50 protein-coding genes, 7 tRNA genes, 1 other RNA gene and 1 pseudogene (2 of these 59 cut by a window edge) are annotated in these 57671 nt (G+C 40.7%); 46 read left to right on the forward strand and 13 right to left on the reverse strand.

Going from position 1 to position 57671, the window contains the following annotated elements:
* Positions 1 to 57, forward strand: partial view of an oxidative damage protection protein gene (locus VOI46_RS03160; protein ID WP_004587535.1) — the end only. It extends 216 nt beyond the left edge of the window; only the last 57 of its 273 coding nucleotides appear in the window; its start codon lies beyond the left edge, outside the window; it ends in the stop codon at positions 55 to 57.
* A 51-nt stretch (positions 58 to 108) separates the two neighbouring features.
* On the opposite strand, the gene VOI46_RS03165 is transcribed toward VOI46_RS03160, so the two are convergent.
* Complete coding sequence (locus tag VOI46_RS03165) at positions 109 to 2883, reverse strand: hybrid sensor histidine kinase/response regulator (RefSeq protein WP_004587536.1); 2775 nt, start codon at positions 2881 to 2883, stop codon at positions 109 to 111.
* A gap of 338 nt (positions 2884 to 3221) precedes the next feature.
* On the opposite strand from VOI46_RS03165, the gene VOI46_RS03170 reads away from it, so the two are divergent.
* The 9 genes from VOI46_RS03170 (at position 3222) to VOI46_RS03210 (ending at position 10940) form a co-directional block, all read left to right on the forward strand.
* Positions 3222 to 3297, forward strand: a tRNA-Phe gene (locus VOI46_RS03170).
* A gap of 71 nt (positions 3298 to 3368) precedes the next feature.
* Positions 3369 to 3444: transfer RNA gene (locus tag VOI46_RS03175), tRNA-Thr, on the forward strand.
* Positions 3445 to 3542: 98 nt separating this feature from the next.
* Positions 3543 to 3618 (forward strand) — tRNA-Phe (locus VOI46_RS03180).
* A gap of 57 nt (positions 3619 to 3675) precedes the next feature.
* A tRNA-Thr gene (locus VOI46_RS03185) sits at positions 3676 to 3751 on the forward strand.
* Between the two features lie 53 nt (positions 3752 to 3804).
* Positions 3805 to 3880: transfer RNA gene (locus VOI46_RS03190), tRNA-Phe, on the forward strand.
* A 403-nt stretch (positions 3881 to 4283) separates the two neighbouring features.
* Positions 4284 to 4916, forward strand: a complete 633-nt coding sequence (locus VOI46_RS03195; RefSeq protein ID WP_039972559.1) for an antibiotic biosynthesis monooxygenase — start codon at positions 4284 to 4286, stop codon at positions 4914 to 4916.
* A 222-nt stretch (positions 4917 to 5138) separates the two neighbouring features.
* Entirely contained in the window at positions 5139 to 6554 is a 1416-nt protein-coding gene (locus VOI46_RS03200) for a TolC family protein (protein WP_004589595.1), read from the forward strand.
* Complete coding sequence (locus VOI46_RS03205; protein ID WP_282338651.1) at positions 6544 to 7860, forward strand: efflux RND transporter periplasmic adaptor subunit; 1317 nt, start codon at positions 6544 to 6546, stop codon at positions 7858 to 7860. Before VOI46_RS03200 ends, VOI46_RS03205 begins: the two co-directional genes overlap by 11 nt.
* A complete protein-coding gene (locus VOI46_RS03210) occupies positions 7857 to 10940 on the forward strand; it encodes an efflux RND transporter permease subunit (RefSeq protein ID WP_004589597.1) in 3084 nt (1027 codons plus the stop codon). Before VOI46_RS03205 ends, VOI46_RS03210 begins: the two co-directional genes overlap by 4 nt.
* A gap of 140 nt (positions 10941 to 11080) precedes the next feature.
* On the opposite strand, the gene ssrS is transcribed toward VOI46_RS03210, so the two are convergent.
* Positions 11081 to 11264: non-coding RNA, 6S RNA (gene ssrS, locus VOI46_RS03215), on the reverse strand.
* 193 nt (positions 11265 to 11457) lie between these two features.
* On the opposite strand from ssrS, the gene VOI46_RS03220 reads away from it, so the two are divergent.
* From VOI46_RS03220 to VOI46_RS03235, 4 genes are read left to right on the forward strand one after another with little or no spacing between them, the layout of a single operon-like run.
* Complete coding sequence (locus tag VOI46_RS03220) at positions 11458 to 12012, forward strand: UPF0149 family protein (RefSeq protein WP_004589599.1); 555 nt, start codon at positions 11458 to 11460, stop codon at positions 12010 to 12012.
* A gap of 25 nt (positions 12013 to 12037) precedes the next feature.
* The gene (pepP, locus tag VOI46_RS03225) at positions 12038 to 13360 is read left to right on the forward strand and encodes a Xaa-Pro aminopeptidase (protein ID WP_004589600.1); all 1323 of its coding nucleotides are present in this window, start codon (positions 12038 to 12040) and stop codon (positions 13358 to 13360) included.
* Positions 13361 to 13375: 15 nt separating this feature from the next.
* On the forward strand, positions 13376 to 14563 hold the full coding sequence (gene ubiH, locus VOI46_RS03230) for a 2-octaprenyl-6-methoxyphenyl hydroxylase (protein WP_004589601.1): 1188 nt from the start codon (positions 13376 to 13378) through the stop codon (positions 14561 to 14563).
* The gene (locus VOI46_RS03235) at positions 14560 to 15726 is read left to right on the forward strand and encodes an FAD-dependent monooxygenase (RefSeq protein ID WP_004589602.1); all 1167 of its coding nucleotides are present in this window, start codon (positions 14560 to 14562) and stop codon (positions 15724 to 15726) included. The genes ubiH and VOI46_RS03235 overlap by 4 nt, the downstream gene beginning before the upstream one ends.
* A gap of 129 nt (positions 15727 to 15855) precedes the next feature.
* On the opposite strand, the gene VOI46_RS03240 is transcribed toward VOI46_RS03235, so the two are convergent.
* Positions 15856 to 16581, reverse strand: a complete 726-nt coding sequence (locus VOI46_RS03240; protein ID WP_004589603.1) for a hypothetical protein — start codon at positions 16579 to 16581, stop codon at positions 15856 to 15858.
* Between the two features lie 301 nt (positions 16582 to 16882).
* On the opposite strand from VOI46_RS03240, the gene VOI46_RS03245 reads away from it, so the two are divergent.
* Entirely contained in the window at positions 16883 to 17866 is a 984-nt protein-coding gene (locus VOI46_RS03245) for an IS110 family transposase (protein ID WP_096739135.1), read from the forward strand.
* Positions 17867 to 18017: 151 nt separating this feature from the next.
* On the opposite strand, the gene VOI46_RS03250 is transcribed toward VOI46_RS03245, so the two are convergent.
* On the reverse strand, positions 18018 to 19217 hold the full coding sequence (locus VOI46_RS03250) for an alpha/beta hydrolase-fold protein (RefSeq protein WP_004589604.1): 1200 nt from the start codon (positions 19215 to 19217) through the stop codon (positions 18018 to 18020).
* A 262-nt stretch (positions 19218 to 19479) separates the two neighbouring features.
* Between VOI46_RS03250 and VOI46_RS03255 the strand changes: the two genes are divergently transcribed.
* The 10 genes from VOI46_RS03255 (at position 19480) to alr (ending at position 27056) form a co-directional block, all read left to right on the forward strand.
* Positions 19480 to 20648 (forward strand): IS3 family transposase gene (locus tag VOI46_RS03255; RefSeq protein WP_095206617.1). Its coding sequence is split into 2 segments (ribosomal slippage): positions 19480 to 19750 and positions 19750 to 20648, totalling 1170 coding nucleotides; the frame shifts between segments, so codons are not numbered across the junction.
* A gap of 229 nt (positions 20649 to 20877) precedes the next feature.
* Positions 20878 to 21219, forward strand: a complete 342-nt coding sequence (gene rpsF / locus VOI46_RS03260; protein WP_004588455.1) for a 30S ribosomal protein S6 — start codon at positions 20878 to 20880, stop codon at positions 21217 to 21219.
* A gap of 43 nt (positions 21220 to 21262) precedes the next feature.
* Positions 21263 to 21580, forward strand: a complete 318-nt coding sequence (gene priB / locus VOI46_RS03265; RefSeq protein WP_004588456.1) for a primosomal replication protein N — start codon at positions 21263 to 21265, stop codon at positions 21578 to 21580.
* A 12-nt stretch (positions 21581 to 21592) separates the two neighbouring features.
* Entirely contained in the window at positions 21593 to 21820 is a 228-nt protein-coding gene (gene rpsR / locus VOI46_RS03270; protein WP_002962753.1) for a 30S ribosomal protein S18, read from the forward strand.
* Positions 21821 to 21855: 35 nt separating this feature from the next.
* A complete protein-coding gene (rplI, locus tag VOI46_RS03275) occupies positions 21856 to 22308 on the forward strand; it encodes a 50S ribosomal protein L9 (protein ID WP_004588457.1) in 453 nt (150 codons plus the stop codon).
* A gap of 210 nt (positions 22309 to 22518) precedes the next feature.
* Entirely contained in the window at positions 22519 to 23067 is a 549-nt protein-coding gene (locus VOI46_RS03280) for an RNA polymerase sigma factor (RefSeq protein ID WP_004588458.1), read from the forward strand.
* Positions 23060 to 23536, forward strand: coding sequence for a hypothetical protein (locus tag VOI46_RS03285; protein ID WP_004588459.1), 477 nt, complete (start codon positions 23060 to 23062; stop codon positions 23534 to 23536). Before VOI46_RS03280 ends, VOI46_RS03285 begins: the two co-directional genes overlap by 8 nt.
* A 9-nt stretch (positions 23537 to 23545) precedes the next feature.
* Positions 23546 to 24484 carry a DUF4097 family beta strand repeat-containing protein gene (locus VOI46_RS03290; RefSeq protein WP_004588460.1) on the forward strand — a complete coding sequence of 313 codons (939 nt, stop codon included), beginning with the start codon at positions 23546 to 23548 and terminating at the stop codon, positions 24482 to 24484.
* 113 nt (positions 24485 to 24597) lie between these two features.
* Positions 24598 to 25977, forward strand: coding sequence for a replicative DNA helicase (dnaB, locus tag VOI46_RS03295; protein ID WP_004588461.1), 1380 nt, complete (start codon positions 24598 to 24600; stop codon positions 25975 to 25977).
* A complete protein-coding gene (gene alr / locus VOI46_RS03300) occupies positions 25977 to 27056 on the forward strand; it encodes an alanine racemase (RefSeq protein WP_004588462.1) in 1080 nt (359 codons plus the stop codon). The genes dnaB and alr overlap by 1 nt, the downstream gene beginning before the upstream one ends.
* 14 nt (positions 27057 to 27070) lie before the next feature.
* Here the strand turns inward: alr and VOI46_RS03305 are convergent, their stop codons facing one another.
* A complete protein-coding gene (locus VOI46_RS03305; RefSeq protein ID WP_004588463.1) occupies positions 27071 to 27310 on the reverse strand; it encodes a DUF2960 domain-containing protein in 240 nt (79 codons plus the stop codon).
* A 98-nt stretch (positions 27311 to 27408) separates the two neighbouring features.
* Here VOI46_RS03305 and VOI46_RS03310 point away from each other — a divergent pair, with 98 nt between their 5' ends.
* Genes VOI46_RS03310 through VOI46_RS03320 form a run of 3 tightly spaced genes read left to right on the forward strand, consistent with a single transcriptional unit; the run spans position 27409 to position 29129 of the window.
* Positions 27409 to 27660: a hypothetical protein gene (locus VOI46_RS03310; RefSeq protein WP_004588464.1), complete on the forward strand. Its 252-nt coding sequence runs from the start codon at positions 27409 to 27411 to the stop codon at positions 27658 to 27660.
* Between the two features lie 41 nt (positions 27661 to 27701).
* A complete protein-coding gene (gene pnuC / locus VOI46_RS03315) occupies positions 27702 to 28319 on the forward strand; it encodes a nicotinamide riboside transporter PnuC (protein ID WP_004588465.1) in 618 nt (205 codons plus the stop codon).
* 3 nt (positions 28320 to 28322) lie between these two features.
* Positions 28323 to 29129 (forward strand): phosphotransferase, encoded by an 807-nt coding sequence (locus tag VOI46_RS03320; protein WP_004588466.1) that lies wholly within the window; start codon positions 28323 to 28325, stop codon positions 29127 to 29129.
* Here the strand turns inward: VOI46_RS03320 and VOI46_RS03325 are convergent.
* Complete coding sequence (locus VOI46_RS03325; RefSeq protein ID WP_004588467.1) at positions 29126 to 29308, reverse strand: hypothetical protein; 183 nt, start codon at positions 29306 to 29308, stop codon at positions 29126 to 29128. The genes VOI46_RS03320 and VOI46_RS03325 overlap by 4 nt on opposite strands.
* A 234-nt stretch (positions 29309 to 29542) precedes the next feature.
* On the opposite strand from VOI46_RS03325, the gene VOI46_RS03330 reads away from it, so the two are divergent.
* Together VOI46_RS03330 and VOI46_RS03335 are read left to right on the forward strand one after the other, a co-directional pair.
* Positions 29543 to 29617 (forward strand) — tRNA-Arg (locus VOI46_RS03330).
* Between the two features lie 150 nt (positions 29618 to 29767).
* Positions 29768 to 30994: an HD domain-containing phosphohydrolase gene (locus VOI46_RS03335; RefSeq protein WP_004588468.1), complete on the forward strand. Its 1227-nt coding sequence runs from the start codon at positions 29768 to 29770 to the stop codon at positions 30992 to 30994.
* Here VOI46_RS03335 and VOI46_RS03340 read toward each other — a convergent pair.
* Entirely contained in the window at positions 30954 to 31277 is a 324-nt protein-coding gene (locus VOI46_RS03340) for a hypothetical protein (protein ID WP_004588469.1), read from the reverse strand. The genes VOI46_RS03335 and VOI46_RS03340 overlap by 41 nt on opposite strands.
* Positions 31278 to 31558: 281 nt before the next feature.
* Here VOI46_RS03340 and VOI46_RS03345 point away from each other — a divergent pair, with 281 nt between their 5' ends.
* Positions 31559 to 32827, forward strand: coding sequence for an outer membrane protein transport protein (locus VOI46_RS03345; protein WP_004588470.1), 1269 nt, complete (start codon positions 31559 to 31561; stop codon positions 32825 to 32827).
* Positions 32828 to 32939: 112 nt separating this feature from the next.
* Here the strand turns inward: VOI46_RS03345 and VOI46_RS03350 are convergent, their stop codons facing one another.
* The 3 genes from VOI46_RS03350 to pepA all read right to left on the reverse strand — a co-directional run bounded on the left by VOI46_RS03350 (position 32940) and on the right by pepA (position 38077).
* Positions 32940 to 35795 (reverse strand): valine--tRNA ligase, encoded by a 2856-nt coding sequence (locus VOI46_RS03350; protein ID WP_004588471.1) that lies wholly within the window; start codon positions 35793 to 35795, stop codon positions 32940 to 32942.
* A gap of 55 nt (positions 35796 to 35850) precedes the next feature.
* On the reverse strand, positions 35851 to 36297 hold the full coding sequence (locus VOI46_RS03355) for a DNA polymerase III subunit chi (RefSeq protein ID WP_004588472.1): 447 nt from the start codon (positions 36295 to 36297) through the stop codon (positions 35851 to 35853).
* A 268-nt stretch (positions 36298 to 36565) separates the two neighbouring features.
* Entirely contained in the window at positions 36566 to 38077 is a 1512-nt protein-coding gene (gene pepA / locus VOI46_RS03360; RefSeq protein WP_004588473.1) for a leucyl aminopeptidase, read from the reverse strand.
* Between the two features lie 308 nt (positions 38078 to 38385).
* Here pepA and lptF point away from each other — a divergent pair, with 308 nt between their 5' ends.
* Together lptF and lptG are read left to right on the forward strand one after the other, a co-directional pair.
* A complete protein-coding gene (gene lptF / locus VOI46_RS03365) occupies positions 38386 to 39498 on the forward strand; it encodes an LPS export ABC transporter permease LptF (RefSeq protein ID WP_004588474.1) in 1113 nt (370 codons plus the stop codon).
* Positions 39495 to 40562, forward strand: a complete 1068-nt coding sequence (lptG, locus tag VOI46_RS03370; RefSeq protein ID WP_004588475.1) for an LPS export ABC transporter permease LptG — start codon at positions 39495 to 39497, stop codon at positions 40560 to 40562. The genes lptF and lptG overlap by 4 nt, the downstream gene beginning before the upstream one ends.
* A 296-nt stretch (positions 40563 to 40858) precedes the next feature.
* Here lptG and VOI46_RS03375 read toward each other — a convergent pair whose 3' ends face one another.
* Positions 40859 to 41359, reverse strand: a complete 501-nt coding sequence (locus tag VOI46_RS03375) for an RDD family protein (RefSeq protein ID WP_004588476.1) — start codon at positions 41357 to 41359, stop codon at positions 40859 to 40861.
* Positions 41360 to 41665: 306 nt separating this feature from the next.
* Here VOI46_RS03375 and VOI46_RS03380 point away from each other — a divergent pair.
* Positions 41666 to 41750: transfer RNA gene (locus VOI46_RS03380), tRNA-Leu, on the forward strand.
* 158 nt (positions 41751 to 41908) lie between these two features.
* Here the strand turns inward: VOI46_RS03380 and VOI46_RS03385 are convergent.
* The gene (locus tag VOI46_RS03385; protein ID WP_004588477.1) at positions 41909 to 43192 is read right to left on the reverse strand and encodes an ATP-binding protein; all 1284 of its coding nucleotides are present in this window, start codon (positions 43190 to 43192) and stop codon (positions 41909 to 41911) included.
* Entirely contained in the window at positions 43189 to 44538 is a 1350-nt protein-coding gene (locus VOI46_RS03390; RefSeq protein WP_004588478.1) for a sigma-54 dependent transcriptional regulator, read from the reverse strand. Before VOI46_RS03390 ends, VOI46_RS03385 begins: the two co-directional genes overlap by 4 nt.
* 356 nt (positions 44539 to 44894) lie before the next feature.
* On the opposite strand from VOI46_RS03390, the gene VOI46_RS03395 reads away from it, so the two are divergent.
* From VOI46_RS03395 to VOI46_RS03450, 12 genes and pseudogenes are all read left to right on the forward strand, one after another.
* Complete coding sequence (locus tag VOI46_RS03395) at positions 44895 to 46145, forward strand: HlyD family efflux transporter periplasmic adaptor subunit (protein ID WP_004588479.1); 1251 nt, start codon at positions 44895 to 44897, stop codon at positions 46143 to 46145.
* 11 nt (positions 46146 to 46156) lie between these two features.
* On the forward strand, positions 46157 to 46891 hold the full coding sequence (locus VOI46_RS03400; RefSeq protein WP_004588480.1) for an ABC transporter ATP-binding protein: 735 nt from the start codon (positions 46157 to 46159) through the stop codon (positions 46889 to 46891).
* 81 nt (positions 46892 to 46972) lie between these two features.
* Positions 46973 to 49405: an ABC transporter permease gene (locus VOI46_RS03405; RefSeq protein ID WP_004588481.1), complete on the forward strand. Its 2433-nt coding sequence runs from the start codon at positions 46973 to 46975 to the stop codon at positions 49403 to 49405.
* 212 nt (positions 49406 to 49617) lie between these two features.
* Positions 49618 to 50608 (forward strand): annotated as a pseudogene (locus tag VOI46_RS03410) (fatty acid desaturase).
* Between the two features lie 402 nt (positions 50609 to 51010).
* Positions 51011 to 52300: a M20 family metallopeptidase gene (locus tag VOI46_RS03415; protein ID WP_004588482.1), complete on the forward strand. Its 1290-nt coding sequence runs from the start codon at positions 51011 to 51013 to the stop codon at positions 52298 to 52300.
* A 103-nt stretch (positions 52301 to 52403) separates the two neighbouring features.
* A complete protein-coding gene (locus tag VOI46_RS03420) occupies positions 52404 to 53015 on the forward strand; it encodes a TetR/AcrR family transcriptional regulator (protein ID WP_039972322.1) in 612 nt (203 codons plus the stop codon).
* A gap of 30 nt (positions 53016 to 53045) precedes the next feature.
* Positions 53046 to 53459, forward strand: a complete 414-nt coding sequence (locus tag VOI46_RS03425; RefSeq protein WP_004588484.1) for a GFA family protein — start codon at positions 53046 to 53048, stop codon at positions 53457 to 53459.
* A gap of 369 nt (positions 53460 to 53828) precedes the next feature.
* Positions 53829 to 53981 carry a hypothetical protein gene (locus VOI46_RS03430; protein ID WP_024031649.1) on the forward strand — a complete coding sequence of 51 codons (153 nt, stop codon included), beginning with the start codon at positions 53829 to 53831 and terminating at the stop codon, positions 53979 to 53981.
* Positions 53982 to 54066: 85 nt separating this feature from the next.
* Positions 54067 to 54651, forward strand: a complete 585-nt coding sequence (locus tag VOI46_RS03435) for a glycosyltransferase (protein ID WP_004588485.1) — start codon at positions 54067 to 54069, stop codon at positions 54649 to 54651.
* The gene (locus tag VOI46_RS03440; protein ID WP_004588486.1) at positions 54648 to 55667 is read left to right on the forward strand and encodes a glycosyltransferase; all 1020 of its coding nucleotides are present in this window, start codon (positions 54648 to 54650) and stop codon (positions 55665 to 55667) included. The genes VOI46_RS03435 and VOI46_RS03440 overlap by 4 nt, the downstream gene beginning before the upstream one ends.
* Entirely contained in the window at positions 55664 to 56698 is a 1035-nt protein-coding gene (locus VOI46_RS03445; RefSeq protein ID WP_004588487.1) for a glycosyltransferase, read from the forward strand. The genes VOI46_RS03440 and VOI46_RS03445 overlap by 4 nt, the downstream gene beginning before the upstream one ends.
* Positions 56682 to 57671, forward strand: the 5' portion of a protein-coding gene (locus tag VOI46_RS03450) for a glycosyltransferase (protein WP_004588488.1). 81 nt of this gene lie beyond the right edge of the window; 990 of the gene's 1071 nt are visible here — the first part of the coding sequence; it begins with the start codon at positions 56682 to 56684; its stop codon lies off the right edge, out of view. Before VOI46_RS03445 ends, VOI46_RS03450 begins: the two co-directional genes overlap by 17 nt.

A 57671-nucleotide genomic window follows, 5' to 3' on the forward strand; every position in this document is an offset into this window, starting at 1 on the left:
TTTTTGTTTGAAGACAAAGATGTAGAAATTGAAGGTTATCGACCTCCTGAAAAGTAATTTTTAGGCATAAAAAAAAGGGCTATATAGCCCTTTTTTTATAGCTATATTTTATAGCGTTTCTTCATCAGTATTCGCTGAGCGCACTTGTTCTTTTAAAAACTGCGCAGCTTTAGAATATTCAATTTCAAGGGTATCTCTTTGCGCTATTAGCTCATCAGTATCAAGCTCGGCATTTCGACACTTCTCTTCAAACTCTTCTGAACATTGCGCAACGGCCTCAGCACCAATAGTTTTAGAGATTGCCTTGAGCTGATGACAAGCACTGCTTATCTCGTCTCTGTCATTAACCATAACGCCGGAATTAATACTTTTAATTAGGCTTTGGCTTTGCTCTAAAAACATTTTGAAAAAGCGTAATTGTTTGGCTTCGTCGCCGTTTACATAAGTCGATACCGCGTCCATATTAATAGGCATGGCAGGTTTTTGATGAATGACAACAGTTTGGTCTTTATTATGCTTATCATACCAACGCTTTAAGGTATCTTCTAAGGCATTAAGCTCTATAGGCTTAGTAATAAAGTCATTAATACCTACCGCCAGGCAACGCTCTTTTTCACCTTTGAGCGCATTGGCAGTAACCGCAATAATATAAGGCTGAGCGTCTATAGAATCTAACAACTCGGCGTCATCACGAATTTTTTCAACCATATCGTAACCTGACATTTTTGGCATATGTAAGTCGGTTAATATGAGCGAGTAATTGTTTTGACGCCACATATCTAAACCTTCTTCACCGTTATTTGCTACTTCAACGCCATAGCCTAGTATATGCAGCTGGTCGGTTAAAACTTGCTGGTTTAGTAGGTTATCTTCTACTAATAAAATGAGTTTATTTGCATCGCGTGCTTGTTCAACATTTAAATAATTGTTGAGTGTTTTTGTTTTTTTAATTTGTTTAGGTTGATGCAAGCCTGCTGCTACCAATATCGACATCATAAAGTTAGATTTACACAGCGGTGAGGCATTAATATAAAATACATTTTTATGGTTTATAGCGGCTTCATCAAGCTTACTTAATACCACCACTTGTTGATTATTATCTTCAAGTGAGTAAATAAGACGACGCAGTAAAGAGTTAACTTTTTCCATATCATCTATGCCATCTACAACCCATATGATGTCGTGCTGCTCTTGTTGAGCTTCTATTTCTTGCTGGTTGTGCTCGTAGGTAATTTTAGCGCCCATAAATGACAAATAGCGGTACATTGCTTTTTCGCGCTCTAAATGATTGCTCACTACCACTACATGTTTGCCATTGAGCGCATTTTTATGTGCGTACTTAATTTTTCCTGAGGTACCAAATGGAAGCTCAACGGTAAATTCGCTACCAATGCCTGCATGGCTAGTTACATTAATAGTACCGAGCATAAGCTCGGTTAAACTTTTACAAATAGAAAGCCCTAAACCAGTGCCGCCGTATTCACGGGTAATTGAGTTTTCGGCTTGCACAAACGGGTTAAATATTTCTCGCAGTTGCGCTTGGGTCATGCCCTTACCGTTATCGGTTACGCAAAAACGCAGCGTAAAATGATCCGCCGTATTATGGGCCACTTCTACCGATATTTTTACGTGCCCTTGGCGTTTATCATCAGTACTGGTGAACTTAATTGCATTACTGCAAAGGTTATACAGTACTTGGCGAACCCGTATTGTATCGCCAGTTAAATTAGTTGGAATATCTGGCGCAATAGAAAGCTCTAAATCTAATTTGCGCTTTTTAGCAACAGATGAAAGCACGCGAGCCACTTCTTCAATCGTATCAGTAACTGAAAAAGGCGTAGGGTCAATATTTAGCTTACCCGCTTCAATTTTAGAGAAGTCTAAAATATCATCCAAAATACTTAATAGTGAAAACGCTGACTCACGGATAATAGTACTTAAACGATGCTGCGCGCCATTAAGCTCTGTTTGTCTTAATAAATCTATAGTGCCGATAACGCCGTTCATAGGCGTGCGAATTTCATGGCTCATAGTGGCTAAAAAGGTCGTTTTAGTTTCGCTAGCACGTTGTGCTTTTAATGTCGCTTGCTCTAATGCAATTGTTCTTTGTTGTACTTCGCTCTCAAGGCCTGTTTGTAATTTTTGAAGCTCTTTTTGCGCAGCTTCTTTTTCAGACATTACTGAGTTAACTTTATCTAGCAGCAAGTTTATGTTTTTAGCCACGCCAGATAAGCCTAGGTCTAGTTTTTCACTTACTTTACTGTCGTAATTGCCATTTTCGGTAATCGCTTGAAGTTCTTCATTTAATAAATGGCTACTTTTACGCAAGCGAGTATTTATGTAGGTATTAAATAGTAGGGCTAATGCAAATAAGGCAAACACGCTTACAATTGCAATAATATAGGCTATTACTTGCGAGTCTTGCTGCGTTAAAGGCGGTGCTGGTAACTGCTGTTTTATTATTAGCTCACCAATAGGCTGGTCGTTCAAAAGCAATATATGGTGCAATACACCTTGCTCAGTTAAATGCTCATTTACTTTTTTAGACTCGATAGCGGGTTTAGTGCTGCTATATACAAGTTGGGTTTCTGAGGTGGCATTAAAGCGATAGAGCGTGTATTCAAACTCATCATCTAATACTGAGGTAAGCTCAAGTAGCTGGCGAACCTTGCCTTGCCCATACATAGTAAGTGCATCTACCATTGGTAAATCAAGTTGCTGTGCTAGCTGCGTAATACTTACTTTTTGTTTGGCTGCTGGTGCAGGTTGTGTGTTTTGCGAATAAAACGCAAAGGCAACAATAGCAAGCGCTGTTACTGCAATATTAATTATTAAAAAAAGCGGCAGTAAGCCTTTCACCGGCGAAGAGAATTTACTCTGCATTGATTGTTCCCATTGGTATTTGTTTGTACGATAAGCCCTTATCGTATTTTCACAGTAATCGTATCATTTACGTAAAATAATTCACTACGTTTTTAGTCTGGTTTAATTGATTAAATTAAGGTTTTTTGTGAGTTTTTGTTGGATAAATAAACATTAGTATATAAAAATACGCTTTGTTGTGTGAAAACCGTTCAAACAGTTATAAAGAGTAAAAAAAAAGTTGACTTGTAAGGGCAAAACTCGTTTAATACGCCGCACGCCCAGATGGCTCAGTCGATAGCGCTGAGTGGGAATTGCATTAAAAATCATTTATGATTTTTAATTAGCACTGTTAAAGTGCCTCGATAGCTCAGTTGGTAGAGCAGAGGATTGAAAATCCTCGTGTCCCTGGTTCGATTCCGGGTCGAGGCACCATTTATTAAAGTAGTGGTGTTTAATCAATAGTTTAAACGTTATTACGCGTGCCTTAGCACACAGTTTAGTGTGCCGACTTAGCTCAGCTGGTAGAGCAACTGACTTGTAATCAGTAGGTCAACCGTTCGACTCGGTTAGTCGGCACCATTTATTTTAGTAATTTGAAAAGTACATTGTAATCAGTAGTCTGTTCAAGTTACCCGTCGACTCGGTTAGTCGGCACCATTTAATTGCACAGTTTATGTGCCTCGATAGCTCAGTTGGTAGAGCAGAGGATTGAAAATCCTCGTGTCCCTGGTTCGATTCCGGGTCGAGGCACCATTTACTTTAAGTTCTCAATCTTTAAAATTGAACGTGCCTTAGCACACAGTTTAGTGTGCCGACTTAGCTCAGCTGGTAGAGCAACTGACTTGTAATCAGTAGGTCAACCGTTCGACTCGGTTAGTCGGCACCATTTATTTTAGTTAAAGGTTTGAATATATAGCCTTTAGCTGGCACTACTTAAGTGCCTCGATAGCTCAGTTGGTAGAGCAGAGGATTGAAAATCCTCGTGTCCCTGGTTCGATTCCGGGTCGAGGCACCATTTATATTAAAGCCCTGCATACACATGCAGGGCTTTTTTTTGCTTTAAATTTATTATGGACAAAACAGTCCATATTAATTGGGTATATCCTCTCTTTTTCTCCCTTGTTTGCATGCGCATAATTACCTCATCAAAAGGTTAGGTGCTGTTATTACTCACTCCATTTACTCACTCAATATGATTGATTTAAGTAATAAAGTGCAGGGTACCTTTAGCCTTAATAATGCCAATCCGCAGTAATACTTAATCATTTTGCGGGGCTAAACGTGTCGCTACCGGCGTTAAAATTCCTATTTAGAACTGAATAGCGATTTTTTCCTTGTTATCAACACGTTTTTTAAGCCTCAAAATAGATCACTTAATTAAGCGTATTGGTATAAGTCATTTAAAGCTGGAGCTAATTATGATCACGCAAATTGTTAAGTTTGATATTAAAGACGAGCACATCGCACAATTTAAAGCGCTACTAGAAGAAGACAAGCAAGGCGCTAAAGCCGAAACAGGTCTTATAGAGATGCGTTTATATCAGGATAAAAACGAGCCAGGCGTCTTTTTTGCTTATGAGCGTTTTGAAGATCAAAATGCAGTTGATTACCATGGCGCACAGGATTACACACAAACGTTATTAAATGCGCTGCCTGAAATCAGCCAATCGGCGCCACAGGTCATGTTATTAGAAAATACAGTGCCAGCTCCGCTGCATGAGCGTAATACAAAAGTTGTTAACCCTGAAGATGATATATGTATTGTGTTTTTTATTTTTAAGATTAAGCCAAGTTTTAAAAATAAAGTCATTGAGCGTTTCGAAACTCATGTAACGCAAACGCGCAGCCAGGAGCCTGGTAACTTAGTGTTTGATTTATATAGTATTGAAAATAACGACGATACATTAGTTGTTTATGAACATTGGCGCAGTGAATCTGCGTTGTGGGATATTCACTTTAAACAGCCGTACGCAGTAGAAACAAGCGAATTATTAGCGCAAGCAGTTGTTGGCGATATGCAGCAATATATGAGCTTCGTTAAAGAAATTTAAAGGCTTGTGTTTAACAGCATTACTTACCCCATTTAGCAAATAGTGTATTACACGCTATTTGCTTTTTTGAATAAATACCCTTCAAATTCCCTGCCTGTTTTTATAATAACTGACTATTATGTTAATTCATCGCAACGTATGTAATGTTATGTAAAGTAAGTTGAGCAAAATTTGCCAAAGTGCTTGAATTACATTCATAAATGGCAGTAATTTAGGTTAACTATGATTTGGCAAACTAAGCCAACTTTATTGGCTCTTAGCTTGGTATTGTTGAGCGGCTGTGCGGGTACGCTAAACCCTCAGCAGCGCGAGCAAGCACCCAGCGACATTGCAGCGACATGGCAACATGGTTTAGCACAAAATACACTTGCAGTAGATCAGCAATGGCTGCAAACGTTAGAAAACCCTTACATTGAAGACCTTGTTAATAAAGCACTTAATAATAATCAGGCTTTGCTGCAAAGTGCCTACGATGTACAAATACAAAAGCAGCAATTAATAATTTCAGGCTCTGCGCTTTGGCCCGATCTTGATTTATCTGCGCAAACTAGGCGCAGTAAAGACAATAGACCTGTAAGTTATGATAATGCCAGCTCTGTCACTTTAGAGCTAAGCTATGAAGTAGATGTGTGGGGTAAGTTGTCTGATGCTAAACGCCAAGCTAACCTAAACTACTTAGCGCAACAAGCTAGTTTTGAGCAAGCTAAGCAGCAATTGGTGGCCGATGTTGTCACCGGCTGGTTTGATTTAGTAACCGCCCAGCAGTTACTCGATTTATATAAACGCCGAGAAGAAAACGCACAGCAAAACTTAGATATTATTGAATCGGGCTACCGCCAAGGTATTAATGAAGCACTCGATGTATATTTAGCCCGTAATGAGCTTAATAACGAGCGTACGCGTATTGCTAATCAACAAGCCACGCTTGTAAGCGCGTCGCGTTCTTTAGAGCGCTTATTAGGCGGCTACCCCAAAGGCGATATATCAGCAGAGGTTGAACTGCCAGTTTTTCTTTCGCCAATTAATACCGGTATTCCCTCTGAGCTAATTACACGCAAGCCTCAATTGCGCGCAAGCTGGTACCAGCTATTAGCAAGCGATGCAGGCCTAGCCTATGCACATAAACAGCGTTTCCCTAGTTTAAACTTATCAGCAAGCGTGAGTGATAGCACCGATAGAGTGAGCGATTTATTCTCGCCATCAAGCTTAGCGTGGTCTTTATTAGGCAGTATTTCTGCGCCAATATTTAATGGTGGCCAGCTAAAAGCAAATGAAGAAGTAGCACGCTTAAATGCACAAAAACAAGAACAAGCATATTTAGATACCTTGTACGATGCATTCAGCGATGTTGAAAACGCAATTACTCAGCAGCAATCCTTGCAAGCCAGTTATAAAAGCACGCTAGAGGCGCAAGAAAACGCCCTTGCAGCAGAGCAACTGTCGTTTGAGCAGTACCAAAGCGGCTTAGTAACTTACACTACTGTGCTTGATGCCCAGTCGCGCTCTTTTGATGCGCAAAGCTCACTCATTGAAACAAAAAACCAGCTAATTGCTAACCGAATAAACCTATACGTTGCCCTTGGCGGCGATTTTAACGCCCCAACAAGCGAACCTAAGAGCAATAACGATGAAAACTAAATCAGCAAAACTTTTAATCCCAGCCGTAGTGGTGGTGGCCACCATTTTAATTGTTATGTTTATTAAGGGTAATCCACCTGAAGCAAAACGTTTTGGCTCACCTCCTAAAGCCACGGTGAGCGTATCGGTAAAAAAGATTAAGCCACAAGATTACTTAATTTTTATTGATAGCTATGGCACGGTAAAGCCGCGTACTCAAAGTTTGTTAGTGGCTCAAGCATCTGGGCAAATTAATAAAGTAAGTGATGATTTTAGAGAGGGCGGTTTTTTTGAAAAAGGCGATGTACTGCTACAGCTTGACGATAGAGATCATCAAGCTGAGGTCAAATCGGCGCAAGCAGCATTACTTACTGCAGAGCAAAGTTTGTTAGAAGAAAAAGCCCGCGGCCAACAAGCAATTACTGATTGGAAGCGTTTAGGCGGCTCATCGCAAGCGAGCAGCTTAGTACTTCGCGAGCCCCAACTAGCGGCTGCACAAGCACAAGTACTTTCAGCACAAGCCGCACTTGAAAAAGCACAGCTTGATTTAGAGCGTACCCAAATTACAGCGCCTTACGCTGGGCGTGTGCTTAGTCGTAATGTAGACCTTGGCCAAGTGGTAAGCGAAAACACAGAACTTGCAACTATTTATGCCATAGACAGCGTTGAAGTGCGCTTACCAATTAAAAATAAAGACCTCTCGTATATTAGTTTGCCAGAGCAATACAGAGATGGCAGTAAAAACCAAGCCGGCTCACTCGTTAAGTTTAAATCTGACTTAGTGGGCGAGCAAACATGGCAAGGGCAAATAATACGCACTGAAGGCGCTATCGATGAAGGTGCACAGCAATTGTATATTGTTGCGCAGATAAATGACCCTTACAAAGCCACGGCTAATAACCAATACCCAATTAAAATTGGGCAATACATTACTGCGCAAATTAGCGGTAATGTATTGCCTGATGCGTTAATAATCCCTAATAGTACTATTTACCAAGGCAGCTACGTGTATGTGGTTGAAGAGGGGCTGTTAAAGCGTAAAAACATTACGCTTGCATGGCAAAATGCTACACAAGCTATGGTAAAAACAGGCCTCAATGCAGGCGATAAGTTAGTAATTACACCGCTTGGGCAAGTAAGTTCAGGCACAGCAGTAAGCATTTTAGGCGAAACCGATACGCAAAATATGCGAGCAAAAGGCCCAGATGGCGCAGGTAAAGGTAAGCGTCCATCGCGTGAGCAGCTAGAAAAAAAAGCGCAAGAAATGGGAATTAGTGTTGAAGAGCTAATACAAAAACGCCGCGCTGCACAAGGAGATAAGCCATGATTGCTTGGTTTACAAAAAACCATGTAGCAGCCAATTTATTGCTTATTACGTTACTGCTATCGGGTTTATTTAGTTTATCGAGTCAAATACCGCTTGAGGTGTTTCCATCGTTTGAAACAGATCGCATAAGTGTAAGCGTTACTTTGCGCGGCTCAACCCCTGAGGATGTAGAGCAAGGGGTTACCATTCGAATAGAAGAAGCCGTTCAAGATTTAGAAGGTATAGAGCAAATATCTAGCCGCTCATCAGAGGGCTCTGCGTCGGTAACCATAGAAGTAGAAAGTGGCTACGACCCACGCGAATTATTAGCCGATATAAAAAGCCGTGTAGATGCTATAAACACTTTTCCGGCCGATGCTGAAAAGCCCATTGTGGCGCTTGCCGAGCGAAAACGCGAAGTAATAGCTGTTACCGTAGCGAGCGATTACGGTGAAAAAGAAACCTTAGAATACGCCGAGCAAGTACGCGACGATATTTTACGCCTTCCTAATGTTACGCAGGTTGAGCTAAGTGGTGTACGCGATTACGAGCTCGCCATAGAAGTAAGTCAAGATACACTTCGCCAATACAACTTAACCCTTGCGCAAATATCTACCGCTGTGGCTAAGTCGAGCTCTGATATTTCGGCTGGTAATTTAAAAACAGAAGGGGGCGATGTACTTATAAGCTCAAAAGGGCAAGCTTACCGAAAAGATGAATTTGCAAACATTGTAGTTAAAAATCAGAGCGACGGTACAGTAATACGCTTAGGTGATATAGCAAACATTAATGATGACTTTGAAGAAACCCCAGTACGCACACGCTTTAATGGTAAACAAGCCGCCTTTATAGATGTATACCGCATAGGGCCGCAAAGTGCGATAGATGTCGCAGATGATGTAAAAAACTACATAGAGTCTAAGCAAAGCTCGTTACCACAAGGTTTTGAATTAAGTTACTGGGATGACGACTCTCAAGTTGTAAAAAGCCGTATTGCTACGCTAACCAGCAGCGCCCTACAAGGGGGCATTTTAGTACTGGCTTTGCTAACTCTATTTTTACGCCCAGCCATCGCATTTTGGGTGTTTATTGGTATTCCTGTTTCGTTTATGGGCGCATTTATTGCAATGCCTATTTTTGGTGTAACCCTTAATATTATGAGCTTATTTGGCTTTATTTTAGTACTGGGTATTGTGGTGGATGACGCCATAGTAACGGGGGAGAACGTTTATACTCATTTAAAAACCGCAGAGTCGGGCGAACAAGCTGCCATTTTAGGCACGCAAGAAGTAGCAACACCAGTTACCTTTGGGGTACTAACAACCGTAGCGGCTTTTTTACCTTTAGCGTTTATTGAAGGCGCGCGGGGTGCCTTGTTTGCACAAATTCCGGTGGTGGTTATTCCGGTATTACTGTTCTCGTTAATTGAGTCTAAATTTGTGCTGCCAGCTCATTTAAAGTACATAAAACTACGTAATCAAAAAACAAAATCATCAAAGCTTGAAGTACTTCAGCAGCGTTTTGCAGACGGATTTGAAAGCGCTATTTTAAAATACTATCAGCCTATTTTAGCTAAAGCATTGCGCTATAAATTAGCGACGGTGAGTTTGTTTGTTGGCGTGTTTTTTATAATTTTAACTTTAATAACCAGTGGTTGGACTAAGTTTGTATTTTTTCCGCGTATCCCAAGCGAAACCGTACGAGTAACATTAACCTTGCCAACAGGCACGCCGTTTGAAGTTACCAATAAGTATGTAATGGATATGTCGCAAAAAGCGCAGTTATTGCAAGACAAATACCGCGATGAAGATACCGGCGAAAGCGTTATATTAAATATTTTAGCCTCAACCGGTGGGCGTGGTGGCGTGTCTAACTCAGGCAGTGTGCGCTTTGAAATAACCCCTGCAGAGAGCCGCGACTCAGACATTGGCTCACGCGAGCTGGTAAGTGAGTGGCGCGATTTAATAGGGATTATTCCTGGCGCCGAAAGCGTAACCTTTAGGGCTGAAATAGGACGCAGCTCAGACCCTATAGATGTGCAGCTAAGTGGTACATCGCTCGATACGTTACAAAAAATTGCCGAAAGCGTTAAAGCGCGCTTAAGTACTTACCCAACCGTATTTGATATTGCCGATAGTATGTCTGATGGTAAAGAAGAGTTGCAAATAGAGCTTACCGAGCAAGGCTTTGCTTTGGGCTTAAACCGAGTTGATGTAGCAAACCAAGTACGTAACTCGTTTTTTGGCTCGCAGGTGCAGCGTATTCAACGCGGGCGTGACGATGTACGCGTTATGGTACGCCTACCTATTGAAGAGCGCCGCTCTGTAGCCGACTTACAAAATATACTTATTACTACGCCCACGGGCGGCTCGGTGCCACTTTCGCATGTAGCCACATTAATTGCAGGGCAAAGCCCATCTACGATTAACCGAATAGACCGCTACCGCACACTTAACGTGACTGCCGACATAGAAAAAAGCAATACCAACATGACCGCGCTGCAAGCCGACCTAACTGAGTATTTAGATGAATTAATGCAGCAATACCCAGGTGTTGATTACAAGCTAGAAGGTGAAGCTAAAGAGCAAAGAGAGTCGTTTGGCTCGCTTGCTTGGGCATTGTTATTTGTATTTTTTATTATTTACTCACTATTAGCGATACCGCTTAAATCGTACATGCAGCCAATTATTGTAATGAGCGTAATACCGTTTGGCATGATAGGCGCTGTAATAGGGCACTGGGTTATGGGGATGGAGTTAACCATTATGAGCTTACTTGGTATGTTGGCACTTATTGGTGTGGTGGTTAACGACTCACTTGTGTTGGTTGACTTTATTAATAAAAAACGCAGTGAAGGCGGCAAAATTATTGATGCGGTTAAACTTGCAGGGGCTGCACGTTTTCGCCCAGTAATGCTCACAAGTTTAACCACCTTTATTGGTTTAATGCCGCTACTATTTGAAAAGGCGACACAAGCACAGTTTTTAATTCCAATGGCAGTAAGCCTTGGCTTTGGTATTGTGTTTGCTACGTTTATTACGCTTATATTAGTGCCAGTAAACTATATGCTGATGGAGCGTTTTCAAAGCTGGTTTAGATAAATAACGAAATGTGTTCTAGGACTAAGCTGTGGTTGATTAATATCAATTGCAGCTTTTTTTGCTAAAAATTTATAAAGGTAATAAAGGGTATTTAAAAACAGGGGAGTAGCAAAAAATGCAAAAACAGAAAAATAAGAAAAGTGTTCCCCAAGCGTGCGGTGTCCGGCGTCAGTCCTGAAACCAGAAGGTTTCAGGGCGGAAAGCTGCGGTCTACCGTAGGCTTCTCGGTACATGCCGAGCTTGCACAATAGTAGACGAACAGAAATCCTAGTATAAAATTTATCGGCTCAGGGACTTAACCAAACTCCGGCACCCCAGGGAACAAGTTCAGTATATAAGACATAATCCATTCCTTAAACCCCAAACGTAAAAAATTGAACCGTTCGAGCAGTTTTTGCCCGCTGGTAACTCGCTATTTACTTATCATGCTACTTTTTGAGCAGGATCATACAATTAATTGGAGTTGCTTTTTATCGAGTGGTAGCATTGCCTTAACTAGCAAAGCGAAGATACAAACATGAGCGACTTACCAGATTACCAAAAAGCCCAGCTGCTTTTAGAAAAAAACGAAATTTTTGTCTCACCGGCAGAAGCGCACGGCGTAATTAGTGGATTACTAGCGTGTGGTTTAAGTATTGATGACAAAGAATACTTAGGCCTATTAAGCGATGTATTTAATGATGGCCAAGCGTTTAGCAACGACCTAAAGCAGTTTTTTGGCACCATTTATAAGCAAGTGGTAGCAAGTTTTAACGATGAAGCTTTTGCGTTCGATTTATTTTTACCAAGCGATGATGAAACACTCATCGATCAAGCCAATGGCCTCGTATCATGGGTTGCAGGGTTTATGCTTGGATTTGGTTTAAAGCAAAAAGATTACGGTAAGTTATCGGCAGATGTAAAAGAAGTTATTAGCGATTTTAGCGAAATTACACGCCTAGATACCATGTTTGACGAAACCGAAGAAGACAGCCAAGCCCTGCATGAAGTGATTGAATATGTACGTGTATCGGCATTGCTTTGTTTTGCCGAGCTTGGCAAAGAAAAAGCACCTAAAAAAACACTACATTAATCTAAATAAAACGGGTTGTTAAAGCATGGTTGAAATACAAAAGTCAGAATTTAAAGCACGCCGTGAGCGTTTACTTGCGAAAATGGATGCAAATAGTGTAGCCATTATACCTGCGGCCAGTGAAGTAACTCGTAGCCGCGATACGGAATATGCATTTAGACAAGACAGCGACTTTTTTTACTTAACCGGCTTTAACGAACCCGATGCCGTTTTAGTGCTGTGTAATAATAGCGATACGCCAAGTACGTTATTTTGTCTTGATAAAGATAAACTGGCCGAAATTTGGCACGGCCGCAGAATTGGCTTCGAAAAAGCTAAAAATGAGTACTTATTCGACGAAACTTACGCATTAAGTGAGCTAACTGAACAATTATTAGATTTGGTTAACGGTCAGCAGATTTTATTTTATGCACAAGGCGCTTACCCAAGTTTTGATACCAAAGTATTTACCTTGTTAAACACACTTCGCAGCGCGCCTAAAAAAGGCTATCAGGCCCCGAGTACGATAAAAGATGTGCGTGGTCTTATTCACGAAATGCGCTTGTTTAAATCGCCAAGCGAAGTAAACATTATGCGTGAAGGCTGCGAAATAAGTGCCCGTGGGCATATGCGTGCAATGCGTTATTCGCACCCTGGTGCTACAGAATTTCAGCTAGAGGCAGAGCTGCATCATCATTATGCAATGAACGGAGCGCCGCATCCTGCGTACGGCACCATTGTTGGTAGTGGCGATAACGCTAATATTTTGCACTACACGCAAAATAGCGATGTGCTAAAAGATGGCGATCTAGTATTAATTGACTCAGGGTGTGAGTTACAAGGTTACGCTGCCGATATCACGCGTACTTTTCCGGTTAATGGCAAGTTTAGCGAACCTCAAGCTGCGCTTTATAACATTGTACTTAAAGCGCAGGAAGTGGCTTTTGAAGAAGTTAAACCCGGCGGGTTTATGTCGCATGCCAATAAACGTGCAATGGAAGTAATGACTCAAGGATTACTTGATTTAGGTATTTTAACCGGCGACTTTGATGAGCTAATGGCAAAAGGTGCCTGTAAAGAATATTACATGCACGGTCTTGGCCACTGGTTAGGCCTTGATGTTCACGATGTAGGCGATTACAAACAAAACAACGTTGAGCGCGCATTTGAGCCAGGCATGGTGTTAACCATAGAGCCTGGGCTTTATATTAGTGAAGATTCAAATGCACCGCAGCAATATAAAGGCATTGGTATTCGTATCGAAGATAATTTACTTATTACTGAGTCAGGGCATGAAAACCTCACCCTGAGCGTGCCTAAAACCATAAACGATATAGAAGCACTTATGCAAAGTGCAAAAAGCGCATAAGCTTGGAGAAATAAAGTGTCTAAGCAGTTTGATGTCGTTGTTATTGGGGGCGGGCTTGCAGGGGCAAGTTGTGCGCTAAGCATTGCTAAAACAAACCCTTCACTTACTATTGCGGTAGTAGAAGCAAACCAAGTAACGGGCGATTACCACCCAAGTTTTGACGACAGAAGCATTGCCCTTGCACAGCAATCGGTTGAGTATTTACAGCAGTTAAATTTATTTGAGCCACGTGCGCCATACACAGCAGCAATAAAAAAAGTAAGCGTGTCGGATCGTGGTCACTTTGGTAAAGCGCATATTAGTTGCGACGAGTTTGCTAAACCGTCATTAGGTTACGTGGTTGAGGTAAACCCGTTTGGCCGCGCACTGTATCAGCGTTTAACGCAAGCGAGTATTGCACTTTATTGCCCCGATAGCGTAAGCGCTATTAAGCAAAGCCTAAACAGTAATGAGGTTACTTTACAAAGCGGAGAGCAACTTAATACTAAGCTACTGGTTATTGCCGATGGTGCGCAATCTCCAACCCGTAACTTACTTGGTTTAGGCTTTAATACTCAGCCCTATGAGCAAGGCGCTATTATAGCCAATGTTGAAGTAGCAGGCGGGCATAACAACCATGCGTATGAGCGCTTTACCGAGCACGGCCCGATGGCACTTTTACCAATGAGCAATAGCCGTTATTCGTTAGTGTGGTGCATGAAGCAACAGCACGTTGAGCAGCATACAGCCTTAAACGAAAATGATTTTTTAAACGCACTGCAAAGTGCATTTGGTTACAGAGCAGGGCAATTTACAAAAGTGGGCACACGCACAAGCTACCCGCTAGTATATGGCCAAGCTGAATCATTAACGGCGCATCGTACGGTAGTCATTGGTAACGCTGCTCATGCTATTCATCCCATTGCAGGGCAGGGCTTTAATTTAGGCCTGCGTGATGTACAAGTACTTAGTAATTTAATTGCAACAAGTAAAAACGAGTTAGGCAGTTATGCGTTTACCCGTGAGTATTCACTAAAGCGTAGCAGCGATATAAATACCGTAATGAGTTTAACCGATGCACTGGTTAGGCTTTTTTCAAACTCGTCACGGGTATTAGCGCTTGGGCGCAGCATTGGGCTTTTCTCAATGGATTTATTTCCCGCATTAAAAGCACCGTTGGCCAAGCAGCTAATGGGGCAAGTTAAACAAGGTACACGTTTATGAAGCAAGCACAGGTTTGTATAGTGGGTGGTGGCTGCGTAGGCTTAACCCTCGCGTTAGGACTCGCTAAAGCCAATGTAAGTGTTGTGGTGCTAGACGCCGCGCCAAAGCAATTACCGCCAAGTGATAAATACGCCTTGCGCGTAAGTGCGCTGAGTATTGCAAGCCAAAACCTGTTTGAGCAATTAAACGTATGGCCACACATAATGGCAGAGCGAGCGTGTGCATATACGCATATGGACGTACGCGATGCCGACAGCTTTGGTAAAATAGCCTTTAATAACGAGCAACTTGAGCTTGAACACTTAGGCCATATAGTTGAAAACGATATTATTCGTTTTGCACTTATAAAAGAGCTAGAGCAACACCCCACTGCCACACTGATGTTTGATACTGAGTATCAACAAATACACCAAAGTGAGTCTGATGTATTTATAACCCTTAAAAGCGGTGAGCCTATTATTGCTAAGCTGCTGGTGGCGGCCGATGGCGCAAATTCGGCTATTCGTAAACAATTTAATATGGCGCTAAGCTTTAAAGATTACGACCATCATGCATTGGTTGCTACGGTTAAAACCAAAGAGCCACACGCAAACACCGCACGCCAAGTGTTTTTACCAACTGGGCCACTGGCTTTTTTACCACTTAGCGATGACAACACCCATTCTATTGTGTGGTCTACCAGCCCTAATCATTGCGATGAATTGCTAGCAATGGACGACACTACTTTTAATAAAGCTGTAATGGCAGCCATAGATGGCCAATGCGGGCTGTGTGAAGTGCAAAGTAAACGCGCAGCATTTCCACTTAAAATGCGCTACGCCCAGCAATGGGTAAGCGGCAAAGTGGTATTAATGGGCGATGCAGCACACACCATTCACCCACTTGCAGGGCTTGGTATGAACCTAGGCCTAAAAGACGCCGCATATTTAATTGAGCTACTGACAAGTGATAGTAAAGAGTTTGCGAGTACCCGCACACTTCGCGATTACGAGCGCACCCGCAAGCTCGACGCGCAAAAGCACATAGCCATGATGCAAGGGCTTAAAGAGTTATTTGAAGGTGCCAACCCGGTTAAAAAGCTGATACGTGGAGTCGGGCTGTCACTCGTTGATAACCTAGGCCCAATAAAACACCTATTCGCCAAAGAAGCGATAGGCAAATAATGTAGGTTGGGTTGAGCGAAGCGAAACCCAACAGATAAAGTAAAGTAGTTAGTTTTTAGCTTTCAGCTGTTAACTTCCAGCAAAGAAAAACCGATGTTTAGGTTAAACATCGGTTTTTTATAACAGACATCAATACCTTATTTCACTTTTTAGTAGTACAAGCCTTTCTTTTAGGCTGGTTATATAGTCATCAAGCAACCCATATTTACCTTGTAAGATAATATCTCCTATATTTGTTTTATTATTATTTTTTAAGTTGAATAGAGACGAATCACGGTACGCGTGAATATCTGTATTGATATTTATACCACTTAAAGTATTTTTAATACCTTGCTCAATTTTTAATATGTCCTCAAAGTCATTCTTTAGACTAATAAGATTTTCTTCAAATTCATTTTTAAAACGAAAATTTTTGAACTTTAACTTATCAACTTGTGAGTTTAATTCATCGAATAAAATTCCCCTAGTAAGTAGCTCTTCACTTCTTTTTTTATTTAATTCATGGAGGTTATTTACGAATGAGACTTTATCTTCTCGCTCTTCATCATATAAACCCCATTTATCAATTTCTAAAACTGTAATAGGTAGTATTCTTAGGGTATCTAAGTTGTTTAGTAGTTTAGGGATCGTATGAAAAGCTAGCCTTTCTTTATCAGCTGTGATTAAAAGCTTTTGATAATGGTATATAGCAAATATTAAAGCAATGCAGGTTGTATAGCCTCCAGCCCAACCGCCAGTAGCGCTCCATTTATCAGCTATAGATACGTTTTGAATTGAAATAGAGTAAGTGCCAAATACAATCGGTATAGAAAATAAAACTGAGAGGAATATCCATTTTTTGCTAAAGAGGGGCATATAGTTAGTACCTAGGCTATTAAATATTTTATATTATAGAGTTTACTTTACAGCACTTTATTCGTAATACAGATATTTAAAAGCTGCGCTTTTCACGCGAGCAAGCTTTGCGTCTTGTATCTCTCGTTGATAAATGATTAGCTATCATTTATCACATCGAAGTCAGTGAGCTTGCCTTTGCGCCTAGTATTTAATACTGCTCCGTAGATAAAGCCCTGACTTTCTATTCTCACAAACTGAATGGTATCCAAGCACACTTTTATTTAAGTAGATGCTGTATGTACAAGGGGAGTAAGTAGAGATGATGTTTATCGGCATTGATATTAGTAAAGAGAAAATTGATTTATCGTGGTTGAGAGACCAGCTTACAAACAAGATTAAAACAAAAGTCTTTAAAAACAAGCATCAAGACTTTGAGAAAATAGAAAAGTGGCTTTTAAATACAACTAAAAGCGTTGCTAGTGAGCTCGTTATCACCCTCGAACCAACGGGTGTTTATCATGAAGCACTGATGTATTTTTTACATGAGCAAGGCTTTAATATTATTTTAGCGAATACAGGCAAAGCGAAAAAGTATGCTGACGCGTTAAACATAATTCATAAAACAGACAAATCTGATGCAACGATGCTTGCCCACTACGGCTGTGCAAAGCACGCAGTCGTTGATTATTGGCAACCTGAAGCGTTAGAAGTTAGAGAGCTTAAAGCCCTTATCCGTCGTTTAGATGCGCTTGAGAGTAACCGGCAACGAGAAGCTAACCGATTAGAAGCAAGTGAATTCAGCAACGTTTCAGCACGTGTTCGCCAATCGATAAAAGTGACTATCGCATTTTTAGATGACGAAATTAAACAGCTTAAATCTGACATTGATGATCACATAGATAATGAGCCTGGTTTAAAAAGAAACAGGAAACTACTAGAGTCTATACCTGGCATTGGGCATGTATTATCGAGAGAGCTGACATATTTGTTTGCGGCTAAAAAGTTTAATAAAGCCAAAGAAGCAGCAGCTTATTGTGGATTAATCCCACGGCACAATGAATCGGGTAAATTAAAAGGGCGAACAACAATCAGTAAACTTGGGCCAGCCAGAATTCGCTGTAAACTCTACATGGCAGCCATTGTCGCTGGGCAATGGAATAAAAGAATAAAACGACACAAGTTAACATTAATAAATAACGGTAAAACACCGATGCAAGCTGTATGTGCGAATATGAGAAAGCTCATTCATATATGTTTTGGTGTAATAAAAAACCAAGAAGAGTTTAAGCTCCAAGAAAGTTAAGTACGACCTTGAAGCTTAAAATGAGAGATGGTATCTACATGCAAAGTTTCACACTGAGCTTAATTTTATCTGTAGGCGTTTAGCTTGCTGACGCGACGAGCATAGCTCGTAATTACTATCGTCAGTTAAAAAGCGCTTTGCGTTAAATTAGTTACAAATTGGCTCGGGCTTCATTTACCATATCTTGTAGTGCATCAATTAACAGTGGGTCGCGCGAGTTTTGTTTAGCAAGTTTTAGTGCGTGTTTCATACTGGCAACAGCTTCTTTAAACTGTTTGTCAGCCGTGTAGCCTTGCGACAATCGCATGTGGGAGTAAGCAGCATTAGGGTAATCACGAGTAAAGTGTTTAAGTGTAGTTATCGCTTTTTTAGTGTTATCAAACTTTTGCTGGCTGTGGGCAAACTCTACGTACACATCTTGTGGAATTTTAAGCTCAAATCCGTACTTATCACTCAGTGCTTGGTAGTAACCTGTGATAAGTGATACATCGGCAAATTTTCCGTGCTCGTCAGTTACGTTAAAAATTAGGTCACTAAATAAGTGAATTAGGCTATCGCTAAGGGCTGGCAGTATAGTGCCCATATGAGTAAAAGTAGGGTAATGCTTATATTCCCATTTTAGCTGTGTGGGCATTTGTTGTTCTAAATTTACTAACGTATTTAATGCGCCTGTATAAAAACGTGCGCCTTCACTCGCTACACTTATAAATAACTCTTGAGCGCCTTTAGGGTTTTTAGTGTATTTAACAATATTATTTTTTAACTCTTCATCACTCCACCAACTATTTGGGCTTATAGCTATGTAGTTGTTAAACAATTCAGGCTGATTAACTAAAGTGTAAAGCGCTAATGTACCAGCATTAGAGTGACCAATTAAGGTGTTGTAGCCGTTAGTTGAGTAATTGCTGTTTATATAGGGCATGAGCTCGTCAGACACAAATTTTAAAAAGCTGTCGGTTTGCCCAGCATCGGGCCATTTATTTTTTACAAAGGTTTGAAACTCAGTTTTCGGCTCACCATCTACTTTAGGTAAGTAATCACGCACGCGGTTTGTTGTATCAATACCAACAAGCATGGCATTAGGTATTTGTTCGTAATCAACTAAGGATTTTATAACACCTGACGCCGTATGAAAGTGCTCAACACCATCTAGTAAATAAATAATATAAAGCGGCTGATCGTCTTTTACAGTGTCAGGTATGAAAATTCTGATAGGCCTGTCTTCGTTAAGTATTTTTGATTGTAAAATGACTTTTTTACCAACGGTTATGTCGGTTGTAGCAGTGTCTGCGTGGCATAAAAAAGAGGTACTAAAAGCAAATGCAAATACAAGTGATAGTAAGAGCTTCATAAATATCCTTATTAAATAATGTGTTGCTTAATAATTGCACGGCTTTAGGTTTGAGTAAATGTTTATATTTTAGGCGCAAATGGAGGGGGTAAGTAATTAAAAGCTGCGCTTTTTACGCAAGCAAGCTTTGCGTTTACACACAAACCCAACGCACTTATCGTAATTCTGCTTGTTGATATAAAGCGGACGCATATTAATATCACCCTGATAGCTGATTGATCTGACTCCATAAAAGTAGACACCTATTTAGGAGTCAGTTCTCATGAAAGTAAAAGCGTTTCGTAAACATACAGAGGAATTTAAAAGAAAAGTGGTGCAGGAGTCACTAGACTCACACGGTACCGTTAAAATGACCGCTAATAAATACGGTATTCATCCCGATATGCTGTCAAGTTGGAGAAGTAAAATGACCTCAAGAAAAGAGCTTAAGCCACTTAAAAACCATGGTCCAGAAAAGTCATATAAAGACCTTGAACGTCAAGTTCGTAACCTTGAAAAGCAGCTTGAGGACGTACAGTTGGAGAACGACGTACTAAAAAAGGCGAGGGCCTACTTCGACAGTCTAAAAGAATAAGGTTTCAATATATTCATAAGACCACGACGGTGAAGAAAACAGTAAGCAAGTTATGTAAGTTATTATCTGTTTCTAAGGCTGGGTATTACAAATGGTTGAAACAGTCGTCGAATCCAGTTGAAAGAAAAAATGATTTTTTACTTCAGTTTTTAATAAAAAGAAGTAATGAAGAGCACTGCATACCTGGTTACAGAAAATTGTGGCAAGCCGCCATAGCCGACGGATATGATTGCAGTAAAGGCCGAGTGCAGCGTTTATTACAAAGCGTAGGTTATCGCTCTAAATCAGGTAAGCGTCGCTACACCAGTGGTAATAAAAAGCAGGGTTTTATAACGACAGAGAATCTACTTGCTCGTCAATTTGATGTTGAAGAGCCTAATAGTGTATGGGTATCGGATATAACTCAGGTGCGCTGTAAAGAAGGCTGGCAGTACTTATGTGTCATTTTAGATTTATACTCACGCAAAGTTGTGGGCTGGGCAACAAGTCGAATTAATAATGCGGTTTTAGTGATTAAAACACTAAAGAAGGCTTGGAATGTGCGCAAGCCGAACGGGCAACGTTTACTGTTTCATTCAGATCAAGGGAGCCAGTATCGAGCTAAAGAGACTATATCGTGGTTGAACAAGCGAGGTGTAACGATTAGCATGTCGAGAAAGGGGAACTGCTGGGATAATGCCTGTTCAGAAAGTTTTTTTGCTCAGTACAAAAAAGAATGGATGAGTAATCTAAATGAACTGAGTCGTAGCGAAATGACAATACAAAGTCGTTTTTATATTGAGAATTACTACAACTCAGTGCGAATGCATGGGACGATTGGAAATGTTAGCCCCATACAATATGAATCAATGAATTAAAACCCCGTGTCTACTTTATCGGGGTCAGATCATCGGGGTCAGATCAGATAGCTGATAGCTGATAGCTGATAGCTTTAACACTTATCTATCAAAGCTTAAAAAACCTGCTTGCTTAATTATCCATCTAAGCGTAAAATGCGCGCTCATTTCGGCTTTTACACTATTAATTCCTTGCCTTAAACCGACCGGCCGAAACGGTAGAAGGCTCTATTAACCGTAAGGAATATCCATGCGTCATTACGAAATCGTATTCATGGTTCACCCTGATCAGAGTGAGCAAGTATCTGGTATGATCGAACGTTATACTGGTTCTATCACTGAAGCTGGTGGTACTATCCACCGTCTTGAAGACTGGGGCCGTCGTCAACTGGCTTACCCAATCAACAAGCTTCACAAAGCTCATTATGTTCTTATGAACGTTGAAGCACCTACTGAAGTAATCAGCGAGCTAGAAACTACTTTCCGCTACAACGATGCAGTGCTTCGTAACTTAGTTATGCGTACTAAAAATGCAGTAACTGAAGCGTCTCCTCTTGCAAGAGAAGAGAAGAAAGAAGCACCAGCTGCTTAATTGTTTTGAGTCCTAGCATGGCACGTAGTCAGCAGTTAGTGTAATGGTTAGCCCATATATGAATCAGCTGGTTATATCGGGGGTTGTTTGTAAAACACCCAAGTTTAGCCAAAGCCCTGCAGGCATACCGCATTGTATTTTTGTTGTAGAACATAAATCGATGCAAACCGAAGCAGATCTTAACCGTAATAGTTACGTTAGGCTTCAGGTTGTTGCCAGTGGTAAGCAAATGCAACAACAGACTCAACATTTGCACGTTGGGCAGGCATTGCAAGTGAGTGGTTTTTTAAATCGCCACGAAGGTCGTAACGGCCTTAGCCAATTGGTTTTGCATGCTCAGCATATAGAAAGAATTATTTGAGGAATTAATCTCATGGCACGTTATTTCAGACGTCGTAAGTTCTGCCGCTTTAAAGCGGAAGGCGTACAACAAATCGATTACAAAGATCTAGCTACTCTTAGAAACTATGTTACAGAAAGTGGCAAAATCGTACCTAGCCGTATTACAGGTACTAGCGCTAAATACCAGCGCCAGCTAGCAACTGCTATTAAGCGTGCTCGCTACTTAGCCCTTCTTCCATACACTGACTTACATAAGTAAGCAGCGGATTAACAGTTTTTAAAAGGTGTAGAAACATGCAAGTTATTCTACTAGATAAGATCGCTAACCTAGGTGGCCTAGGTGACCAGGTTGTTGTTAAATCTGGCTTCGCACGTAACTTCCTTTTCCCGCAAGGTAAGGCAGTTCCTGCAACTAAAGCAAACATTGAAACGTTTGATGCTCGTCGCGCAGACTTAGAAGCGAAAATCGCTGAACAGTTAACTGCAGCACAAGCACGCGCTGACAAACTAGAAGCATTAGCAGAAGTTACTTTAGTATCTAAAGCTGGTGACGAAGGTAAGCTATTCGGTTCAATCGGTACTCGTGACATCGCTGACGCTATCTCAGCTGTTGGTGTTGAAGTTGCTAAATCAGAAGTTCGTTTACCTCACGGTACTATCCGTGAAACTGGCGAATTCGACGTTGCAATCGCAGTACACTCAGACGTAACAGCTACTATTAAAGTAATCGTTATTGCTGAAGCTTAATTTTTAATTAAGCCCAAAAAGCCGTGCTTTTAGCGCGGCTTTTTTGTATCTAAAATTCCTCTTTAATACCCATCTAATACCTCTTTATAAAATTATTTAACTATTTTTATTATTAGTTTAAACCTTTCTTGTCTGTCTTTGCGTCTTAGTAATCAATACACTCATTAATACACGTTTTTAAATAAAAATAATTAAAAGGCGACATCACGGATGTTACACACAAAACCCGAGCACACGCCCCTATGCGACCTTGCACTCATTGAGCGTGTTAAAGCGGGGGATCAAAATGCCTATAAGGCATTATATGAGCTGCATATAAAGCGTGTTTATGGTTTATGTTTGCGCTTATTGGCCGATGAAGCGCACGCTGAAGATGCCGCCCAAGAGGTATTTGTGCAGGTGTGGCATAAAATAGCGCAGTTTGACGGGCGCTCACAATTTTCTACTTGGCTATATAGCGTAGCAAGTAACATTGCGATTAGTTATGTACGCAAGCACAAAAGCTGGTTAAATAAAGTTGTGAGCATAGAACAAAGCGGTATGGATGAGCAAAGCGCACAAAGCTGTAAAGGATTAAACGGGTTAGATAAATTAATTGTTCGCCTACCAGAGCGCGCCCGCATGGTGTTTGTTTTATATGCCATTGAAGGCTACCGCCACGAAGAAATAGCCCAGCAATTGGGAATGGCAGTAGGGTCGAGTAAGTCGCAATATCATCGTGCAAGGCAGTTATTACAAGAGTGGTACGAGTATGAGTAAACAAAATTTTGATGACTACTTAAACGAGTCTTTAAACAATTTAAATAAAGACATAGCGCCCAATAAAGCGCTTTGGCAGGGCATTGAGCACGCCATAGTTACAGCTAAGCCACCTGCTGTTAAAGCGCCATTATGGCCTAAATTGAGCGCTATTGCTGCGTGCAGTGCAGCGGCGTTATTAGCAATAAATATATTTATGAGCAATAACGAGCCAAGCCAAGTGGTTGCTATGAGCGATTACTTTAAAGCGCAAAAGCAAAGTTTATTAGTGCAGTACAAAAACCAGGATGCACTTACTAATAACTGGCAAGCACAGTTACAAGAGCTTGAAGAAGCAGAGCAAGCAATTAAACAGGCACTTGAAAACGAGCCACAAAATCAGGCATTACTGACCATGTTGGCGCAAGTTTACCAGCAACAACTCGACTTAATTAACAAGGTGCATGCACCGCGTTGGCAGCAAATATAGGGGAATAACATGAAAGCAATTTTACTTGGGCTAAGCCTATTACCACTGAGCGTTTTAGCGGGCGAAAAAATAGATAAGCAAATAGAGGTGCCAAGCGGCGGCACTATTTTTATTGAAAACCAACGCGGCGATGTAAACATAACCGGCTGGGATAAAAACGAATTTAAAGTCTCCGGCGAGCTTGACGACAAAGCCGAAGGGTTTGATCTTAAAACGACAGGCGATAAAACCGAATTTATAGTAAAAATGCCACGCAATTTGGGGTGGGGTAACAATGGAGATGGCTCTAACTTAACAGTATTTATGCCAAAAAGCAGTCGCTTAGAATTTGCTGGCGTAAATGTGTCAGTGACTGCAAAAACACTTAAAAAAGGCGCTGAGGTTGATGTTGTTAATGGTGAAATTACGGTAGATGACATTAGCGGCACTGTTAAATTAAGCACCGTAAATGGCGATGTAAACGCACAGAACTTAAGCGGCAATATTCAATTTGAAACCGTAAACGGTGAAATAAACGATAAGCAATCAAGTGGCGAGCTGCGTTTTAGTGCCGTAAATGGCGATATTAAATCAAGCACAACCGCAAACGACGTACGATTAGAAAACGTAAATGGCGATATCGACTTTACATTATCGAGCATAAAAAGCTTACGTATTAATACTGTAAACGGCGAAGCTGAAATACACATCAGTGAGTTGCTAAAAGGGGCTGATGTTCGCTATGAGTCGGTAAGTGGTGATGCTGATTTTTACTTCCCGCAAAGCGTGTCGGCTCAGTTTGAGATTAAAGCGCACGCCAACGGTAAAATTATTAATAAAGTTACCAGCGATAAAGTGACTAAAGCTAAATATGGCCCTTCTAGTGATTTAGAGTTTAGTGCCAATGGTGGCAGCGCAAGTGTTGAAATGGATACTATAAGCGGGCGAATTGAGCTGCGAACTAAATAACGCTAATTAGCGTGTATGATTACAAAAAGCAGGAAAAGATTTCCTGCTTTGCTATTTGCACAGCCCCGCCAAGTCGATAGAATAGAGCCATTCAATTTTAGTACTGTGAAGTTATGGCCAAACCAGATAAGCAAGTCGATACCCTTAAAGTTCCTCCCCATTCAATAGAAGCTGAACAATCTGTTTTAGGTGGCTTAATGCTTGATAACCAAGCTTTTGACCGCGTAGCAGAGCTGGTTGTTGCGCAGGACTTTTATACCCGCACCCATAAGCTTATTTTTGAAGCCATGACCGCGCTTGCTGAAGTGGGCGATCCGATAGATTTAATCACAATTTCAGAAAGTCTTGAAAAAAATAACCAACTAGCAGGCATTGGTGGTTTTGCGTATTTGGCCGAAATAGCTAAAAACACCCCAAGTGCTGCGAATATCGATGCATACGCCAATATTGTGCGTGAGCGCGCGGTAGTACGCGAAATGATTGGCGTAGCTAATGAAATAGCCGAAGCTGGTTTTAACCCAGAAGGGCGCACCAGCCACGACTTATTAGACTTTGCCGAGAGTAAAGTATTTAAAATTGCTGAGCAACGTACAAAAAGTACCGAAGGCCCGCAAAGCATTCATAACATTCTTGAAAAAACCGTCGATAAAATCGAAGAGCTATACCAGTCGCCGCAAGACGGTGTAACCGGTGTAAGCACTGGGTATGCTGATTTAGATAAAATGACAGCAGGTATGCAGCCTTCTGATTTAATTATTGTTGCAGCACGTCCTTCAATGGGTAAAACCACCTTTGCGATGAACCTTGCTGAGCATGCCGCAATGACGCAAGACAAGCCTGTGCTTATTTACTCATTAGAGATGCCCTCTGAACAAATTATGATGAGGATGTTGGCATCACTTGGTCGTATTAACCAAACTAAGGTACGTACTGGCCAGCTAGATGATGACGATTGGGCACGCCTTTCATCAACTATGGGGCTGTTGATGGAAAAAGGCAAAATGTATGTTGATGATGCATCGGGGCTTACACCTACCGATGTGCGTTCACGTGCAAGACGTATAGCGCGCGACCACGGTGGTATTAGTATGATCATGGTCGATTACCTTCAGTTAATGCGCGTACCTAGTTTATCAGATAATCGTACTTTAGAGATTGCCGAAATATCGCGTTCATTAAAAGCGCTCGCTAAAGAGTTACAGTGCCCGGTTATTGCGCTTTCGCAGCTAAACCGTACGCTAGAGCAACGTGCCGATAAACGCCCAATTAACTCAGATTTACGTGAGTCGGGTTCGATAGAGCAAGATGCCGATTTAATCATGTTTATATACCGTGATGAGGTATACAACGAAGACAGTACAGAAAAAGGCATCGCCGAAATTATCATAGGTAAACAGCGTAACGGCCCAATTGGTAAAGTGCGCTTAACCTTCCAAGGGCAATTTTCTCGCTTTGATAATTACGCGGGGCCAGCAGTTGATGATGAATACTAATGCGCCTAGCCACTGCCGAAATTAACTTAACCGCCCTTGCGCATAACTTATCGCAGGTAAAACGTTTTGCGCCAAATAGCAAAATAATGGCGGTATTAAAAGCCAATGCGTATGGGCATGGTTTAGTAAAAATTGCCCAGCACTTAAATAGTGCTGATGCATTTGCTGTTGCCCGAATTGATGAAGCCCTCGCACTGCGCGCCGGTGGTTTAACAAAGCCAATAGTACTGCTTGAAGGTTTTTTTAATAAAGCCGACTTACCTATTTTATTGGCTAATAATTTTCAAACTATTGTGCACGACGAAAACCAGCTTGCAGCAATAGAAAATGCCACCTTAGATGCGCCAATTACTTGCTGGCTAAAAATAAACACCGGCATGCACCGATTAGGTATAGCACCGGAGCAGTTTGACGCGTTTTATAGTCGCTTGCAGCGCACACCCAATGCTAAAAGCACCATTAATTTGATGACCCATTTTTCGTGTGCCGATGATACGCACAATACTAAAACGGCGCAGCAAATTAGCTTATTTGATACGCTTGTAAAGGGCATAGATCAAGCACATTGTTTATCAAACTCGGCCGGTATTATAGCTTGGCCTGCAGGGCACGGTGATTGGATACGCCCAGGACTTATGCTTTATGGGGTGTCGCCAATGGCAAACTGCACTGGGCAAGAACACAATTTAAAGCCGGTCATGCGTTTAACCACAAAGGTGATTGCAGTGCGTGATGTTGCCGCACACGAGCGTGTAGGGTACGGAGGCCGTTGGCAAAGTGATAAACCGACCCAATTAGCCGTAGTGGCTATGGGTTATGGCGATGGCTATCCGCGTCATGCCAAAGAAGGCACACCGGTTATGATTGCAGGGCAGCGTTACGGTATTGTAGGCAGTGTGTCTATGGACATGATAAGCATTGATATAGGCGCAAACGAGCATAATGTTAAAGTAGGTGACAGCGTTACAATGTGGGGGCTGGAGCTTCCGGTTGAAGAAATAGCCCACTGCGCCGATACTATCCCTTACGAATTACTGTGTAATATTACACCGCGCGTAAGTTACGAGTATCAGCGATAGTTAATAAGTGATATTTATTCTTTAATAAAGTAAATATCACTAAAGCCCATACGGGCAAATTCTTGGTCACGAAAGTTACGTACAGCCGAAGAGCCTTTTGAGGTCATTTCTATTTGGCGTACCATGTTTAAGTAGTTAGTTAAATCAATACCTTCGGCAGCGGCAATAGCTTGATACATGTCGTGGTATTTGTCTTTTGCGAAGTTAATTTCGCGCGGTTGGTTTTTAAATGTATAGGTTATTCTGCGTGCCATAATAAGCTCAGCTAATTGAGTGTGAGTGTAATTTTACACTGTATTGAACTGGCATTGAACGATTTGTTGAAATCAAATAATTAAAAGTAGAGTTTAAAATGAAATTATCAGTAGAGATCAGTAAATACCCACTTCATCAAGATTACATTCCGTTTATTAAGGGCTTTATTGACCGTTTAAACGAATACGACAACTTAAAAGTGATCACCAATACGCTTTCTACGCAAATTTTTGGCGATTACGATTTAGTAATGCAAGTGCTAAACACTGAAATTAAACGCTCGTACGAAGAGTTTGGTAAGGCTATTTTTGTTTGTAAGTTTTTATCTGGCGATTTATCTCCAGAGTAATCGCCTTTATTTAACGTGTATTAAAAACGGTAACCGCACACATGGATTTTTTAACACAAACCTTAAGTGGTTTTACAGCAATGTCGCATTGGGAATATATTGCGGTAGGGTTGTCTATTGCTTATTTATTACTGGCAATAAAAGAAAGCCTATGGTGCTGGCCTGCCGCTTTTTTTAGCACGCTTATTTATACCATAATGTACTGGAATGGCGCGCTGCTTATGGAGTCGCTACTCAATTTTTATTACATGTACATGGCTGTATTTGGCTGGATGGTATGGCGCAAAGGCAAAGCAGATAATATTAGTATTACCTCATGGTCTACACAACGCCACGCCATTCTTATAGGCGCTACGAGCTTAGCGGCCATTATTATTGGCTATGTAATGCAAAACTACACCCACGCCGATTTTGCCTACCTAGATAGCTTTACAACCTGTTTTGCGGTGGTAACCACGTATTTAGTTGCTAAAAAAGTACTCGAAAACTGGCTGTATTGGATTGTTATTGATGCGGCCTCTATGTATTTGTATTACGAAAAAGGCTATTACCCAACGCTCGCGCTATTTATTTTTTACACTATTATGGCCGCGTGGGGATTTAAAACCTGGTACGAAGAGTACGAGCAAAGCCAAGCTAAGCCATTAGCGCAATTATAACGCATGCACCGTAATCCAAATATTGCCGCGTTATGTAGTGAGTTTGTGGCACCTGAGCACGTGCTACAAACCACTAAATTAGTGAATGGTTTAAGTAACGACAATTACCTAATAAAAACCGCACAGCAAAACTACTTATTAAAATGCTACAAATCGCATTGGCCTACAATAGGGCTACAAGGCCAAACTGCACTTAGCCAACATAACGTTTGCCCTAAACCCATTTGGCTCGATAAGGCTAACAGGCGAGCTGCATTTCGCTATATTTGTGGTGATATTGCTACTAATAATTACAGTATTGACCTAGTTGAAAAGTTGGCACGCGTTCATAGCTACCCTTTAGCTACACAGCCAATGGACATTGCAAAAGAGCTTGTGTATTACGCTAATAGCAATATATATCAACAGCACAGCCGCTTAATTGAAGATACGCTAAGCGCCATTAGTGATATGCCCTACAGCAGTGGCTTTTGTCATAACGATTTAGTTAAAGATAACCTAATAGTAAATTCAAGTGGCATGTATTTAATTGACTTTGAATATGCGCAAACAAACGACGTGTATTTTGATCTAGCGGCACTTGCGGTTAGCTTAGAGTTAAATGCGCACGCAGAGCACACTTTGCTTGAGCAATATAGCGCCCAGCAAGCAATACCCAGTGAGTTTTATTGCGCTTATGACAAGCTACGTTACTTTAAAGTGGTGTTTTTGGTGTTGTGTATAGGGTGGTATGAGCAGCGCGACATAAATAATAAGGCAAGCACATTACGCGCGCAGCTAAATAAGTTATTAAACGAGATAAAAGATTAAAGCCCGCCAAAACGCGCGGCAAGCTCTTTATACTTTGTTACTTCGTCAGCATCAAATTGGGGCTCACCGTTTTCATCTTCAGACTTGGCAATAAGCAAGCTCTCACGAGCAAGGCGTTTTACCCGCTCGGCTTTTACACCTAAAAACTCAGCCACTTGCTCAGTCGACATTAAACTCATAATTACATCCTCTATATAGTCCGTAAGCATTCAGAACATGTTGCTAAACGGTTACTATTTTTTTATCGAATACCAATAAATAGCTTGTTTTTGGCAAGTTGTGAAGTGTTTTATCAAAAACAGTTTGATTTATAGGCATATAACTCAATGATGCTGGTATTTATTTAAAGATCTCTTTATTATTGCCAGTGCTAAAGCATTGATATCGCGAGTTAGTGTTTTGGCAACAAATGTGCTCTTGTGGTGAAATGGATATCACGTGGCCCTCCGGAGGCTAAGTTCTAGGTTCGATTCCTAGCAAGAGCGCCATTTGCTTTTTATTGTTTTCCTGTTTACGCCTACCTTCATTTTAGTAGTCATTTATAGTTATATGGTATTGCCCTCAACTCAAAAAGTAGACTTTTAGGGTTAAACAATGCTATTTAGTAGGCATATTTAATTGTAGAAAACGCTTCTGCCATGCTCATCGCGTTACCCATTTCAGAGCTCACCCCAGGTATGTTTGTTGACAGTGTTACCAAACAGCATGAAGGGCTCAACAGTATAAAAATAAAAACCAGTGGCTTAGTGCGAAACCAGGCAATTATAAAACGCTTAGTAACCGAAGGCGTTTTAGAGCTGCTTATCGACTTTACCAAAGGCGATGCCGCCATACCCGATAAGTACAAACCTAAGAGTGCGCCCCCACAAAAGAGCACCACTTCAAGCAGTAAAACAAAACCACCCGCTGTAAAACCTGCGATTACCCTTGAGCAAGAATTTGCCAAAGCCAGCATCAACTTTGAGCAGCATAATCGCAAGCTGCAAGCTTTGTATGGCGATGTAACCACAGGGTTGTCGGTTAATTTAAAGGTGATTGATGAAATGGCTAACGATATAGTCAGCTCGGTATTTAGAAATACTAGCGCAATGACCATTTTAACCCGCATAAAAGACAAACATAGCTACAATTGGCGCCACATGATTAACTGCGCTATTTTCACCGCCGTATTTGCTAAATATTTAGGATACAAAGAAGAAGCCGTGCAACAGCTTGCTATGGGCGCGTTACTTCACGACTTAGGGCAAGCTAAACTCCCGCAGGGGATTATTTCTAGGCCAAGTAAACTCACTAGCAGCGAAATGGATATTATTAAACGCCATGTGGCTCAAGGTTTAGGTTTGGTTAAAGGTGAAAAAGGCATTACCCCCCTTATACTCGACATGATAGTTAACCACCATGAGCGATTAGATGGCTCAGGCTATCCGCGTGGTATAACAGCTGAAAAGCTTAGTCGCCCAGCGCGCATGATGGCAATTGTTGATGTGTACGATGCGCTAACAGCCGATAGGTCCCATCAAGAAGGGGATGAACCCATTAATGCGCTGCGTTATTTGTTGGCTAACAAAGAGCTATTTGATGCAGAGCTAGTACAGCACTTTATTAAATGTTTAGGTGTGCACCCAGTAGGCACTATTGTTAAATTAACCAATGAGCGATTAGCTCTCGTGCTCGAGGGCAATAAATCAAATCCCATCAAGCCTAAAGTTAAGCTATTTTATAATGCTAAACACGGGCACCACGTCACCCCTAAAGACTTAGACTTAAATGAGCCTGATCAAAGTATTAAAATAGTGTCGAGTATCAAGCCACTCGACTATCAAATTAATTTGGCTCGTTTGTTAAAAGAGCACTTGTTGAATTAGCTTTTTTACAGCGTTTAAGTTTTTCGCGCTTAGCAGAAATATAAGCGCCTAAAAAACAACTCGCCATTAACGTTAGCCATAATAATGTTCCTTGCTGTACATGCAGTGCAATACAGCAAAAAGCTAACGACACTAATGCACTTAGCATGGCCCCTAACCAGTAATGGTTTACGGGGTTATCGCATTGGCCGGCTTGTGTGCAGGCACAATAGTTTGCTTTATAAAAACAAAACACACTGGCGCCACAAAAAATGAGCCCTGCAATAATAAGTAAAATGATCACCTATTTACTTCCTTTGTGATTTTGTAATGAGTTTAAAATGCAGGGAATTACAAGTCAATCTAAATGATAATTAATTACAATTAGAGTATAAGCTCTAATAACACATTTCTGCTCCGATGAGTTTTAAATAGTTGTTAAAATGTAGTTAAAAAACGTGTTTTTTGGTGTTTTTTGTCGCTTTGTTACAGTTTTTTATAAAAAATTAAGGTAGTGTAGCCAAGTTTAAAATCCTAATAACAACACATAGATACCCAAACGCTTGTTTGGTTAAGGACACAACAATGAAATTTTCTAAAACTCTTATTGCAGCTTCGCTTGCATTTGTTTCGGCTGATAGTTTTGCAGCCGCGTTTCAATTAGCAGAGCAAAACGCGTCAGGTTTAGGCCGTGCATACGCAGGTGAAGCATCTATCGCTGATGATGCGTCTGTTGTTGCTCGCAACCCTGCATTAATGACTTTATTTAAAGATAAGCAACTTAGTGTTGCTGCTATTGGTGTAATTCCAGATGTGAGCTTAGAAGGAACACAAACCAATAACGGTATTGATCCAAGTGCCCTAGATGATGACAGCATAGCACCAAGCGCAGTTGTACCTGCCGCTTACTTTACTATGCCGTATAACGATAAAGTATCGCTAGGTTTTGGCGCGTTTTCTAACTTTGGTTTATCTACAGAGTTTAACGATGACTACGTAGCGGGCCAAATTGCAGGCGAGACAGAAATTTTCACTGTTAACCTTAATGCAAGCGTTGCTTATAAAGTAAATGAGCAATTTAGCTTTGGTATTGGCTTAAACTACATTTATGCAGATGCAACCGTAATCCGTAAAGTAGGCGCTAATACAAGCGGCTTTGATTTTGGTGCTGATGCAGTAAACCTTCAAGGTGACGACACCGGCCTAGGTTTAAACGTTGGTTTAATGTACCAACTAGACGAAAATAGCCGTTTTGGCTTTAACTACCGCAGCGAAACAGACATCACATTTGAAGGTGATTTCTCAAATGACTTACCAGTAGCAGCAGGCGGCACCGGTGGTGCACAACTACCAGGTTCTGTAGAGCTAACGTTACCAGCTATTGCTGAGTTTTCTGGTTCTCACCAGTTAGATGAAAAACTTGGCTTACACTACAGCGTATTATGGACAGGTTGGAGCAGCTTTGAGTCACTAGAAGCGCAAGTAACTGCACCAACAGGCGACAAGTTTGTTGCTTTTGAAAAGCAAGAGCAGTTTGACGATGCGTTTCGTTACTCTGTAGGTGGCGATTACCAATACAACGAAGACTTACTACTTCGTGCAGGTGTAGCGTTTGATGAGTCGCCAGTATCGCAAACTCACCTATCTATCTCTATCCCTGATACAGACCGTTTTTGGTTCTCGTTTGGTGGTAACTACACTATCGACACGCAATCAAATGTTGATTTAGGTGTAAGTATTATTCGTGGTAAAACACAAACATTTACTGAAGCTGATGAGTCAGGCAGTGAGTGGGGCTTCGAGTCTAAAGGCCACGCTGTACTTGTTGGCGCTCAGTACAACTACAAGTTCTAATGTAGCTGTGCCTTGTGGTTAATCGCAGGGTACAAAAAAGCCGCTCACTTATTAAAGTGAGCGGCTTTTTTAATGCCTATTAAATGATGTTAATAGGTATTCTTATGAAAGCTTATAAGCTTTCTATTTTAGTTTTTTGCTCAAGTAGCTTAGTTTTAGCATCGGTGAATTCAGCTAATTTAGCGTTTTCTTTTGCAAGTACGGCTTCAGGTGCATTGTTTACAAACTTTTCGTTAGCTAGTTTGTTTTGCACTTGTGCTAGGCCTTTTTCTGCTTTTTCGAGTTGCTTGTTAATACGTGCAAGCTCGGCTTCAACATCAATTAAGCCCGCCATAGGGATCATAATTTCAAGGTTGCCAACATAAGAGGTTGCACACGCTGGTGCCCCGTCTTTGTTTTCAAGCATTGTAAACTCTTCAAGTTTAGCAAGTGATGCTAAGAATGATTTGTTCTGCTCAATGCGGCGTACATCATCGCTTGATGCGTTGGCAAGTAATAAGCTAAGCGGTTTACTTGGGCTAATATCCATTTCACCACGAATATTACGAATAGCTAAAATGAATTGTTTAACCCACTCTAAATCGTCCATCGCTTGTGCATCAACGCTTGCTTCATTATAAACAGGGAAGCCTTGTACCATAATGCTAGTGCCTTTAGTTTCAAGGCCTGCAAGTGGCGCTACACGTTGCCAAATTGTTTCTGTGATGTATGGCATCATTGGGTGCATTAAGCGCAGTAGGCTTTCAAGTACAGTGATTAGCGTGTGACGCGTACCACGTTGTTGTGCTTCATTACCTTTGAATAATACCGGCTTAGTGAGCTCTAAGTACCAGTCGCAGAACTGGTTCCATGTGAATTCATAAAGTGTATTAGCGGCAAGGTCAAAACGGTAGTTATCTAAGTGCTCAGTATACGTTTTAACGGTCGCTTCATACTGGCCTAAAATCCAGCGATCAGCTAGCGAGTACTCTTTGGCTGCATCGCTTGTAAAACCACAATCTTGTTCTTCGGTATTCATAAGTACGTAACGGCTTGCGTTCCATAGTTTATTACAGAAGTTACGGTAACCTTCTAGGCGGTTCATATCCCAGTTGATATCACGACCGGTTGATGCCATTGCTGCAAGGGTAAAGCGAAGCGCATCGGTACCGTGTGCTTCAATACCATTTGCAAATACTTTGCGCGTGTCTTTTTCGATTTTAGCGGCAAGTTTAGGCTGCATCATGTTGCCAGTACGCTTTTGTACTAAATCTTCAAGCTCGATGCCGTCAATCATATCTAGTGGGTCAAGTACGTTACCTTTTGACTTAGACATTTTATCGCCGTTGTCATCACGTATTAGGCCAGTAACATACACTGTTTTAAACGGCACTTGTGGCTTACCATTTTCATCTTTTATAAAGTGCAGCGTCATCATGATCATACGCGCAACCCAGAAGAAAATAATATCAAAGCCCGTTACTAACACGTCAGACGGGTGGAAGGTTTTTAAATCATCCGTGTTCTCTGGCCAACCTTGCGTTGAAAACGTCCACAGCGCAGATGAGAACCAGGTATCAAGTACGTCTTCGTCTTGGCTTAGCGTAACATCATCGGCAATGTTGTTGTCGCGGCGTACTTCAGCTTCATCGCGGCCAACGTAAACGTTGCCTTCGCTGTCGTACCAAGCTGGAATACGGTGACCCCACCAAAGCTGGCGTGAAATACACCAATCTTGTACGTCGTTCATCCACGAGAAGTACATGTTCTCGTACTGTTTAGGCACAAACTGAATGTCGCCATTTTTAACGGCATCTTTTGCAGGTTCTGCAAGTGGCGCAACACGTACATACCATTGGTCGGTAAGGAGTGGCTCAATAACCACACCAGAGCGGTCGCCGTAAGGTACAGTTAACGCATGGTCTTCGATTTTTTCAAGTAAACCAAGTTCTTCAAATTCTGCGATAATCGCTTTACGTGCAGCAAAACGGTCTAGGCCGTGTAAGCGCTCAGGAATTGGCGCATCAAACTCAAGTTCTTTACCGTCAAAGGTGTATGTTTCACCTTGGCTTAGAATAGCAGCGTTTTTATCGAAAATATTGATCATTGGCATTTTATGACGCTTGCCAACTTCGTTATCGTTAAAGTCGTGTGCTGGGGTGATTTTTACACAACCCGTGCCTTTGTCTTTATCAGCGTGTTCATCTGCAACAATTGTGATACGACGATTTACGATAGGCAGTAAAATCTCTTTACCAATTAAATCTGTGTAGCGTTCGTCATCTGGGTTTACTGCAACACCTGAGTCACCTAGCATGGTTTCTGGACGTGTTGTTGCTACGACAATGTAGTCTTTGCCGTCTTGTGTTTTAACGCCATCAGCAAGTGGGTAGCGCAAATTCCACATGTGGCCTTGTTTGTCTTTGTTTTCAACTTCAAGGTCTGAAATAGCTGTGTGTAATTTTGGATCCCAGTTTACTAGGCGCTTACCGCGGTAAATTAGGTTTTCTTTGTGAAGGCGTACAAAGACTTCTTTAACCGCTTCAGATAAGCCATCGTCCATCGTAAAGCGTTCACGGTCCCAATCAACCGATGCGCCAAGACGACGAAGCTGCTTAGTGATAGTACCGCCAGATTCGTTTTTCCATTCCCAAATTTTATTAATAAAATCTTCGCGGCCTAAATCGTGACGTGTTTTACCTTCTTCAGCGTGTAGTTTACGCTCAACCAACATTTGCGTTGCAATACCCGCGTGGTCAGTACCTACTTGCCATAATGTGTTGTTACCTTGCATACGCTTAAAACGCGTAAGGGTATCCATTATTGTATCTTGGAAGGCGTGGCCCATGTGCAAGCTACCGGTGACATTTGGCGGCGGGATCATGATCGAATACGGTACGCCTTGGCCAGATGGCTTAAAGTAGCCTTTTTGTTCCCAGTCTTGGTATAGCGACTGTTCAATATCTTGCGGATTGTAGGTTTTATCCATTACACAGAACCTTAAATAAGTACTTAAATTAGTTGGTTAGCTTTATCCTAAACGGCTAGCTATTAATCTCTTGCGTGCTGATATTGGCACCAAGTTGGCGCAGCTTTTTAAAGCGCTCACGAGCGGCTTGTTTAGCTACAGACTCTACTGGTACAAAATCAAAAACTTGGCTAAAACGCCTAATAAAATCAGGTAGGTTAGTAGCTAAGTTAATTAAAACGTTACGTTTGCCAACAGGAGGCGTGGTGCCTATTTCTACTGGTGCGCCGGCTTTAGGGCCTTCGCCTTGCAGGTTATGCGGCACAAAACTGTCGGGATCAAATGCCCAAATGGTTTCGTCAATGGCATAGGCGGTATGTTCGTTATCTACAAAAATAAATACACGATGCCCTAATCGATACTGCTCTGCGGCAATTTGAGCTGCTAGAGCAAAATGATCATCAGCCTGCGCTTTAGATTCATCTTGTTGCTTTAGAACGAAAAATTGAGCATTCATGTTCATTGTATCGGGGTTTCCCATGACATTGAATGTGCACATAGTTGATACACATAAATTAAGAGGCAGATTTTGCCATATAACGGGGTTTGCTTCAATTAATACACAGATAATTACAGCAATAAAAAAGGCGCCAAATGGCGCCTTAATACAAGTTAAATAACCTAAGCTCTGGTTAAAATGTTTTGCCCTATGGCAAATAAATTTAACGCTGTTAGCGCTAAAAATGTCTGCTGAGTGGCTTTTCTAAATAAGGCTCAGGTTAATTAGATTATTAGTCGTGCGTAGCTTCGCTTACACCCGCTCGGTTTAATAAATACTGAGTAAGCATAGGAACAGGGCGACCCGTTGCGCCTTTTTTAGCGCCACTGCGCCACGCGGTACCGGCTACGTCTAAGTGAGCCCAGTTATACTTTTTAGTAAACTTAGATAAGAAACACGCTGCGGTAATAGTACCAGCAGAGCGCCCACCTAAGTTTGTAAAATCAGCAAATGGGCTATCGAGTTGATCTTGATAGTCATCCCACAGTGGTAACTGCCATGCACGGTCGCCACTTTGCTCAGACGCTTTTAATAAATCATGCGCAAGTGGGTTGTGGTTTGACAGTAAACCTGTTGCGTGTGCACCAAGGGCAACAATACATGCGCCTGTTAGTGTTGCTACGTCAATTACTGTATCTGGGTCAAAACGCTCAACGTAAGTTAACGCATCACATAATACTAATCGGCCTTCAGCATCAGTATTAAGCACTTCTACGGTTTGCCCCGACATGGTTGTTAAAATATCGCCAGGGCGATACGCGTTAGAGCTTGGCATGTTTTCACAGCCGGCTAAAACGCCAATTACGTTAATAGGTAGCTGCATTTGTGCCAGTGCGCGCATAGCGCCAATTACACCGGCTGCGCCGCCCATGTCGTATTTCATTTCATCCATGGCTTCGCCTGGCTTAATTGAAATACCGCCCGAGTCAAACGTTAAGCCTTTACCTACTAGCACAATAGGCGCTTGCTCATCGCTTGCACCTTTGTAGTTAATAACCGACATAACCGATTCGTTATCACTGCCGCGACCAACTGCTAAGTACGAGTTCATACCTAGTTCGGCCATTTTTTCTTCGCCAATAATATCAACGGTGATGTTGTCAAAATTGCTAGCCAGCGCTTGCGCTTGTTCGCCTAAATAAGCAGGGTTACAAATATTGGGTGGCATGTTGGCTACGTCTTTACATAGCTTACTACCTGCGGCAATGGCTAAACCATGCTCAATAGCGCTTTCACCAATGGTCAGCTCGCGACGTGTTGGTACGTTAAACACAATTTTACGAAGTGGACGACGAGGGTCTACTTTTTTGCTTTTTAGCTGGTTAAATGTGTATAGGCAATCTTGTGTTGTTTCTACCGCTTGGCGAACTTTCCAGTAGGTATCACGACCTTTAACGTGTTGCTCTGTTAAAAAGCACACCGCTTCCATTGAGCCGGTTTCGTTTAAGGTATTAATTGTTTTAGAAATTATTTGCTTATATTGCTTATCATCAAGCTCGCGCTCTTTACCACAGCCAACAAGCAATACGCGCTCGCTTAAAACGTTAGGTACATGATGCAATAATAAAACTTGCCCCGGCTTACCTTCTAGGTCGCCACGGCGTAGTAAATTTGAGATATAACCATCGCTGATTTTATCGAGTTGTTCACCAATGGGGGATAACCTACGTGGTTCGTAAACGCCAACGACAATACACGCGCTGCGTTGTTTTTCTGGGCTACCACTTTTTACGTTAAATTCCATTGTTACTCCTGGTTGTGAGTCATATACGTTATTAATTGGGGCTAAAAAAATAAAATCTAGTCTTCGCTACGTAACTTATGTAGGGGTAATCTTAATTTTAGCTGATTTTTTCTGACTCTTACTGTGTAATTGAACTTTATATGTTTAAGGGCTACTAATGCAACAATATATCGTGCACTTAGGTAGGATAATTAATTTTGTTAGCTTATAATAACGACTTATTTACCAGATAAAACTGGGTAAAATAGCTACTTTATTATCAAATTATCACTATTGTAGTGAAATTCTATGTTTAACAGGGGCGAGCATTGCTTATTTTTCGTTATTTGACCGCTGAGGTTTTAAAATCGCAGGTCGCCGTATTTTTAACTTTAATGACCATTTTTGTGTCACAAAAGTTTGTGGTTATTTTAGGAGATGCCTCTGAAGGGAGCATTCCTGCCAAATTAGTATTATCGATGATTGCGCTTAAACTGCCGCAATTAGCTTCGCTGATCCTGCCATTGAGTATATTTTTGGGCATTATTTTAGCCTACAGCCGTATTTACGCCGACAGCGAAATGACCGTTCTTAAAGCCTGTGGGGTGAGCGAATGGTATGTGGTACGCGTTACTTTAATTTCGAGTGTGGGTTTGGCTATATTAGCAGCCTCTCTCACCATGTACCTTGCGCCGTGGGCGAGTGAGCAAGAGTACCAATTAAAAGAGCAAGCTAAAGCCGATGCGGGTTTATCTGCGTTAAGGGCTGGGCGGTTTCAACAAACCGGTAATGAAAAAGCCGTGGTGTTTATTCATAACATTGAAAACGGTGGTAAAGAGCTAAACAAAGTATTTGTAGCGCAACTGCCGGATACCGAAAAAGATGATCTTGCACGTTTAGTGTATGCCGAACAAGGTGTGGTGGTAGAGGCAATAAATGGCGAGCAACAATTAGTGCTAACCGATGGCAAACGCTACGAAACCGATGGCAAAACACCGGCTCTTAATTTAACGCAGTTTGATGGCTACAGCGTACAAATACGCGAGCAAGAAATAGAGCATCAGCGCCGTAAATTAGAAGCAATACCTACTAATCAACTATTGCCGCTCAATACCTCCGAATCTATAGCCCAGTGGCAGTGGCGTATTGCAATACCGCTTTCTATTCCGTTACTAACGTTAATAGCAGTACCGCTAAGTGTGGTTAATCCGCGCCAAGGTAAGTTTGCTAAATTAGTGCCAGCCATTAGCTTGTACTTAGGTTATTTTATCTTACTCAATGCTGCAAAATTTGCCGTAGAAGATGGCAAAATACCGCCTTCAATTGGTTTGTGGTGGATTCACTTGAGCGCTTTATTTATAGGTAGTTTATTAATTATAAAAGGTCGCCCATTGGGCGCCTGGCTTAAAGCCGTTGTAACAAAACGGGGGTTAAGCGCATGATGAAAACACTCGATTGGTACTTAGGCCGCAGCATTTTACAAACCACCGGATTTGCTTTGTTGGTGCTAGTAGGGATTAGTACATTAATTAAGTTTATTGATCAGCTAAAGTCGGTTGGTCGTGGCAGCTACGATTTAATGACCGCAACGCTTTACACCTTTTACAGTATGCCGGGCGATTTAGTTATATTCTTCCCGATGGCGGCGCTTATTGGTGGCTTAACAGGCTTAGGTGCACTGGCTTCAAACAGTGAGCTGGTGGTAATGCAAGCTGCGGGTATGTCGCGCTTGCAAATTATAGGCTCGGTAATGAAAACCGCCGTGTTTATGGCTGTGTGTATGATGGCTCTTGGTGAGTGGGGCGCACCAGAGGCGCAACAACACGCCAAAGAAATGCGTAATCAGGCAATTTATGGCGGCGATGTATTCAATGCGCAAAAAGGCGTATGGGCTAAAGATGGCAACAACTTTATTAATATTGAAGATGTAGATCAAAACGGCCGTTTAAACGGTGTGCACATGTATCAATTTGATAAGTCACTCGATTTAACTCAAATAACCAAAGCTAAAGTGGCCATTGGTCGTGATGAAGGTTGGCTATTACGCGATGTAAACAAGGTTCATATTAGTGATGAGAAAATAAGTAGTGAACACATTGATGAAGAGTTTTACCCTTCGCAATTAACGGGCGAAAAGCTTGGTGTTGTATCGGTAAAGCCTGAGTCGCTTTCCTTTACAGGGCTTTGGTCGTACTTAGGGTATTTACAGCAAAATGAGCAAGATACCAGCACCTATGAGCTGGCCTTGTGGCGTAAGCTAATGCAGCCAGTGTCTGTTGCCGTAATGCTACTGGTTGCACTGTCGTTTATATTTGGCCCGTTACGTACCGTTACTATGGGTGCGCGTATCATTATGGGTGTAGTAACGGGAATTGTATTTCACTTAATAAATGAGATATTTGGCCCTGTGGTAATGGTTTATCAAATACCCGCTATTATAGGCGCGGTACTGCCAAGTATACTATTTATAGGCTTTGCTACGTACATGATGAATAAGCGGGTATAGCCGTTATAAGCGCTTATTTAATACTAAAAAGGTGACCTATGGTCACCTTTTTTGTTTTTATAACGCGTTATTTAAAAACTAATAGCAATCAGCTTAATTAAGTGATCAAGTTGTGGCTGGGAAAACGTGTTGATAGCTAGGCAAAAAAATCGCTATTTAGTTGCTCTCAGCAATTGCTCCTGCATTGCTCTACCTTCTGCATCCATGCAGTCGTAAATGAGAATTTTTTACGCAGGTAGCGACAAGTTAGCCCCGCAAAATAATTAAGTATTATTGCGCATTGGTATAAATAGGTATTAATCTAGCTCGCGGTAAATACGTTTGTTTTCTTCTTTTGTAAGAGTAATTACCTCAGTTTTTGAGACATAGTCTTGCAGCGCTTTTTTGTTTTTAAAATCAATTAATACCACAAGGTTACCTAAACCAAGCAGGGCACTAAGGCTGCGAACAATAGACTGCGGCCAACTAATTAAGTTTCCTTCACTAGTTTGTACTTTTAAACGCCATGCGCGCATGCCAATAGTTTGCCCGCTTTTAGTCCAAAAATAGCCAAAAAATACTAAAGTAACAATAACAAGTAAGGCACTTCGAATACTCGACAGCAGCAGTGACTCTTGAATAAGTGCCGATACATCTTCAGCACCATTTAAACTAATAACATCAAGTGAAATAAGCCCTTGTACGGCAAACAAATAGAGCACAACCGTTAACATAGCAAACGCAATAATAGCTAACGTATCATAAACTAACGACGCAAAACGACGCCAAAAACCAGCTCGTGGAAACTCACCCGACATAAATACACTCTCACTGTTAATATGCGCGCTAGTTTAGCAAAAAAGCTCACAAATACTAAGCGCTATAGTTCAGTGATATACCTTGGCGTTATTATTAGCTGTATTTAATACTTCAACCAGTAAACGACATTTTGCACAGGCTGTCTAAATGTTAAGCGGTTGATCAGGCTAATGTCATAAAACGCTTGCTGCCACCCCTATTGTTTGTATAATGCTTGGCATAGAGACGAAGGCACATAAATAATCCTGAGCTCTAAAGTGGTTTTTCTTTATCTTCTCGTGTTTAGAAGATTAAAGAAAAATGACGCCAGCGTGATGAAATTGGTATACATGGGGGATTCAAAATCCCCTGCCGAAAGGCGTGCCGGTTCGAGCCCGGCCGCTGGTACCACTTTTTATGACCCTAACCAAATTGGTTAGGGTTTTTTTATGCCTGAAATTTGTGTTGGGACGGACTCGAGCGCCACTCAGAGTGGCGCTAATATAAGTTATAGTCCGCCTGCCGGGTGAGAGTGAACCGAAACGAAGTTTCGCAGTTGCTTAAATCTACTATATTGGCAGTAAAATTGTAGCTACGACGCCTTTTCTGTCATCTCTATTTACTAAACTCAAACTGCCTTTGTGTTGTTCAATCACGTTACGACAAAAACTGAGACCAATGCCTTGGCCTTGTTGTTTAGTGGTATAAAAAGGTACAAATAGATTATCTGGATTTGCAAGGCCATGTCCGTTGTCAGAGATGGTAATGCAGTTTACCGAGTTTTGCGTGCTAATTTTCAATGCTATTTTAACCGGGCTGGAGCTGGCTTCTATGGCATTTTTTATCAGGTTAATAATTACTTGATGTAAAAGTGTGCGATCGGCATTAAAAGTTGGGCAGTTAATGCTTTGGGTAAACTCAATATCAGGGTAAATAGCGCAAACTTGATTGAAAAAAGCCTGACTGTCTATCGTAATAATGCTCAGTGAAAGGGCTTTATTTATATCACCGTAGCGGGTTACAAACTCATTTAGGTAATTACAACGCTCACTTATTACGTTTAACGCTTGGGCCTGACGTGGCTCGGTAAGCTTTATCGCGAGGTTTTCGGCCATACCAATCACCGGAGTGAGCGAATTACGAATTTCGTGGCCAAGTACGCGAATTATTTGTTGCCATGCTTGTAGTTGGTTTTCGCGAAGAGCAGAGGTGATATTAATCATTACAATAAGTTGATGGCAACTGCCTTGCTCTATAAATTCACTGTGGCGTATTTGCCATTGCTGCGCAGTAATCGCATCGCTAAGTTGCCAATGAGCATCGCGCTTTATAAGTCCTAATGCCTCTGCGCTTGAGTAGCGTATAGTTTGCCATGGCGTATTTTTAAATTCACTGTATGCGTTGTTGGCATAACTTAGTTTGTTGTTTTGATCGAGCACCATTATTGGCACATTAAAGTGCTCAATTAGTTGATAAACCAAAAATACATGTTGATCATAGCGTGATTTATTTTTAAATAATTCTTCACTCAAAGTAATTAAGCTTTGTTGTAATTGCTTGATGCTTCCGCCTTGATAGCTTGGTTTAACGAGTTGGTTATAATCCTCATTCAAAATAGCATCTAGGTGAGCATGGTTACGATTAAAGCTACTTATAACTCTGTTATAAGTACTCATAAATAACTTAAAATAAATAACTAAAAAAAGCACTGCAATTGCTACTGAAGTTGCTGTCGACAAGGTAAAATATTGGCTAATGAAGTAGCAACCAAGTGCAGATAAACAACCGCTTAGTGCAGCAAAGCTTATTAAACTGCGCTCTAATGAAGAGCTAAAAAGCCAGCGTGCTTTCATACCGCAATGCCATACTTTTCAAGACGACGGTACATAGATGATTTACCTAGCCCTAATAACTTTGCAGCGTTAGGAATGTGACCTTGAGTTTGTTTTAATGCTAGATCAATAAGTTGGCGTTCAGCGCTTTCTAGGGTCATTAACGGTAGCGTATTATTAGCTTGATTACTATTTAGATTAAGATGAGTCGCATTTAAGGTATCTGTCGTTGCTAATAAAACAGCACGTTCAATAATGTGGCTTAACTCACGTACATTGCCTGGCCAAGAGTAGTGTAATAATGCAAGTTTGGCACAATCAGTAAGCTTTATTAAATTATGGTTATACTTTTTGGCGTGATGACTTATAAAGTGCTCACATAGTGGGATTATATCCTCTACACGTTTTCGTAATGGTGGAATAACAAATTCAAGCGTATTTAATCGGTAATATAAATCCTCCCTAAATGCGCTACTAGCGATGAGTTTACTAAAATCCCCATTGGTCGCACTTATCAGCCTAACATTAGCTTTTTTAGTGTAACTTGCACCTACCATTTCGTATTCTTGACTTTCAAGCACTCGCAGTAATTTAGCTTGTTGCGGGAGTGGAATATTAGCAATTTCATCTAGAAATAAACTGCCATTCTCAGCTAGTTCAAAGCGACCAATACGTTCACTTTTGGCATCTGTAAATGCCCCTTTTTTATGCCCAAACATTTCACTTTCAAATAACGACTCTACAATTGCGCCCATATTTACTGCAATAAAAGGCTGAGTTTTACGAGCTGATTGTTGATGGATCCATTGGGCTAACTGACTTTTACCTGTGCCATTTTCTCCGGTTAGTAAAATATTAGCATCAGTTTTTGCTACTTTTGCTAGTTGCCCAATCAGTTGTTGCATTGCTATTGAGTTATAAATAAAAGGCTGTGAAGGATGATCGCTTAATTGCTGCTGTAACTTTTTATTTTTCTTAGTGAGATCATTAAGTGTTAGCTGTTGCTGAAGTAATTTTAATAGTCGCTGATTTTGCCAAGGTTTTTCAATAAAGTCGCATGCCCCTTGTTGCATTGCACGTACAGCTAAGTCAACGCTTGACCAAGCTGTCATTGCTATTACAGGAATAGTTAATTGTTTTTTTTGTAAGTACTTTAAAAAAGTCATCCCTTCATTACCAGACGTTGTATCGCGCGAGAAATTCATATCGAGTAAAATTAGATTCACAGCCTGGTCTGTTTCAAGCAATGCCTGTGCCTCAAAAGGATCACTGCTTTCAAGCACCATATAACCGCTATCTTCTAAAATAAATCGCGCGCTTAGACGAATTTCGGGGCTATCTTCGATGATCAAAATAGTGGCAGGCATAAACTTCCAAGTAAAAGGGATAAGCTAAATTATTGTAGCGTAAAGCGATTTCTATGCCAGTGATTTTTATTTATTGAATTTCAAGCTGTTATTAACTAAACAGGGCTAAATATCCATGCATTAGTCCGAAATCGGACTGTGATGGTTCGGTTTCGGCACTGCGAAGGAGGTTAATAAAAATATAACTTTGCAAATTAGGGCTGTGAGTTTCAAATTGGCACTGAGGAGTCCGCTATTGCAGCTATTTATTAGATAAAGTAAGTAATATTGTAGTTAATCTCATGTATTTATTTAGTTTTTAATGTTGGCACGTGTTTCGCTATACCTTAAACATACAAAGTATTAAGCAGTGAAATATGGATATAGCAAAAACGACAAACACAAAAGCGTTAGCTGTTTGGCATAAATTAATTTTAGCCGCTGCTGTTATTGTGATAATTGGGGTTATTTATCAACAAAGTAACGAATCTGGAGTATCAGTTCCGCGTAGTAATATTATTGTTGAAACGGTAAAGCAAAGTGTATTAGACATTACAGTGACGGGTTATGGAGAATTAAAATCGGCACAGCAGCAGTTGCTTACAGCTAAATCAGCAGCCACAGTTAAAGCTATTTTATTAAAGCCTGGCGCTATTGTCAGTAGTGACTCCGTAATAGTGCAACTTGCAAACCCTGAACTAGATCAACAGTTACAAAGTGCTGAGCAAGAGCTTAATAAATTGAATGCGAACTTGCGCCAAATAAAGCTTAATAATACGCGCGAGCTGTTAAATGAGCGCTCCCATGTGGCACAAAGTTATGCAGCGTATGAAAATGCCAAATTAAAATTAAAGGCAGAAAAAGCCCTTGTTGAGCAAGGGATTGTATCAACCTTAAATTACCAACGTAGTGTGCTTGACGAGCAGCAACTTAACCAGCAATTGGCCATTGCTAAGCAGCGTGCAGAGCAGTTAAAAGAAGTACATAAAGAGGCGCAAAGTATTCAGTTGGAGCAAATAAAACAGCAGCAAGGTATTGTTGTTATGTCACAAACAAAGCTTACTAATTTATCAATAAAAGCAGGAATAAATGGTGTGTTACAGCGCCTACCTGTGGAGCTTGGACAAAGCGTTAATGCGGGGCAAGAAATTGCATTAATAGGCTCGGTTGATAGTTTAATTGCTTTGATTCAAGTTCCGCAAAATCAGGTTGATGATATTAGCTTAGGCCAAGTTGCACAAGTAGATACACGCCGAGGTATAGTAGATGCGCGTGTTACGCGTATAAGCCCTGTAGTCGTTAATAATACGGTAGAAGTAGAGCTTGCTTTGCCTAAGATATTACCCGAAAACGTGAGGCCGCAACTAAGTGTTAATGCAAATATTATTGTTGCAAAGCTCGCTAATGTTACCTTCATAGAGCGCCCTGCAAACGTTAAACCATATACCGAAGTTGCGCTATATCAGCTTAATCCAATATCAGGTGATGCAAGTTTAGTTAAAGTGAAATTTGGTCGTTTAGCTGGACGTTATATTGAAGTGTTAAGTGGTGTAGCTGTTGACCAGCAGTTGATAATCTCAGATTTAGCCAACCTTACTCAAACTAACCAAACAATTCACATAAATTAAGGATGAATACAATGGCAGAGCAAATAAATAAAGCCCTTAAGAGTGCCGTGCTAGAAATGAAAGGACTTAGTAAGGTATTTGAAACTGATGAGCTGCAAACTTATGCGCTGCGCAGTATTGAATTGAAAGTTTACAGCGGTGAATATTTGTCTATATCTGGGCCATCTGGGTGCGGAAAATCAACATTATTATCAATCCTAGGTTTACTCGATATGTCAACGAGTGGTGAATATTTTATTGATGGTGTGAATGTTTCTAAGCTGACGTTGAATCAAGCTGCTGAGATTAGAAACGCTAAAATAGGCTTTATTTTTCAGTCATTTAACCTAATTGATGAACTAAATGTATTTGATAATGTGGCATTGCCACTTCGCTACCATCACTCTAAACCAAACAAGCATGAGATTGCTGAAAAAGTAAAAGCATGTCTTGAAAAAGTAGGGCTTGGGCATCGAATGAGCCATAAACCAAGCCAGCTTTCAGGTGGTCAGCAGCAACGTGTTGCCATAGCGCGTGCCTTGGTGGCGGAGCCCACAATTTTGCTGGTGGATGAGCCAACAGGTAATCTTGACTCAAAATCGGGTGACCAAGTAATGCAAATATTGACTGACTTAAATAATGGGGGAACAACTATTTGCATGGTCACTCATGATCCTCGCTATGCCGATATGGCAAGTCGTCAGCTAAAGCTTCTTGATGGTGAATTACTTGGTGAAATAGCGGTAAAAGAGCCACTAAACGCTTAGATAGGTTTTTATCAGCGAGAATAAGATGAAAATATTTAAAACAAAAACCGCGATTAATCAGTTACTCAAAGGAGTGAGGTAATGACTTACAATTTTAAAAGTGCATTGCTTAATATCACACAGCATAAAATTTATAGTGTAAGTGTTGTTGCAACCTTGAGCATTGTTTTGGCGGCGTTAATTACAGTACTAACGCTTGCGTATATTATGCTGATAAAGCCACTCCCTTACCCTGAACAAACGCGATTAGTTAAAGCTGAGTACGCTCAAATAGACTCAACAGGGACGCTTAATACGCGTGCATTTAATTACCCTGCGCTAATTGATTTATATAAAAATCATAACGTATTTGAACAAGTCGCTTTGGTGTATTACGCACAACAACGCCTTGATGATGTAGCTGGCTTACCCATCGTGAATACGTCATTTGTAACACCGCAGTGGTTTGATTTATTTGCTATTAAGTTGCATTTAGGTCGAGGCTTTAGTGAAACAGAGAAATTAGACAGCTTTAACCCAGTAGCAGTGATCAGCTATCAAACATGGATAAATGACTTTGCTGGTAAAGAAGATATTATTGGGCAAAGGCTGGGAGTAGGAGGGCAGCAATTTAAAATTATTGGTGTAGCTGCTGCCAATTTTAAAGCTCCAGCTCTTATTAAAACTGGCCAAGAAACGGCTATATGGCTGCCTTGGGATTACAATTTAACATCTGAAGAAGCCAAACCTTTTTGGTGGAATCGTTATTCAGACAGTCATTTTGTTGCTAAATTACCAAGCAATACAAATTTAGTTCAAGCCAGTAAAAAGCTATCTCAGTATGTTGATAGTGTGTGGCAACAACATATTACAGCAGAGGCATTTTTTTCCGGTTGGCATATTCAGCTTGAGCTTAATCCACTGCAAAATGTGATATTAAAAGAAACGCCTAAAAATATTTATTGGCTTATTTTAGCTGTGCTAGGTTTGGTTATTATTGCGTGTGTAAACATTAGTAATGTATTTATTGTTCGTACAGCTGCGCGTAAGCATACCTTAGCACTAAGTGCTGCCGTAGGCGCAACACGGTTTATTTTGTTTAAACAATTTTGGCTTGAAATTGTATTATTAATAGGAAGTGCAAGCTTTATAGGCCTTACTTTATCCGCTGTTATTTTGGCTGAGTTGAGTCATTTAGCTCAGGCCATATTACCTCGAGCAAGTGAGTTATCGGTTAATATGGCCTCAGTACTTATTGCGGTATTGAGCTGTTTAATACTGAGCACTCTATTTGCCTATTTGTGTACGCGTATTATTAATTATCGTCAACTAATCGGTGGCTTAAAGTCAGCAGGAAAAGGTAAAACTGTACAGGTAAGTAAGCGTATTTGGCAAAGTTTGGTGGCATTTCAGGTCGCCATCACATGTACTTTATTATTTATTAATCTCTTAATTTTTAATGTTAATAATGCAAATATAAACGATGCTTTTACTCTGCCAATTAAGCAACTCACGAGTATTGAAATTAATTTAGCTAATTATTTATCAGCAGACAGAGAAAAGGCAAACCAAGTACTAAATCAAGCTGCTAATGAAATAGCGTTATTGCCAGAAGTCGCTCAGGTTAGCCGTTCATCCTCACCTATCAATGATAATTTAATTACCTGGTCACTCATTGAAGTCGCGAACAATAAATTGGTACTCCCGTTTGGTAAAGCCGTTGACGAGCATTATTTTTCAGTGCTTAAACAACCCATACTACAAGGGCGTAGTTTTTCAACTGAAGATATTAAAAGTGACGCCAATGTTATTGTTATCAATGATGTACTTGCCAAGCAGCTATCAAGTGATGGTAATGCGTTAGGGATGCGCTTAAGTTTTGATATTACATCTGGTCGTGAAAACGACTTAACAATTATAGGTATAGTTAAGGCGATGCCAATTCCAGGTAAAGCACTAAAAGAGCCAAAAGCCTTTTTGACTCGTCAAGGGTATCGCTCATTTATTGTAGAGCTTAAAAATAATCAACAATTAAAAAAGCAAACGCTCAATACATTATTGCAAAAAATAGATACAGGTATTTCAGTGCATAAACTTGAGTCGCTAAATTCTCAGCGTGATACTGCATTGTTTCGACAATACGTTGTATCAGCTACAACGATAATGCTAATTGTTGCGACAATAGTATTAACCAGCATTGGCTTGGTGAGTATTATGCGTTACTCAGTGCAGTTACGACGCGCTGAAATTGGTATTCGTTTATGTATAGGCGCTAAACCGTTAGATTTATTCTTGTTAGTATTTAAGCAAAGTGGCGCTGGTATTTTAATAGGGGTTTTATTAAGTGTTGGTATTTTATTTTTACTGCAACAGCAATCACAAAATATAGCTAATACAGTACCTACGTTAACTCAGTTAGTATTATTCCTTACTACCTTAATATTTGTAGTAATTCTTGGGGCAATAGCGTGTTACTTACCTCTAAATACACAATTAAAGCGCCCAGCAATTTCAGGCATACAAAGCGAAAGCTAAAACTTTTGTACAGCATGGCTTTTAAATTGGTAGCAAGCCCTAATATTTAGTTTCTAGGTGTGGTTGTTACAATACAACTGCACTTATAAATTACAACCTAATGAACAGGTCTGTTAATAAGTAAGCGCATTATAATAATTATTCCCGCTTTATTCCGATGTTGCGCTTAATTCAGATATTATTTGTACAACAAAGTTTTTAAGACATTATATATGAGCCAATTAACTGCCAAGCAAAATATTCAAGCGATTGTAAAAGCTATCAAGGCAGAGGAAGCATCACTTCGTCAAAAGTATCCATTACTTGCCCATCAAAATACCTTAGGGTTGATCATTTTATTGCTGTCGCTGAGTGTACTTATTGGCGTTGGGGTTTTATATTATTTGACTATAATACCTGCTTGGGTGTGTATAGTGCTAGCGGCTATTGCTGCGTCTATTTCCCATGAGTTAGAACACGATCTTATACATAAACAATACTTTAGTAACCAGCCGTTTATGCATAATTTTATGATGCTAACAGTATGGTTAATGCGGCCAAATACTATTAGCTCATGGTACCGACGTAAAATGCATTTACACCATCACAAAACCTCAGGCACACAACAAGACTTAGAAGAGCGCTTGGTAGGTAGCGGTATTAAAAACCCATTTTTACGTGCGCTAGTTATTGTAGGTGGGTTATTAGGGTTAGTTATTTCTACTAAACGTTTTAGAAAAATAAATTAATGGCTTTAATTTTTCGAGTGTTTTTAATGCGGGGTTTCCGATAGCGACTGCGTATTTTACTGTTTTATATAGTGTTATTGTGTTTCACTTCGTTGATTTATTTATACCACTTTCGCTAAATTCGCCTAGCTGGTTGTTAAGCACAATGAACGTGTTTGAATTTTTAATGGTGGTGCTAATAGTGCCTAATATTATTCGTTCAAGCTCGCTTAATTTTGTTACCTCAAGCATGCATTACTATGGCGGCGTTAATAATATGCTTGAACAAACACATGTACTAACGAGTCGTTTATTTATGCCGTTTCACTTGTTTTGTTTTAACTTTGGTAAAACGCATACCATTCATCACTTTGTGCCAAATCAGCCGTTTTATTTACGTCAAATGTTAAGTGAGAAAATACTTAAAGTAATGGCGCAACACAACGTGCGCTTTAATGATTTTGACAGCATAAAAAATGCTAACGCATTTAAATAATTACCCCCAACATAAGGGGAGGTTCTACATTGCTATTTTTATTTTTATAGTTTGAATAGCAATTATGTACCAAGCCTATTACTTGTTAACTTCTTCTATTCACCACCACGCTTATTAAAACTCACTTTACGTGCGTTGGTTGACTATTCAATGTCATTTTTAGATCAATAAAAACCAAAATGGTAGGTTTAATTAGCGCTAAATATTCAAACTAAAAATAGTAAAACCAGTGAAAAGTGAAGTTGCCCCCCCATAGTTGGGCATCTAGCTTAAATGGAATTGATTATTGTAGAGCCTTCAGTAATAGTGGTTATAGAGCGAACTAATTGTGTTTTCAATAATACATAAGAGCTCGTGCTCATCAATATTATAAAACCAATAAATATAATAAGGACAAACAGGATGAAAAAATCACTAATTTCAGTAGCGCTGGGCTTTGCTGCCCTTAGTGCGTTTAATGCCAATGCAAACATTGATCAGCAAGTGAAAAAGGTAGAGCAACAGATTATTGATTGGCGACGTGATTTTCATCAAAACCCTGAGCTTGGAAATCGCGAAACTCGTACAGCAGATATCGTAGCTAAGCACTTAAAGTCGCTGGGTATGGAAGTACAAACGGGGATTGCTTATACAGGTGTTGTGGGGTTATTAAAAGGCGCAAAGCCTGGCCCTACAGTAATGCTACGCGCCGATATGGATGCACTACCGGTAACAGAAAAAACAGATGTGCCATTTAAATCAACCAAAACCACAAATTTCCGTGGCGTTGATGTAGGCATAATGCATGCTTGTGGCCACGACACGCACGTAGCTATGTTAATGGGCGCAGCCGAAGTATTAGCAAATATGAAAGATGAGCTGCATGGCAACATCATGTTTGTGTTTCAGCCTGCTGAAGAGGGCGCACCTTTAGGCGAAGAGGGCGGTGCAGAGCTAATGCTTAAAGAAGGTATATTTAAAAAATATAAACCTGACGTAGCATTTGGCCTGCATATTACATCGAGCCTACATACTGGGAAAATTGGCTATCGAAGTGGGCCGTTTATGGCCAGTGCCGATCGCTTTGAAATAACTGTACACGGTCGCCAAGCGCACGGTTCAGCACCGTGGACAGGCGTTGACCCTATTGCTGCCGCTGCGCAAATTGTAACGGGCGTTAACCATATTGTTAGCCGCCAAGTTAATATAACCAAAGAGCCTGCTATTGTGTCGTTTGGTAAAATAGCGGGTGGTGTGCGTAATAATATTATTCCTGAAGAAGTTGAAATGGTTGGCACTATTCGTAATTTTGATATGGATAATCGCGCGCAAATCTTTGAAAATATTAAAACAACCGCTACGCATATTGCTAAATCATCGGGGGCTACGGCTGATGTGCATATTCACGAAGGTTACCCGGTAACGGTTAATAACCCTGAACTTACTGCGCAAATGTTACCTAGCCTTGAAAAAGCAGCCGGTAAACAAAACGTGCAAGAAATGGGTAAAATAACCGGCGCAGAAGACTTTTCGTTTTATGCCCTAGAAATACCGAGTGTATTTGTGTTTTTAGGTGGTACGCCTGACGATCAAGACTTAAAAACGGTAGCAAGTAACCACTCACCTTATTTTTACGCCGATGAGTCATCGTTTAAAGTGGGTACCAAAGCGCTTAGCCAATTAGCGGTAGATTATTTAAATAGCCAAAAATAACGACATAACTACCCAGCGAGTAATGTAATTGCTGGCTGGGTATTGTTGTTTATATTAACAAGCTGCACAGTACGTGCGCTTACAACTCAACATGTTTGAATTTATGTCTGAACCCCCTTTTTTGGCGCCAAAGCAACAACGCAGCCAACAAACCCAAGAAAAACTAGTAAAAGCGCTGCATCACAGTTTAAAAAGTAAGTTTTTTGAGCACATAAGTATAAAAGAGCTGGCCGATTACGCCGAGGTGTCGGTAGGTACGTTTTACCGTCGCTTTAAAAATAAAGAGTCGCTGCTGCCTATGCTGTATCAAGACTTTGGTATTGCATTAGATAACTGGGTAAGTGAGCTTGAGGCGCAGCACTATAAAAACTTAGACGATGTAGTTAACACTTTATGCCATAAAACCTATGTGTTTTTATCATCACAGCAGGGGGTATTTAGAACCCTGCATTTAAATTCGCGTTTACACAGTGAGTTATTAGGCAGTGATAAACACATAAACAGGCGAGTAATTTATCAGCGGTTAGCGCAACTAATTAGCCAAACAGATACCAAAGTGAGCGAGGCGGCGGCAGGTACGGCAGTATTTTTAATTGTCAGCTCATTGCTTGATAAAGTGCTGTATCACGATTTAACCCCTGCGATAGCCTGTGATTTATCGGCGCAGCAATACGCGCAAGAACTACCTAAAATTATTATAGCTTATTTAGGTTAAGCACCTTTAAACATGCTCAAGGAGAGTAAAATGAAAATTACCGGAAGTTGCTATTGTGGTGAAATTAAATACCAAGCTCAGTCGCAAAATAATAACGTACTTGTATGTCATTGTAGCGATTGCCAACGCATGTCGAGTGGGCCATTTAGAGCGGTAATTATGGCTGAGCCAAACTCGGTGGTATTTACTAAAGGCGAGCCAAAAGAGTATGTTAAGACAGCACAAAGCGGTAATAAACGCGCACAAGGTTTTTGTGGTACGTGCGGCACTACACTTTACGCAACCAACGAAGCAAAAGCCGATAGAGTGTACGGCCTGCGCATAGGGGCCGTTGATCAGCGTGATGAATTTACCCCAGCTGCGCAAATTTGGTCGCAATCAACGCTTACATGGCTAAACGATTTACACCAAGTGCCGGCTTTTGAAACTACGCCTCAATCATAAGCGCAATGGGCGCTGAGTAAATAAAACAACTTATTAGCCATGCCTTGCTAGTGGGAGAGTCTCACTAGCAGACATATAAATTCCCCTTCCTTTTGTATTCTTCTTTATATTTAAATCTGTTTATTGTTGCTTTAGAGCGTTTTTTTAACGCGAGTGATTAAGTATTTATAAGCTAAAGCGCTTTGTGAATTATTTTCATATTTTATTGAAATATATGCCTATGCCCCCCTTTATAAAAACGCCTTTCCATTTTTAAAATATAAGCTACTGATATCTATTAATAAATGTTTGATTTTTATCTGTACCTATTTGGCTTGTTATTTGCTGATAAATTCTTATGGACTGCATATTTATTATGAGGTGAAACAAATGAGAATTTTATCTACAAGCGAAGTGGGGGCTGAATTAGAAGCGGCCAAATCACGTTTAAAAAAACTACCACACTGGAAACTCTCTGAAAAATTAGCCTTAGAGCTGCGCTTAAAGCAATTAAGTGCTTATTTTAACGATTACAAAAGTTAGCGCTTAATTTATTAGTGTAAGAGATACGGAAATTAATGCCCTTGTTTAAAGCGGTTTTAAATAAAAATGTGGCTAAGGAAGAATAATGAAAAGCAAAAGATACTGTAAAACTGCCATTGTGTTAGTAACTTACCACTGCAATGAAGGTGTTATAGATCGGGTTAAAGAAATACAAAAATACGCCAGTAACTGCATCATAACCATTGTTGATAATTCAACGCAAAAGTACAAACAAAGGTATAATTTACGCCTAAGGTTAAAGGCGATTGACCCAAACATCATTTATATTGATCACCAGCTAAACTGTCGGTTTGCGGCTTATAACGTGGGGCTACAAGCTACGTTGAGTGACTTTGTGGTTTTTCGTACAGATGATGACGTATTTGATGAAAAGCACACTTTTAAACTAATAAACGAAGGCTTTGAAGAGGACTTTGTTTTTACTCCTTATTACTTTGATAACACAAAGAAAGTAGATCGCACCTATCAAAGACCGCTGGAAAGCATAATATTTAAAAAAGATTCTTTATTAGAGTTTTTACCCTTTGAAACAGCGCCAAGCAGTGATTGGCAGTTAATGAAAAAAATGTATACTGCAAAAAGCAAAAAGGAAGCGCCATTGGTTCTTTTGTATAAAAAGCCGCACGGACGCGAGGAGCTTGCAGTATGAAACTTGCGATTATAGCTCACCCTCGATTTCCTATTAAATCGCCCTATGCTGGTGGGCTAGAAGCCTTTACTGGTGCACTGGTTGAATACTACCAATCAGTGTCTGAGGTTACTTTATATGCTCACCCAGACAGCGAGGTTAACTGTAATTTAAAATCGTTTCAGATAGATAACAGCCAATATCAACAATATCCCGATATAGTTGAGAACGATTTTATGCTCAAGGTAATGGCCGATATAACTAAAGAGCAGTTTGACGTAGTACATAATAACTCTCTTAATCCCATCCCCATATTGTGGGCCAGTAAACATAACATTCCCATGTTAACCACATTACATACGCCGCCTTATTCAAAACTTAAAGCGGTTGTGGGGCTGGCTTCTTACTCGCCGTTTATACACTTCACCGCAGTGTCGCATTCTTTAGCTGAGGCGTGGAAGCCCTTTATAAACGACAAAGTAGAAGTTACTTACAATGGCATAGACCTTAAACGTTGGCAGGTAACAAAGAACCCTCAAGATTATGTGTTTACTTATGGCCGAATATTACCGAGTAAGGGCATTGATATAACAATATCTACAGCGCAACAAATGGGTATTGCTATTAAATTTGCCGGCCCCATCGCAGATAAACACTATATGGATGATGTAGTACGGCCTTTGCTAAGGCCCTGCGATAGCTATTTAGGGCATCTTGATCACCACAGTATTAAACTCCAATTGGCAAATGCCAAAGCTGCTGTATTTGGCACCCGCTGGGATGAGCCATTTGGGCTTTCTACTTTAGAAGCTATGGCAACAGGTACGCCAGTGGTGTCGTTTAATCGCGGTGCGTTTGCTGAAATAGTCAGTGAAGGGGCAGGCGTACTGGCTAAAGGCAATAACGTAAACAGTTTAGCCGCCGCGCTTGAAGCTTCTTTTTCGTTAAATAAAAATGATGTAATTAAAAGCGCGCGTAATTTCCCTATAGCTAAAATGTGCAGCGAATATAGCAACATATTAGGGAGAATTGCATGAGAATACTAATGGTCGCAAGCCCTATAGTTTCTTTGCGACAACCTTTTAAGGGGGGGACAGAGGCCTTTGTTGCTAATTTAGCTAACGCACTTTGTAAAAAAGGGCACACTGTTGATGTGTTGTGTAAAGACGCTGATGAAGAAAACGAGTTTAACATTTTACAGTTAGATGAATCCCCCCTGCGCAAGAAAGACAACATAACGACAGAAGAAGAAGGCCAAAAACTGTATCAGGCCGCCCAGTTTGCGCTAATAGATAATTCGTATTACGACGTGGTGCATTACCACAGTTATTATCATGCGATTTATGATGTTGCATTACTGCACAATATAAAAAGCATGATTACTTTACATGCCCCTGTATCACCAAAGCTTGGCTTAATACATAAGCTGCATAAAGCGCGTAGCGATCATCGTTATATAGCCGTGTCTAACCGGTTGTGTAAAGAGTGGGAGTCTCAGCTTGGTAGCGCAATTAAAGTGATTTCAAATGGCGTTACTATGCCCAAAAGGGAATGCGTACTAGAGGAAAATAAAGCCCATGATTTGTTTTGGATGGGGCGTATTAACGCCGAAAAAGACCTAGTATCGGCGATTCAAATAGCGCAAAAGTTACAGCGCAATTTATCTATAGCTGGCCCCATTGAAGATGAAGAATATTTTAAAGCTAAAGTCGAACCCTTACTTACAGACTCCATTTGTTATTTAGGGCATTTAAAACATGATGAGTTATTTGCAGAACTTGCTAAATCTCGCTTATTTTTAGCCACCTCTAAGTGGCACGAACCTTTTGGCCTAACAACCATTGAAGCGCTAGCTCATGGCATACCGGTTGTAGGCTTTAAAACAGCCATACCTGAAGAATTGCGATTTTCTAATGTGTGCACCGCACTAAACAATGTGGATGAAGCTGTATCAGCCATTAAAAAGCTGGGCAAAATAACGCCGCAAGCGTGCCAATCATTTGCTAAAAACTTCGACTTTAACGTTACTGTTTCAAATTATGAGGCCGAATATGCAGCACTTATATGAGACAAATTATGAGCCAAATTTACCGACTGTATTTTTTTATGTTCATCATCATGGCGCGGGCCACATTACACGCGCTGAGTTACTTATAAATAAGCTTCAAAATAGCTATAACGTAGTGGTGCTCTATGGTGATATAAAAGTCAAAATGGCTTTAAATAAAGTGTGTAAGCGGAGCGTTTTCGAAAAGCTGCCTTCAAAATGGGCAGAGCAAAACTCAGTGCAAAGGAGCTATAACGCAGCGTTTGAAGGAATAGAATATAGCGAAGCGCCACTTGAGCGCTCTATAACTTTTAACTTATTAGCGCAGCAATACAAACCGGTATTATTTATAAGTGATGTATCGGCCGAACTCACTATTATGGCCAGAAGTATTGGTATACCTGTTTTAATGCAGCGCCATTCGGGTGATATTAGTGGCGACCCTACTCAAGTGTTTGCCTATGAATGCGCGACTAAATTATACGCCCCGTACCCAAAGCAGCTAGAAACACCTCACTACGGCTATTTTAATAAAACCCATTACCTGGGGTTTATATCAAAATACACAGGTAGTGAAAGCGCCTCAAAAACAGGCTTTGGCAATCATATTACTTTGCTAATAACAGATGCCCAAAGAGCGGCATTAATTGCACGTGTACTTACTAATTACACAGATCACGTTGAGGTTATTGGCTGCCACGGCGAGCCTATTAAAGGAGTAACTTATAAAGGGATGGTGGCTAATATAAGCCAAGCGATTACTGCAAGCGTTGTAGTTACAAGTGGTGGCAATAATGCAGTATCACAGTTGTTAGCACTGGGAAAAAAGCTGATTGTTATACCCGAAAACCGACCCTACCAAGAGCAAGATGAAAAAGCGTGTATGTTAGCTAAAAATAATCTTGCCGTGCATTTACCTTTTTCAGCGTTTTTACAGCAAAACAATGCCCTAATAGAGGCCGCATTAATTGATGCAAGAAAAACCCAAATGAGT

The sequence above is a fragment of the Pseudoalteromonas sp. CuT4-3 genome, assembly GCF_035666335.1.
In the GTDB taxonomy this organism is placed as follows: Bacteria; Pseudomonadota; Gammaproteobacteria; order Enterobacterales; family Alteromonadaceae; genus Pseudoalteromonas; species Pseudoalteromonas atlantica.

Excerpts from the sequence above, each read along its gene's own strand:
- VOI46_RS03165 (WP_004587536.1), bottom strand. The coding sequence starts at position 2,883 with ATGCAGAGTAAATTCTCTTCGCCGGTGAAAGGCTTACTGCCGCTTTTT.
- VOI46_RS03195 (WP_039972559.1), top strand. The coding sequence starts at position 4,284 with ATGATCACGCAAATTGTTAAGTTTGATATTAAAGACGAGCACATCGCA.
- VOI46_RS03200 (WP_004589595.1), top strand. The coding sequence starts at position 5,139 with ATGATTTGGCAAACTAAGCCAACTTTATTGGCTCTTAGCTTGGTATTG.
- VOI46_RS03205 (WP_282338651.1), top strand. The coding sequence starts at position 6,544 with ATGAAAACTAAATCAGCAAAACTTTTAATCCCAGCCGTAGTGGTGGTG.
- VOI46_RS03210 (WP_004589597.1), top strand. The coding sequence starts at position 7,857 with ATGATTGCTTGGTTTACAAAAAACCATGTAGCAGCCAATTTATTGCTT.
- VOI46_RS03220 (WP_004589599.1), top strand. The coding sequence starts at position 11,458 with ATGAGCGACTTACCAGATTACCAAAAAGCCCAGCTGCTTTTAGAAAAA.
- pepP (WP_004589600.1), top strand. The coding sequence starts at position 12,038 with ATGGTTGAAATACAAAAGTCAGAATTTAAAGCACGCCGTGAGCGTTTA.
- VOI46_RS03235 (WP_004589602.1), top strand. The coding sequence starts at position 14,560 with ATGAAGCAAGCACAGGTTTGTATAGTGGGTGGTGGCTGCGTAGGCTTA.
- VOI46_RS03240 (WP_004589603.1), bottom strand. The coding sequence starts at position 16,581 with ATGCCCCTCTTTAGCAAAAAATGGATATTCCTCTCAGTTTTATTTTCT.
- VOI46_RS03245 (WP_096739135.1), top strand. The coding sequence starts at position 16,883 with ATGATGTTTATCGGCATTGATATTAGTAAAGAGAAAATTGATTTATCG.
- VOI46_RS03250 (WP_004589604.1), bottom strand. The coding sequence starts at position 19,217 with ATGAAGCTCTTACTATCACTTGTATTTGCATTTGCTTTTAGTACCTCT.
- rpsF (WP_004588455.1), top strand. The coding sequence starts at position 20,878 with ATGCGTCATTACGAAATCGTATTCATGGTTCACCCTGATCAGAGTGAG.
- priB (WP_004588456.1), top strand. The coding sequence starts at position 21,263 with ATGGTTAGCCCATATATGAATCAGCTGGTTATATCGGGGGTTGTTTGT.
- rpsR (WP_002962753.1), top strand. The coding sequence starts at position 21,593 with ATGGCACGTTATTTCAGACGTCGTAAGTTCTGCCGCTTTAAAGCGGAA.
- rplI (WP_004588457.1), top strand. The coding sequence starts at position 21,856 with ATGCAAGTTATTCTACTAGATAAGATCGCTAACCTAGGTGGCCTAGGT.
- VOI46_RS03280 (WP_004588458.1), top strand. The coding sequence starts at position 22,519 with ATGTTACACACAAAACCCGAGCACACGCCCCTATGCGACCTTGCACTC.
- VOI46_RS03285 (WP_004588459.1), top strand. The coding sequence starts at position 23,060 with ATGAGTAAACAAAATTTTGATGACTACTTAAACGAGTCTTTAAACAAT.
- VOI46_RS03290 (WP_004588460.1), top strand. The coding sequence starts at position 23,546 with ATGAAAGCAATTTTACTTGGGCTAAGCCTATTACCACTGAGCGTTTTA.
- dnaB (WP_004588461.1), top strand. The coding sequence starts at position 24,598 with ATGGCCAAACCAGATAAGCAAGTCGATACCCTTAAAGTTCCTCCCCAT.
- alr (WP_004588462.1), top strand. The coding sequence starts at position 25,977 with ATGCGCCTAGCCACTGCCGAAATTAACTTAACCGCCCTTGCGCATAAC.
- VOI46_RS03305 (WP_004588463.1), bottom strand. The coding sequence starts at position 27,310 with ATGGCACGCAGAATAACCTATACATTTAAAAACCAACCGCGCGAAATT.
- VOI46_RS03310 (WP_004588464.1), top strand. The coding sequence starts at position 27,409 with ATGAAATTATCAGTAGAGATCAGTAAATACCCACTTCATCAAGATTAC.
- pnuC (WP_004588465.1), top strand. The coding sequence starts at position 27,702 with ATGGATTTTTTAACACAAACCTTAAGTGGTTTTACAGCAATGTCGCAT.
- VOI46_RS03320 (WP_004588466.1), top strand. The coding sequence starts at position 28,323 with ATGCACCGTAATCCAAATATTGCCGCGTTATGTAGTGAGTTTGTGGCA.
- VOI46_RS03325 (WP_004588467.1), bottom strand. The coding sequence starts at position 29,308 with ATGAGTTTAATGTCGACTGAGCAAGTGGCTGAGTTTTTAGGTGTAAAA.
- VOI46_RS03335 (WP_004588468.1), top strand. The coding sequence starts at position 29,768 with ATGCTCATCGCGTTACCCATTTCAGAGCTCACCCCAGGTATGTTTGTT.
- VOI46_RS03345 (WP_004588470.1), top strand. The coding sequence starts at position 31,559 with ATGAAATTTTCTAAAACTCTTATTGCAGCTTCGCTTGCATTTGTTTCG.
- VOI46_RS03350 (WP_004588471.1), bottom strand. The coding sequence starts at position 35,795 with ATGGATAAAACCTACAATCCGCAAGATATTGAACAGTCGCTATACCAA.
- VOI46_RS03355 (WP_004588472.1), bottom strand. The coding sequence starts at position 36,297 with ATGAACATGAATGCTCAATTTTTCGTTCTAAAGCAACAAGATGAATCT.
- pepA (WP_004588473.1), bottom strand. The coding sequence starts at position 38,077 with ATGGAATTTAACGTAAAAAGTGGTAGCCCAGAAAAACAACGCAGCGCG.
- lptG (WP_004588475.1), top strand. The coding sequence starts at position 39,495 with ATGATGAAAACACTCGATTGGTACTTAGGCCGCAGCATTTTACAAACC.
- VOI46_RS03375 (WP_004588476.1), bottom strand. The coding sequence starts at position 41,359 with ATGTCGGGTGAGTTTCCACGAGCTGGTTTTTGGCGTCGTTTTGCGTCG.
- VOI46_RS03385 (WP_004588477.1), bottom strand. The coding sequence starts at position 43,192 with ATGAAAGCACGCTGGCTTTTTAGCTCTTCATTAGAGCGCAGTTTAATA.
- VOI46_RS03390 (WP_004588478.1), bottom strand. The coding sequence starts at position 44,538 with ATGCCTGCCACTATTTTGATCATCGAAGATAGCCCCGAAATTCGTCTA.
- VOI46_RS03395 (WP_004588479.1), top strand. The coding sequence starts at position 44,895 with ATGGATATAGCAAAAACGACAAACACAAAAGCGTTAGCTGTTTGGCAT.
- VOI46_RS03400 (WP_004588480.1), top strand. The coding sequence starts at position 46,157 with ATGGCAGAGCAAATAAATAAAGCCCTTAAGAGTGCCGTGCTAGAAATG.
- VOI46_RS03405 (WP_004588481.1), top strand. The coding sequence starts at position 46,973 with ATGACTTACAATTTTAAAAGTGCATTGCTTAATATCACACAGCATAAA.
- VOI46_RS03415 (WP_004588482.1), top strand. The coding sequence starts at position 51,011 with ATGAAAAAATCACTAATTTCAGTAGCGCTGGGCTTTGCTGCCCTTAGT.
- VOI46_RS03420 (WP_039972322.1), top strand. The coding sequence starts at position 52,404 with ATGTCTGAACCCCCTTTTTTGGCGCCAAAGCAACAACGCAGCCAACAA.
- VOI46_RS03425 (WP_004588484.1), top strand. The coding sequence starts at position 53,046 with ATGAAAATTACCGGAAGTTGCTATTGTGGTGAAATTAAATACCAAGCT.
- VOI46_RS03430 (WP_024031649.1), top strand. The coding sequence starts at position 53,829 with ATGAGAATTTTATCTACAAGCGAAGTGGGGGCTGAATTAGAAGCGGCC.
- VOI46_RS03435 (WP_004588485.1), top strand. The coding sequence starts at position 54,067 with ATGAAAAGCAAAAGATACTGTAAAACTGCCATTGTGTTAGTAACTTAC.
- VOI46_RS03440 (WP_004588486.1), top strand. The coding sequence starts at position 54,648 with ATGAAACTTGCGATTATAGCTCACCCTCGATTTCCTATTAAATCGCCC.
- VOI46_RS03445 (WP_004588487.1), top strand. The coding sequence starts at position 55,664 with ATGAGAATACTAATGGTCGCAAGCCCTATAGTTTCTTTGCGACAACCT.